We start from the raw sequence: 57,671 nt of genomic DNA on the forward strand, positions 1-57,671 counted from the left end.
AAACCTTCGCCATTCATTAAGCTGACGACATGGATCAAGCCATCGGCACTGCGTCCTGGGGCACCTTCTGGGCGGGGATCTGTGACTGTGAGTTCAAAATAGCCAGCAATACCACTAATGACGATGACGGCGAGGCAGAATAGAGCAAATAAAGTGATGGGGTGGGGGAGTAAATTACCAAGGCGTTCGACGATATTTAAAAATCGCACAAATAAACCGCTCTGTTCCGGCGGTTGTTCGGCAGTTGTTGCACGACTGCCAAAGTCATCTTGTTGCTCAAGACTCATGTACTTTCCTTCATTATGGGCATCTTTGTACCCTAAGTTATTGTTTTGTTATTTTGGGTGGTGCAATGTTTCTATGATGAAGCAAGAGTTTTAACTGAAACTTAAATCGGTAGGCGATGGGACGTGGCGTATAGATAAAAAAAGCCCGCTCTGGAGGGATACGGGCTAAAAAAGTGATGATTGTCCCCTCGCCAACGGAGATGGTCTTGGGAAAATCAAAGCATAAGGCTTTGATCCTGTATCTAGACTGAATAAGTGGCTGACGATGATGATGCCGCTAACTGCAGCAGGCTGTTTACGCGATGTTCGACCGCTTAGAGGGTAAGCTGGTGGATTAATTTTGGGCAAAAAAAATCCCTTACATTGGGGAAAAGTAAGGGACAAAAGCTGTGATTAACCCACAAGGTCAAGTAAGGTCAATGACGACTATATTAGCGCCCAAATACTGTACCTAAGCTGAACCGGTATCAGCTAATTTAATGTCGTTTTTAAATAGCTTTGGACCGAAGGAGGGGGTGTATGCTCGCGGCTAAGATGGGCCATAGGCGTTAACCTCAATATCACTTAATGCCTCTGTTTTGTTTGTAGTGTTTTATCTTTAGTTATTGTTTATTAATCACTTTATTTTTTGCTCTTATCTTTGGGTGTGACTTTTTTGGGTTTTAGGTTAAATTAATGATGTAAGGCAGATAACTGCATGTTTGAATGGTGATAGAGAGCTTATTTCCATATGCTTTATTGTAAATGGTTTAAATAACCATCAGTTTGATATTGCTGGGGCTGTAGATAAATCACTGGAAATATGACGTAAAATCGGTAAAGGTGATGCCGTATGTTATGCAGTACTCGATTGCATGGGGTCAGTATCATGGATGTGGTGCTACTGGTTAATAAGTGCCAATACAACATAATAGGCCATTAAATATGGTAAGGGAGAGGTAATGCAAGGTTTACTGTTAGCTTTAGGGATAGTGGTCATTATTACCTACCTTTGGTATGTCAGCCTGATCAAAAAGCGCAATGCCGCGCGTGAGGCGTTATCGGGGATCGACGTACAGTTGAAGAAGCGTGCTAATTTAGTGCCCAATATCCTCAAGATCGCTAAAAAGTTTATGGAGCATGAGAAGTCACTATTAACCGAGATCACCGAACTGCGAAGCCAAGTCACCGCAGGCTATGACAATAATGATCCCCAAGCGATTAAACAACATCTAGCGCAGGCAGAGCAGCTTAATCAAAAAATGGGTCAGTTAATGGTGAATGTCGAAAACTACCCAGAACTCAAGTCAGACATCACCATGCTGCAAGCCATGCAGACCTACAACGAAGTTGAAGAGCATATCTCAGCGGCGCGCCGCTTCTATAATGCCGCAGTGTCTGAACTTAATACGGCGGTAGAGGTGTTCCCCGGCTCCATTATTGCGTCTATGGCTAATGTTAAGGTGATGCCGTTTTATGAAGCCGATGAAGTATCGAAAGCGCCAGTGGATGCGGCCGATTATCTGTAATTATGTCTCACTCATGGTTTCGCCACTAGGTCACTGCAGTGAACGTGCTTAGCTTTATTTTTGGTGCCCCGATAAAACCGCTGCGCCAGCCACAGCGTTTGGTGGCATCCAAAGAGGAATTAGCCCAGTTTCAGGCGCATTATCAGCAACATATTGAGCCATTAACGCGTAAGTTCGAAAATCATCGCATCGCCAGTCTTAAGGCGTTAAGGCTGCGAATTTACACCAGCATGGCGATAATTGCGGGGTTGGGATTAGTCGCACTGCTGTATGGCGCGCGTCACTATATCCAAGTGCCTTGGTGGTTACTCTTACTGCCGCTTGCTGGCCTACTGTGGTGGTGTTATCGCCCGATAAAGCGTTATAAGCGAGATGTAAAACAGCAAGTTTTTCCTAAAATTTTTAAATATTTTGGCGATGATTTTATTTTCAGCCCCAGCCACAGAATGAGCTTGCCTTTGCTCAAACGCTCTAAATTGCTGCCCGATCATGACAATGCCCTATTTGATGATTATGTGCAGGGAGCACATAAGGGGGTCGATATTGCCATCAATGAGCTTACCCTCACTAAACGGGTTCGGCGTAAAAAGCGCACCGAAACCGCTACCGTATTTCGTGGCGTCATGGTGCTGCTGAGTAGTCATAAGGCGTTTAAGGGCCATACTGTGGTGGTTAAAAATCGCGGTGGCTTGATTAACTTCCTGTCAAATTCTTTTAAAACCCTCACGCGGGTGAAGCTTGAAGATCCGCGTTTTGAACAACAGTTCGATGTATTTTCTACCGACCAAATCGAGGCCCGGTATCTGCTGACGGTCAGCTTTATGGAGCGACTGCAAACCTTGGCCGAGCTGTTTTCAGGTAAGATACAGTGCGCTTTTTATGAAAATAAGCTGCTGATCATGCTAGAAAGTCACGAAAATCGCTTCGAATTAGGCTCGATATTTAATGGGGCGACATTTGAGTATGAATTTAGTCAAATAAACCGTGAGATGAAGCAGCTATTTGCTATGATTGAGGTACTTAAACTCGATCAAGATATTGGATTGTAATGACAGGTACGCCTTTTCGTTTACCGCTGTTTTGCCGTTATGCTGTGCTACTGCTGCTCACCAGCTGTGCGGGGGTATGGGCGCAAGAGTCTGCTGGAAAGCCACATTATAAGGCGACATATTCTAAACAAGGTATTCTCGGTAATCATGATGCGCCAGCCGCTATCGATGCGCCCGTCGACAAAATTAAGGTGTATCAATACACGCAGAATAATGGCGTAGTGGCATTTGCCGACCACGCTCCAGGCAGTAGCGATTTTAGGGTGCTGCTGTATGACTGTTTTGCCTGTCAGAGCGACTCCACGTTAGACTGGCAAAAAATTCCCCTGTTTAGTGCCGATTACGATGAGTTGATTGGGCGTGCCGCCACCGAACATGGGCTTGACCCTGCCCTCATACGCGCGGTTATTCATGCTGAATCAGCCTTTAACGTGTTTGCGTTGTCACGCAGTGGTGCCATGGGATTGATGCAGTTAATGCCTGCCACCGCCAAAGAGATGGGAGTGGATAACCCTTATCGTCCCGAGCAAAATATCGATGGTGGAGCGCGCTATTTAGCCAAGATGCTGGCTCGATTCGAGGGCAATATCGACTTGGCCTGCGCCGCCTATAATGCAGGGCCAACGACGGTAAGCCAATATCAAGGTATTCCGCCATATCCTGAGACGCAAGCTTATGTCAAAAGGGTTAAAATTTTATTCAAGCGTTATCAACAACTCGGGTAACGGCCATGCTAAAACAGTCGATTATTGAATTAGAATTAGCCCTACTCAACCCCGAGGTTCGTCACAGTATCTCGACACTCGATCGGCTGATCCACGACGAATTTATAGAAATTGGCGCCACGGGACTCGGTTTTGGTAAACCAGAGATATTGCGGCGTTTGCCCGAAGAAAATACCCCTAGGTTCACCGTGGTCGATATTCAATACCGTCAATTAAGTGAAAATATTGTGCAGCTGACATACCGCGCCAGCTTTAAGCCAATCAATGCGCTGGATAAGCGCTATTCGCTACGCTCATCTTTGTGGAAATATGGGGGCGACCGCTGGCAGATCATCTATCATCAAGGTACGCCCTGCGAGGCATTTTTTTAAACGCTTTATTCGCCCACTTCCCAGGTGACTTGAGTGCTGCCGCCACCTTGATTAAGCAGTGGGCCCAGATAATCTAATGTGGTTTGCGCAATTTCGTCGAGTTGCCATGGTGGGTTAATGACCCACAATCCAGCTGCGGTCATACCAAACTCATCACTGTCGGCCTTAATCGCTTGCTCGATACGCAGCTGACGACGAATACCGCTTTGCTTTAATAACTCAAACATCGACTCGGTTTGCGCGCGATTCACCACAGGATACCAGATCATATACACCCCGGTGGCAAAGCGCTTATGGGCTTGAATTACCGCTTTGGCCACCTCTTGATAATCGGTTTTCATCTCATAGCTAGGATCGATTAATACCACGGCGCGGCGTTCCAGTGGCGGCACAGCTGCTATCAAGCCTTGTAGGCCATCGCCCTTAATCACCTTGATTTTTTTGTCTGCGCCTAGCTGCTCATCTAGGGTCAGAAAGTCGGCGCTATGCAGTTCATGCAGCACCATACGATCGTTTTCGCGCAGGTTCATATCGACAAAGGAAGGTGAGCCTGGGTATAACTCAAGTTCATCGGCGGCGTTAAAATGCTTAACATCGTTGATGTAATCTTGCAGCGCCGGTGGCAGGTCATCTTTGTCCCACAGTTTAGCCACACCCTCTAAGTACTCACCGGTTTTTTGCGCAAATTCATCCGACAAAGCATAACCACCTGCCCCCGCATGGGTATCGATATACACCATAGGTTTATGTTTCTTATGCATAAGTTTAAGGGTTTGCAGCAACAGGGTGTGCTTAAGTACATCTGCATAGTTTCCAGCGTGATAGCCGTGGCGATAACTTAACATGGGAGATCTTTATTGGTGATGAGTAATGGAAGCACCATTATATACAACTCCTAAGGGGGATCATAATTGCAAGGTATGGCGTTGCATCCAAACGAGGTTATCTCCTGCTAGCGGCAGTTGCCATATCGCCGTGCCGTCGTCTTGATAGATGCGATAAAAGCTTAGGGCTTTATGAGTGAGGTGCTGTTTTCGCAGGGCTAAATAGATGCGTTGCGCCGTGTCTGTCAGTGTATTGGGTGACGATATCTCGGTATTATTAATACTGATGTCATAACGTTCTACGCGGCGTTGCGGCCAAATTTCGGTGCTACGGCTAAAGTGACCGCGGATCTCATAGCGAATGGGGGTGGAATAACAGTCTTCATCGGTTATGCAGGCTGCAAAATAAAAAATACCCTGATCGGCCGAGATCTCGACTAGAGAGATGCGGATATCGCTGCGCACCAAGCGGTTATCTTGTACCGAAAAATAGAGGTCACCATGATACATCTGCTCTTTAAGTTGACCTTGGTGCTGCTGCAGCTCTGGTATCGCCAGCTTGTTATAGGTTTTTTGCTCCATTCTAATTTTGGTGCTCAAAAAATCAGACAGGGCTAAGTGGCCTGCACGCTCGGCATCGCCACGAATATTGATCAACTGTTTTCCAGGGCATTGGCCCGCTTGGTAGTTAGGGCATATTGCGATACTGTCACGGTTGGCACTTAACTGGGCAAAACCTTGAAAGGTGTCAAATGGTGGCGGCGAGCTGGGCTCATCCAGCAGTTGCTGGTGCAAGCGTTGTGCGGCCACCTGCTCATCAATAGCGTTGTCAGCCACTGAGGTTAATAGGGTAAAAAGCCCCTGACTACCACTTAATGAGCTGACTAACCCTTGCTCTTGATAGGCATGTACCTGGGGTTGTTGGCTATAAGACAGATAACCGAGTAGCGCACTACACAGCAATGCTATTGCCAGCAGCACAGGCATCGTGGGCCGGGTAAAAGGCTTAGTGACAGCGGGCTGATGAGGCAACTGCAACAGATAACCATGGCGCGGAACCGTTTTAAGCTCGATAGTCGGCTGATCGGCCAGTTTTTTGCGCAGCATACTAATGCACTGTTGTAATGAAGACGGTGCGACCACGCGATTAGGCCAGCCTATCCGCATAAGGGTATCTTTGGTCACCAGTTCACCTTGCTGACTTAGCAGTTGCTGCAGTATCGCGGTCTCGGCATAGCTAAGATCGATACAGGTGGACGTACGGTGGTTATATAACTGTTGCTGAGCAACGTTAAGGCTCAACTCTGAGGTTAATTGCACGGAAACTCTCTACAAGGGGCTCACGCTGCCAGTATAAGGCGGTGAGGATTAACGCGGAAATGTTTGCTGTTGAAGTATGATCAAGCTCTGTGTTTCATGGGTTAATGCCGCCCAGCGTGTAACGCTGAACGGCATTAATTTCCTTGCAGGGAAAACTGAGCGTTACAAGTTGTGTACCTGTTTTAGATTGTCTATTGAGTGACAAACGGCGCAGGATTCAACTTGAAGTTGGTTAGCACTCACCCCAAAACGGCCACCGTTTTGTTCCATGTGAGCACGTACTGACTTGTTAATCACCATGGTGCCGTCGCTATTTTGCTGTTTAGCATGGCAGGCATAGCAGGTTGCCGACACGGGTGAAGTGTACGCATCGACACTGATATCCGTTGCTGGATGGGCTCTCGAGTCAGGGTTGTAGTCTAAGTCGAGGGCCAGCGGACGACCCACCGCGGTCAAGCGATCAACCCCGAAGGTGTCGCCTTCGTGACAACGATAGCAGTTTGCCTTGTCGGCAGGGTACTCAACGTTACGCACACCATCTGCACGATCTTGTGTCACGCGTTGGTTGGTATGCAGTGAGTGCATCCACACTTTGTGATCTGGATGGCTAACGGTGAGTTGCTCAATATAATCCCAATCGCTTGGTTTAGTGTGCATTTCACGGATCGCTTGTGTCGGTGGCGTGTTTGGATTGTGGCAGGCCAAACAGGGATCGACGATATCTGCGGTAGAGCTGAGGAAGGCAGGCTGACCTTTGATGGCCATTGCACGTGGTTTAAACGGACGTAGGTGTTCGCCTAATTCGTCATGATCGTGACCCGAGAAACAAGTGGTATCGGCGAGCTCTTTGTTGATCTCGGTGACTTGTGCATGACAACCGCGACAGGCCAGCTGTGAGTTATCATTAAACTCATCATAGCCATGGCAGGTGCCGCAGGTCTTGTTTGAAACAATTGCTGGGCGCTTAGCTTCTGGCGCATCGGTTAAACCGTCTTTATTAAAGAACCAACGCTTATTGGCTTCGGCATTTTTGGTATGCCCAGCTTGATCGCAGCTCACTAAGTTTTGTTGCTCGTCAAAGCAGTAAATAAGGCGATTAGAGATAAAGCCTGAATCATTAATTAAGTCACCAGAGAATTGGTCCTGCGTAACAACAGGCCCCATTAAGTAACTATAAACATTACCTTCGCTGCGATATAGCGGCGTACGTTCACGCTCACCTGCAGGGGTATTGCCGCTGCCATCTTGGGTAATGTCTTTCTTGTTACTTTTAACATAAATGGTGTAGCCACGACTGCTGGTAAAGTCGACTGACGCGCCCCAATTAACGTATAGCTGCAGATTCTTAATCCAATCGGCATTAGCAGGGTTGTTGTCGGTAATCGCGATTTCTTGTCCTTGTCTGTCGAGTAAAGCAAAACTAATTTCAGCAAAGTGTTGGCCACCTTGTTGCACCAATTTTGCGTCGCGCAGATCGACATTGACAATATTACGCTGATCTTCAGCTACCGCTTTTTCATGTTTGCCCATGTGTGCTGTGTAGGTGCGCTCAGGAGCGTGGCAGGTTAAGCAGTTGCCGTTATCGGGTTGAGAATCATGATTGTACACCGCATTGCTGGTCATATCATGACAGCTTGAGCAGGTTTCACGAGTCGGAACTTGGTACCAGTTAGTGGCCTGTGGCTGTTGCTCGCTTACGGTTTTGCTGTGACAAGCAGTACAGCTACCGAGTGCTTGTGGTGTCACACCAATGTGAGCGGTATGGGCCAGTACCGGCCACACTTTGCTCGGATCTGACATCTTGTTATTGGTATGGCAACTGGCACAGCTTTCGAGGTTATCACCGCCATGTTTAATCTCTGCAATAGCGTCATGGCAGTTTAAGCAATTTGCCGCATCTATAATGCTACGATTGTCTTCTATGTCGGTACCATTGGTGTTGAAATCGATAATTGTGGTGGTGGCGGGTACAGTCGCGCTGGCAAGAATATTCAGTTGTACTCGCTGGGTGAAGTCGCCATTAAAACTCGCCTCACCTTGAACTAGTGGCGCATGCATAGTGTAGCGGTAACTGCCATCAAGATTATCGATGAGTATACCGTCACATCCTTTAGCTGGAGAGCAGGTTTCGCTGGCCAGCGTTTGCCACTGCGAGCGCTCACCTGCGGCTTGGGGTTGTAATTGGCTAGCGTAGATTTTTAACGCAGCAATTTTTATCACCGGCAGAGCGTATTCATTCTCTGCTGAAAAATCGATGCTCAGTAGGTTGTCAGTCACACTGGTGTTATCGATGCTGATCGACAAGGTGTTAGCTTGGGTGCTGACGCTGTTAGACGGCTTACCGTCTTCGCCCGGCTTGCCATCTTCACCGTCGGAGCAGGCGACGAGGCCCAGAGATAAGCTACTCAACAGTGTTAAGTAGCCCAGCTTTTTAAGTCTTATGGTTTTCATCATATATCATCTCATTTTAGTCTTTTTAGCGTCGTGATTATGGTTCGCGACTGCGGCAAAAGTGTGCCTGAATCTGGATGTCGACAATGTGAACAATCAGCTGTTTATCCGCATATTCAGGCTTTTGAGACGTTTTTTGGTTTTTTTTAGCTTTTTTTAGGCCTAATCAGCACGCTGCCTATTGCGCCGCTTCCATGGATTTATTACCTAGCGGCATCTTTGCTTTTATAACGCGCCGAGCCTCTGGCATAATGAAGTGCTATTTCCTTAACCACAGAGCTATCGTGACGTCAGAATCAAACCAAACCCCTCATATCGGAGTGTTTTTCAATCGCCATTATCCGACCCTAGAAGCCATTTGTGAGCGTTGGGGGCTGGTGTTTGATAAGGACTCATTGTTTGAGTTGGTATTTGAACATGATTGCCTCGTGCTCAATAAGCGTGATGAGCCAAAATTAAAAGGGATAGTAGTGGATTTTGTCTCAGGGGCAGTTGCTCATCGCCGCAAGTTTGGCGGCGGCCGTGGCCAATCCATTGCCAAAGCCGTTGGGCTTAAGCAGGGCGTGACTCCGACAGTGGTCGATGGTACCGCAGGCCTTGGGCGTGATGCCTTTGTGCTGGCAAGCCTTGGTTGCAAGGTGATTATGGTCGAGCGTCATCCTGTGGTGGCCGCGCTACTTGAAGACGGCCTGCGCCGTGCGTATCAAGATGCCGATATTGGCCCATGGATGCAAGCGCGTATGAGTCTATTTCATGGTTCAAGCCTTAATGCGTTAGCCGATGCGGCTAACACATCTGGTACCGAAATTGATGTAGTCTACCTAGACCCCATGTACCCCCACCGCGAAAAGTCTGCCTTAGTGAAAAAAGAGATGCGGGTGTTTCAATCTTTAGTTGGCGCTGACCTCGATGCCGATGGTTTGCTCGCGCCAGCGATGGCCTTAGCCACCAAACGGGTGGTAGTTAAGCGCCCCGATTACGCCGAGGATTTAGGCGGCGTCAAGCCCAGCACTGTTATCGCCACCAAGAAAAATCGTTTCGATGTGTATGTGAAAGCCGCAATGAAAAACCGTTGAGTCTCGAGGCCATAGGGCTTACCAATATTTTTGTCGCTGAAAGCATACATTGACATAACATAACCATAGTCTGACAAATTTAAAGCATAGATTGACATAAAAATAGTTTTTGTAATTTTTTTGCAAAAAAACACTCTATTTCTATCAATAGGTTAAGATAATTTTACAGCCAAGTTTTAAAGTGGTTGTACACTAAATGCACTATACTTCTATTTGATACACTAAAATAATCAAGGAACGATTATAATGTTTAAGACATTTTTATTACTAATTGTAATATCCATACCTTTATCAACTTACGCTGAAGAAGCTTTTTTCTGTAAAGAATGTACCTCACCCGAAAATGCGAAATCTATCGCTAAATTAAAATATGCGCCAAAATTACAATGTAACTCAAGCGACCCCTTCTCGCCACCAACACCTGATGACGCAATTTGTGGTTCAGTAGCCAGGAATATTATTTTAGTTAATCCAGAAACAAAGAATATTTATTCTTATCGCGTTGGCCATAGCAATCAAGCTCCTCGTTATCCAGTTATGGCTTGGGATAGAACATTATCAAATCAAGATATTTCTGGCTACTCAATGGTTGCAGAGTATTTAGCTACTTATGAAAATGGAATTCAGATTGCAACTAGTAATGCCTATATCTCAAAATCAAATACGAGTTATATTGCTTCTCGTTCAGGTACGACTACATGCCCAACAGACACGGCATTGAGCACTTTGGTAAACCCTAATGAGATGTCTAACTTAGAAGATTTAATGACTTTGAGCATTATGTTTGGTATGGAAACCTCACCAGGTTACGGTGTAATGGATAAGTTGGAGTCAAGTTCAATTTCAAATACGGGAGCAGGGATAACAATTAATCGTATTAATTATAATGTTGCTTGGAGTGATACAACTAAGAAACCTATTATTACCTGGCCTTTTGCTAATAGCGAAGAATTGAGTTCAATAAAAGATTATTTACTTTTTAATATTGAAAATTTAGGCAGGGATCATAATAACGTACCTATTTTGAAATTCTCTCTAAGTGATGAGTCGAGAGTAGCTGGTGTAAAACTATCTCATTTACGAGGTAAACATGGGCCTTTAACAATTACGAATCCTTGTGTCCTTGATAGGTTAGAAGAGTTGAATGGCACTGGCCAGTTTAGAAATGCTGGGGGTATTGAAGTCCAGTTTAACGGAAGTACCACTCCGGCTGGCGGGAGTATTGAAACCTGTACTTGGTATTTCTATCAAAGTGGAAGGTTATTATATATATTTAACTCTGCTGGTAGTGGTTGTTCTTGAGTTCTGTAGTTTACGTCGCCTAGTCAACTTTTATCTTTAGGCTTGTTTACTAGGGGCTGTTGATCTTTGTTCGAATTTTGTCCGAAGAAGGTAATCTCGTATAATTTACTTCGCCAAAAACAAACTTAACGAGATTACCATGCCCCGATTAATGCTCACTGATGAGATTTGGTCGAAGCTAAAAACTATTCTGCTTGAAGATAGAGTTTATAACAAGCGTGAGCATAGAAATACGATGGAGGGGATCCTTTATCGACTTGGTGTTGGCTGCCCTTGGCGAGATTTACCTGAATGTTTGGGGTTATGGAACATGATTTACCGTCGCTTTTTACTGTGGTCAAGAAAAGGGATCTTACTCAGACTATTCAAAACATTATCGGCTGATAGCGATACTGAGTGGGAATTTATTGATGGCAGTTATGTTAAAGCACATCAACACAGTGCTGGTGCCTCATCTGAAGAAAATCAAGCTATTGGGCTTAGTCGAGGGGGGAATACAAGTAAAATTCACCTTGCTGTAGATAGTTATGGTTTACCAATAGCGTTTATCGTCACTGGCGGAGAAGTTCATGATAGTAAAGCAGCTAACGCGCTTATTGAGCTCTTGCCACTGTAACCCTCCCTTAAAATCAGGAGTATAGCGACACCTTATGACCCCGAATATGAAGATTACTTAGGTAAACGAAAACGGGCAAAGGAAGGTAGAAATTCTTGGTTCGAACCGGTCTTAGCTGCAATATAGGGTGCTGGGTAACAAAATACGCCTTAGTGGAGGCTTGAGCCGTATGCAGTGAAAGTTGCATGTACGGTTCTTAGGAGGGCGGTACTTGGTAACAAGTGCCGCCTATCCGACAGTAACAAGCTAGCCCCCTAAAATTGTGTGTGATAACCAAGCGATTATGTCGTAATAAAAGTACAAGTCATAATTACAGAGCATTAGAGGTCATCTCGATATGTCAGGTTATGGTTATATTTTATGTCAGGTTATGGTTATATATTTTAGCTAAGTGATTGAAAGCTGGAAGCTGCCTATGTCAGGTTATGCTTCCAGCGACAACTTCATAGAGTTATAATAGATTAGCAGACAAACCCAAAGTATCGATAACATCGTTTTGGGATTGCTTTAATGCCCCTGACTCACACCCTTAGGGGAAACAGCGTCGTTGGTGATTATAAAATTCTACCCTTAGTAGCGATTATTTTTCGGGGGACTACCTCTCTTATATGCATTATATAGAGGAGCGTTAGCCGCTAAGTAATCGATTAAGTTATCAATAATACAATCACTTAGCTAGCAATTTTTGCCTTGAGAAGTATTTGTACTCTATTTCTCAAGATGAGATCTTTATTCTGTATCCTAAAAGTAATAGGCAAAGCTAATGTTGAAGCGTTTATCCCAGTCATCACCGACTTCAGGTAGACCTATATGATCATTGTTGGCCGTTGAAAAGGTCATGTTTTTACCCATGATAAAGTCAATCTGTGTATATGTTGGACCGGCACTGATAGCTGCACCTAATACGTTTTGCATGCTGTTATCGTAGTCGTCATCATTAACGTCTGGTGTCATTAAGCCAAAGTCGTTATAAAATTTGATGTTACCCCAATCGGTTGGGATCGTTTTAGCGATGTTTGCGCTGTAAATTTGGCCTTTAGAGGCAACTTCAAATTGCCAACTCACAACTGAGATACCTATCTTGTTGTCGTTAGTACTATCGGCGGCATCAAACTCATACTGCATAGCTTGTAGTTGTAGGTTCCAGCCATTTAAGGTGCTGTCTATGTGCGCTGCGAACGCATACCTGTCACCATTATTACCCGTTTCTGAGTTAAAGATTTGACCTGCTTCAATTGAGGCACCAAAGGTTGTTGATCCACCTTGGTGCTCCATTATGTAAGTTTGGCGAAAGTTAACTTGGTTGGTTTCTTCATTATGGTATTCAGTACCATTAATGGTGCCGCTGTAGAGATCTGCAGCATAGCGCTTGTTTTCTGTAGGACCGTATTCAGCCCCTTTATAAAACGCTATATCGGTCTGCCAACCGTTATGTTGATATACTGCTTTCGCACCGAGATCGTGGTCATCTTCAAAGCCAAGATAGTAAGGTAAGCCGAACCAATAACTATTTGAAATATATCCGATATTACCGAATGGAACCTTATTTATGCCAAATTGTAACTGCCAATTAGGGCTGAAATCATAATAACCATAACCAAACTTAATGTAGTTAGTGTTGGCGGTAAAGCGGTAGTCTGACTTTAGCCCCCAGTTGCCATGCTTACCATCAAAACGGAGTGACAGCATGTCAAAAGTTAAGTCCCCCGCTTTATCTTTTGAGCTTTCACTGTAGTCTTTATAGGCGTAGTTTATACGCACGCCGCCGTGAATATTAATACCATCTTCTTCCTTTTCTGCAGCGATAGTATTAAAGCTATTGAAAGCAATAGTACTTGCCAAAACTGACAAATAAAGCTTTTTATTTGATTTCATGGTCGTGTTATCCCAATGTGTTTATATTTCTTGAAATTATTATTAGATATTTATCATCTGCTTGTTATAAATTGCAAGTCATGTTGTTCATTTAAAATAATATAAACTCCTTCAGTTTTTTTGTGAAAAGTTAAATGCTTAATATGCAAGGTGTTGTTAAAAATTAATTTAAATAAAGCCAGTTGGCTAATTAGCTGCCAGTGACAAAAAATTTGCTTTTGAAATTAACTGAGCTGGTGGCTTCTAATGTTAGCCCTTTAGTTTCTGGTGCCATAAATACCGAAATAACAAGACCGAATAAAGAGATGGCAGCTCCAATTAATAGCGTTGGTGAAATACCGTAGTTCGTCATAAATATCGGCAGGGCATAAGTTGAGATAATCGTACCAATGCGGCTAAAGGACATAACAGCACCAACGGCTGAGGCGCGTATCTCTGTAGGGAACAGTTCATTTGGATAGAGCCATTGCAAAATACCTGGGCCACCAGAGAAGAATGCATAAGTTGCAAATGCACCAATAATCAACCAGATGCTTGGATCTGGTACCACACCTAGTAGGGCCAGTGAGGCGGTCATTATGCCAAAGCTGCCAATTAATAGTGGTCGTCGGCCAATAGAGTTAAGCCAGTACATTGCAGGAACACAACCAGCCATAAAGAATAAACTGATTACAATATTGCCCAAAGCGGCGTCTTTTCCGTCAGTAAAGCCGAGAAGCTCGATGATTTGTGGGCCAAAAGTGTAGATGGCGAACATCGGGATCACCTGACAAGTCCAGATGCCACCGATAAAGAGGATTCTCTTTAGGTATACAGGTTCGAAAAGCTTGGTGTACTTGGTTTTTTCTGCTGATTCATGGGCTATTTCGACGTTAGGGCCAAAGAACTTCTCCATAGTTTCTTTACACTCTTGAACACGCCCTTTTTTAAGCAGCCAGCGTGGCGACTCTGGTAGGTGGAAACGTCCAAGAAGTATTATTAAACAAGGGATTAAAGCGCTGCCGAACATCCAACGCCAGCCATCTTCAACGTCATATAATAAGTAGCCGACCATATTGGCAGTAGTTGCGCCGACGTACCACATGGCAGCGATAAAGCCCATGGTGTAAGCACGCTTCTTAGTTGGTGAAAACTCTGCCACCATTGAGGTTGCAATAGGATAATCTGCACCGATCACTATACCAATTAAAAAGCGTAAGATTACCAATTCAATAGGGGAGGAGATAAACATGGTTGCAAAAGAGAGCACAGCGATGGCAACAATGTCGATCATAAACATGAGTTTCCGGCCAAATATATCAGCAACATAGCCAAAAAGTGCTGTGCCAATAAAGAGTCCTACTAGGGTTGCTGCACCAACTAAACCAATCCATTGTGCATCAAGTTCTAGAGCTGGAGTCAGCTGTTGAAGTGCTAGGCCGATAATCACCAAAACATAGCCATCTAAGAAAGGGCCTCCACTTCCCCACAACATTATTTTTCTGTGTAATGGAGTAAACTCCATATCGTCGAAGTTTGTTCTTGGTTTCATGCGACTTACCACCAAATATAAAGCTATATGATTATTGTAATTTATTTTTATAAAGTACTTATTCTGTTTAGGTTTTTATAACCTAAATGGAATACTACCCTGTGAAAATATTAAAACGGTGATGTGAGCAATATTTTTATATATTTATTAATAAAGATTATATATTTGTGACGTCGAAGTAATTTAATTTTAATTGGATGCGACAAAGAGTTGAAAAGATTCAACTCTTGCCTTCAATTTGTATTATGTGTTTAATTTTTATCCGTATCGATATTCGATGCCAAATGTTCCGCGAGGGTATTCCCACTTTTCTAAAATGGTTTCTCCGCATAGGAACTTGCATGTTCCACACTCTAAACAACCGGCTGAATCAAATCTTATGCTGCCATCATCTTCCAATTTATAAAGACCAGCAGGGCAAGCGTTGACCAGTTTTCGATATTCATTCATATCGGGGTTATCTTTTAAGATAATATGTGGATGACCTTCATCAACATGGAACTTATTGGTGCCGAGTTTGACATCGACATTAACTACTTCACTCATATTGAGGTCACTCCTTTAATTCCATCTTTAATCAGGTTCATATAGCCGACTTCTTTGCAATGCTTCATCAATGTCTTTCTGATGGGTTGTGATGGCTTGCCGTCAACAGTGAACATATTTTGCATTATGTCTGCCACCATCTTTGGGTACTGATTGAAGATGCGTGGGTTTTCCATAAAGGCTGGAAGATCTTTATATAGCTTGAGATCTTTCATGATAAAGCTGTCTTCTAACAAGCTTTGATAAGTAGACAGACCATCGGCGCTAAAGTCATTGCGTTCGCGAGCGGCTAAAACTGCTTTTGCTGCTGCTTCCCCAGATGCTACCGCTAAATCCATGCCACGCACGGTATAGCCAATATTAAGACAAAAACCTGCAGCGTCTCCAACGATCAACACGCCGTCATCAACTAAGGTAGGCACCATGTTAATGCCTGCCTCAGGAACAACATGGCCCGAATACTCAATGAGCTTTCCGCCTTCTATTAATGGCTTTATCATTGCGTGATTCTTAAAATCTTCAAGCATTTGTGGTACGGTTTTGTTTGAGCTGCCAATATCGTGCAGGCCGCAAACAATACCGAGCGAAACGGAGTTTTTGTTGGTGTAAATAAAGCCGCCACCCATTAGGCCATTAGCGGGTGAGCCAGCAAATAACCAGGCGCAACCTTCATCATTCTTTAGGTTAAATCGATCTTGGATAACTTCTTGAGGAAGCTCGATAAGTTCTTTGGCGCCAACCGCCATGACATCACCTTTTACGCGTTTAACCATGCCAAGTTGCTCGCCCAGAATGGGGTTAACACCTTCTGCTAAAATAACTGACTTTGCTGTTAGTTCGTCACCATCGGCCTTAACGCCAATAACTTTACCGTTTTGAGTTAAGATCTCATCAACTCGGATCCCAGTAATAAATTGGGCTCCAACCTCTTCGGCTTTCCCCATTAGCCACTGGTCAAAATCGCCCCTTAATAGGGTATAAGATTCTTCAGTTGCTGTTTGTGCTCGACCGTTGTGGTAGTCGAGAGTGACGCCGGTATCATCGGTAAGAAAAGTGACTTTTTCTTTAGTGACTTTTCTTTCTATTGGCGCTTCTTTAGCGAAGCCGGGAATAATTTTTTCTAGACTGTGGGCATATAAACGACCGCCGGTCATATTCTTGCTACCAGCATAGTTACCGCGCTCGATTACGAGAACGTCTGCTCCCTCTTTTGCAAGAACATACGCCGCAACACAACCTGCAAGCCCTGCTCCTACGATAATGGCGTCAAATGATTCTTCTGACATACTCGTCACTCTCTAGGTATATTTGTCTACTCGCCTCTAATCTATTTTGCGATTAGAGGCGATTGAAATAACGATAAAAATTGTGTTTCAGTTAGGCTTTTAAAGCGCTAATTAGTGCAGGCATTACCTTGTTGATATCACCAACAATGCCGTAATCCACATATTGGAAAATAGGTGCATTCTTATCTTTGTTTACGGCAAAAATAGTTTGTGAACCTAAGGCACCCACCATGTGTTGGATTTGGCCTGAAATACCCAGAGCAAAGTAGATCTCAGGTTTTAGCATCACGCCTGATACACCAATGTAGCGTTCGCGCTCCATCCATTTCTCTGTTTCAGCAATAGGACGTGAACAACCTAACTCGGCACCGATCAATGCACTGAGTTCACCTGCCACTTGTAGGTTTTCTTGGCTACCGATCCCGCTACCAACACCAACAACACGTTTGGCTTTGCCTAGATTGACGCTTTCGCCTTGTTTCGCGCGGCGCTCTATACATTTAATTGTTGATGTAGGTTCGACAAATGCCACGTTAACCGCTTCACCTGTGCGAGCTGTATCAGCTGCTTGCACTTCATAAGCACCGCTGCTTAAGGTGGTAATGGCTACTGGGCTATTGATCTTCTCTTCTGCGATGGCTAAACCGCCGTAGGCCATATGCTTAACACGCACACCGTCTTCGATGCTAACTTCAGTCACATCGTTAACAACACCGGCTTGTAACTGAACACCTAACTTACTGGCTAATGCTTTACCGCGTTTTGTTGGGGCAAGTACCACCAAAGTGTTGTCGTTAGCGGCTGAAATAACTTGCGCCATAGTGCGGCTGTAGTCTTCAGTAATTTTTTGGCTGTCTTTGTCGCCTAGGTAGTACACATGGGTTGCACCATATGAATAGGCTGTAGCGATATCGGCTTCGCTGCCGATGACAAATGCCGATACTTTTTCGCCTAACCCTACGCCAGCTGCGATCATTTCAGGTAAACGGGAAGCGATATCGCTAAATACCCAAATATTAGATAGTTTGCTCATCATTTATCCTTAATTAGTTAAGTGCTTTACGTAAGTGTTCTGCGAATTGGGCGATCTGTTGCTCGTCATCACCTTCGATAACAATCTTCTGACGTGCTTTCTGTTCAGGTGCGATAACCGAAACCAGTTCAACTAACGCTGGAAACTCGCTTAACTCAATATCAGAGGCGCTTAGGCTGGTGACAGGTTTTTTCGCAGCCGCAAGAATCGTCTTCATCGAAGGGATTGTTGGCTCGTTAATATCTGCAGAAACAGAGATGACAGCAGGTAGCGTGACTTCCAACACTTCCACTTCATCATCTAACGATCTTTCAACTGTGAGTTTGCCTGGCTCGGCCGAGATGATTTTGCTTACGGCATTGATATTGGCTACACCGAGTAACTCGCCTAACTGTACGCCAACTTGTTGCGCATAAAGGTCGCCAGAGCCATCACCACAAAGAATGAGGTCAAAACCATTTTTTTGTGCTGCAGCCATTAATACGCGAGCGGTTTGATGAGGTAGAAGCTGTTCAAATTTTTCGTCAACGATAACGGTTAAGTCATCGGGTCCACGAGAAAGAATGTCTTTGCGTGCTTTAGGATTTTCTAGTGCCTTGCCACCCACACTCATTGCTGTGATGCTAGCGCCATCGACGAGTCCCTTGATCGCTACACCCGCTTCAACCGCACATAGGTCGAATGGGTTAATTTTTGGGGCCGCCTTGTTGGTATCTAAGCTGCCATCAGCAGTAACTGCGATATCTTGCTCTTCTGGCACTAATTTGTAACACGTAATAATTTTCATTATTTCTCCCGTTAAAATATTAAGTATTGATAAACCTAATATAAAAATGGACTGTAGAATCACCACTTATTATCCGTTTTTATGAAACTTAACTTCTATCTAGTGGCGTCAGTTAGTCAAATGGATTTAAAATTACTGATTTATATAAAACGCTTAGTTGGTTGAAAAAGTTTTTATATATTCTTAAACGTTTTTTGCTGCCTAACGTTGTAAGTTGAATCAATTATAGGACCATAAATCATCAAGCTAATGTTATATGTGTCACACTTATTAATCGATGCTTGGTTAGTCTTTCTAACAGAGATATTAGTTACTCTAATAGGCTTTGTTTATCGATTTTTAAGTTAACTTAATAACCTTATTAGGTTTGCTAATAGTGGGTTTTAGAACGAATAATATGGCTATTAGTTATTCTTAAGAAGTGGCTATTAAGTAATTCTAATACGTTTATTAGAATTATAGTTTTTTAGTTGTGCTACTGTTTTTTATGGTGCGTTTCAGGCTGGTTATAGCTTAATGGGTTGTAGTGTCTTAAATTGATCTCTCTATATAACTACTTGTCTTTAAATCTATTTTGGTTGTTTTTTGCAGTTGTTTAACGCTGGGGTGGCATGTTGGAAGTGACTTTTTATTATTGTTTATTTATCGATTTTTAATTGATTTCTTTAGTGTGTATCGCAACTTTTACCCCCCCATAAGTTTCTATTTTAAATGAACGTGATAACGATCACTGTATACCTAAATATTGGCTGGCATGCTTATTAAGTAAATCGTCTGGCTTGAAGCAACCAATTAATTATCTATAAGCGTATTTTGTTTTGTAAATAATTAACTTTATTTTTTGGTGATTGATTTTGTTTGCTGGTTATATTTATTGAGTAGTGATTTATAACTAAATCCAAATGATTAAATCCGAAAGTACTTAGTTTAAAACTTTAACAATTATCCTCCTAAAACAGAGAGGGAGAAGTATTGATATGAACGATAAAACGATGGATGTAAATGCCACTGTTGGGAAAAATAAGGTTACGATTGACCCGATTATATTTTTCCCTTCATTAATTGCAGTAATCATACTTTCTTATTTTACCGTAAGAGATTTAGATGCTGCTAATATTGCTATTCAAGAAGTATTCCATTATTTAACTCACTCTTGGGGGTGGGCATTTGAGTGGTATATGATTTTTATGGGGGCGGGTTGGGCTTGGTTAACGTGGGGGCCATACTCTAAAAATCGTTTAGGTCAGGAAAAGCCCGAATTTAGTACCGGAAGTTGGATATTTCTAATGTTTGCTTCTTGTACATCAGCAGCGGTGCTGTTCTGGGGTTCATTAGAAGTTTACTACTATGTGACTTATCCGCCTTTCGAGCTTGAATCTTTATCGGTTCCGGCTAAAGAGTTAGGTCTTGCGTATAGTTTATTCCACTGGGGGCCACTTCCTTGGATGGGTTATGGTTTCTTCACTGTTGCATTGGGTTATTTCCTATTTGTTAAGAAGATGGATGTTGTTCGCCCAAGCGGTACCTTAGAACCTGTATTAGGTAAATATCACAAAGGCTTCGTTGGCATCTTTATTGATAACGTTTACGTTGTTGCTTTGATCCTTGCAATGGGTACTAGCTTAGGTTTAGCAACTCCACTGGTTACAGAATGTATTCAATGGTTGTTTGGAATTCCGCGTACCCCAGAAGTTGACACAATTGTTATCTCTTCATGGATCATCTTCAATGCTATCTGCGTGGCTTTTGGTCTAACGAAGGGCATTAAGATTGCCAGTGATTTACGTAGTTACTTAAGCATCATCATGCTGGTGTGGGTGTTCCTTATTGGTGCAACGAGTTTTACGGTGAACTACTTCACTGAATCTGTGGGCGTAATGTTAGATCTACTTCCGCGTATGTTGTTCTACACAGCCTCTGTGAGTGAGGGCAGCTTCCCGCAAGATTGGACCGTATTCTACTGGGCTTGGTGGGTAGTGTATGGTATCCAGATGTGTATCTTCCTCGCTAAAATCTCTCGTGGTCGTACTGTGCGTGAACTTTGTTTGACTATGGTTGCTGGCCTTACTGCATCTACCTGGTTCCTGTGGACCATCCTAGGTAGTAACACCATGAACTTGATGAATGAAAATCTCATTAACATGCCGCAACTTATTGAGCAGTATGGTGCAGCTAGAGCAATCATCGAGACTTGGGCTGCACTTCCATTTAGCACAATCACTATGTGGGGCTTCTTCATTTTATGTTTCCTTGCAACAGTGACTTTAGTTAACGCGTGTTCTTACACCTTAGCTATGTCTACTTGTAAAGGTGCAGACGCCGACAATGAACCACCAATCTGGGTGCGTGTAGGTTGGTCAATTCTAGTCGGTGTGATTGGTATCGTTCTGTTATCACTTGGTGGTTTGAAGCCGCTGCAAACGGCAATTATTGCCGGTGGAGCGCCGCTGATTATCGTCAATATCATGATCATCATCTCTTTCTTAAAAGATGCCCGTAAAAATAATTGGAAACCTGTAGGTGAAGAGATTTAGCCACACTCAGGATTCAACAATTGCAATATAGAGGATTAAACAATGGATTTTAAATTAACTGACGAACAAGAACTTTTTGTAGCCGGTATCCGCGACTTAATGGCTAAAGAGAATTGGGAAAACTATTTCGCTGAGTGTGATGAAAATAGCCAATATCCAGAACGTTTTGTTAAAGAGCTAGCTGAAATGGGCATCGACAGTTTGTTGTTACCTGAAGAACACGGCGGATTCAACGAAGGCATGGTAACACTAGCCGTTATCTGGGAAGAGCTAGGCCGCTTAGGCGCACCAACTTATGTGTTGTATCAACTTCCAGGCATCACAACAATGTTAAGACACGGTAGCCCAGAGCAAATTGATAAGATTATGGCGCTACGTGGCACTGGTAAGCAAATGTGGAACTCTGCTATCACTGAGCCAAGCGCGGGTTCTGATGTGGGTAGCTTGCTAACCACTTATAAACGCCGTGATGGCAAGGTGTATTTGACTGGTAGTAAGTGCTTCATTACCAGTGCTGCGGGTGCACCTTACATCGTGGTTATGGCTAAAGATGCTGACTCTGAAAAACCAATCTTCACTGAGTGGTTCGTCGATATGTCTAAGCCAGGCATCAAGATGAGCAAGTTACCAAAGCTAGGCTTGAAAATGGATAGTTGCTGTGAGCTTCAGTTTGACGAGTTTGAGCTAGAAGAGTCAGACATGTTTGGTATTGAAGGTAACGGTTTCATGCGCGTTAAAGAGGAGTTTGACTCTGAGCGTTTCCTTGTGGCCCTAACTAACTATGGTGCAGCGTATTGCGCATTTGAAGATGCGGCTAAGTACGCTAACCAACGTGTTCAGTTTGGTGAAACGATTGGTCGCTTCCAGTTAATCCAAGACAAGTTCGCACACATGGCTATCAAGCTTAACAGTATGAAGAACATGGTTTATGAGGCGGCTTGGAAGTGTGATAACGGTACGATGACTTCAGGTGACTCTGCAATGTGTAAATTCTACTGCGCGAATGCAGGCTTTGAAGTGATTGACTCTGCAATGCAAGTGCTAGGTGGTTATGCGATTGCTGGTGAGCACCGTATCAGCCGTATGTGGCGCGATATCCGAGTTGACCGCGTCTCTGGTGGTTCTGACGAAATGCAGATTTTGACCTTAGGTCGCGAAGTGTTAAAGCGTTACCGCTAACACACTGCATTGGTAACAGGCTAGGTACTGAGTAAATGGGTACCTAGTTTGGACGATACCTCGATTGTGATTTGAGAGCCTCTTTTTAATGTTAAGCAGATCGACACAGCTTCTTAAATTGCAATTGGTTGCCGTTCACCACTGAGGTGCTGGGTAAATCCCAAGTACGACTATCTTCTCGGCACTGTTGTCGTGATTAATTTTTATTCGAATATTTAGAGAGATGGGTATCATGTCAAATAAATTGTCTACACCTACTTTTGGTCCTCTTTCTGGCTTGAGAGTGGTCTTTTCTGGTATTGAAATTGCGGGTCCATTTGCGGCACAAATGCTTGCGGAGTGGGGCGCTGAGGTGATTTGGATCGAAAACGTAGCTTATGCGGATACTATCCGTGTGCAGCCGAACTACCCAGAGCTATCACGTCGTAACCTTCATGCATTATCACTTAATATTTTTAAAGACGAAGGTCGCGACGCATTCCTTAAGTTAATGGAAACCACTGACATCTTCATTGAAGCGAGTAAAGGGCCTGCATTTGCTCGTCGTGGGATCACTGATGAAGTGTTGTGGGATCATAATAAAAAGTTAGTCATCGCGCACTTATCTGGCTTTGGACAGTACGGTACTGATGAATACACCAACTTGCCGGCTTACAACACCATTGCTCAAGCGTTCAGCGGCTATCTTATTCAGAATGGTGATGTTGACCAGCCAATGCCTGCCTTTCCATACACTGCCGACTATTTCTCAGGTATGACGGCAACAACTTCAGCACTGGCTGCACTTTATCGTGTGCGTGAAACCGGTGTGGGTGAAAGTATCGATGTGGCAATGTACGAAGTGATGTTGCGGATGGGGCAATACTTCATGATGGATCACTTCAATGGCGGTGAAGTTTGCCCACGTATGACTAAGGGTAAAGATCCTTATTACGCAGGTTGCGGTCTATATAAGTGTAACGATGGCTATATTGTTATGGAGCTTGTAGGAGGTATGCAGATTGAAGAGATGTTCAAGGATATGAATATCACTCATCTATATGGCGGAGAAGAGATCCCTGCTGGCACCCAGCTTATTCACCGTATTGAATGTCCATTTGGCTATCAAGTTGAAGATGCATTAGATAAATACTTAGGTGAAAAGAGCATTGAAGAGGTGTTAGCAAGATTTGCAGAGCTGAAAGTGGCTTGTGCAAAAGTGTTAACTATCCCTGAGCTAGATAACAATCCTCAGTATATTGCGCGTGAATCGATTACTGAGTGGAAGAACATTGACGGTAAGACCTACAGAGGTCCGAACGTGATGCCTAAGTTTAAGAATAACCCAGGTCAAATCTGGCGTGGTATGCCAAAGCATGGCATGGATACAGCTGCAATCTTGGAAGATATCGGTTACTCACAAGAGCAAATCCAGAGCCTAAGCGAGAAAGGCTTAGCGAAAGTATCTGAGTGTAAGTGAGGCTAGAAGAATGGATATCGTTGGTAGCAAAACATTAAGATGCATGTGGGATGAGCGTGCTCGTAAGTTTAGTAATAATACAGCGTTGATTTATGAGGATGCTGCCGGCGATGTCCAAGAGTTTACCTATAGTCAACTGAATGACGAAATAAATAGAACCGCTAACTTATTTTTGAGTCTAGGTATTAATAAAGAAGATAAAGTTGCGGTGCAGTTATATAACAGTCCACAGTTTATTTTCTGTTGGTTTGGTTTAGCCAAAATAGGCGCAGTTATTGTGCCTATTAATAATCAATACTTATTTGATGAGAGTCTATTCATTATAAATAAGTGTGATGTTAAAGCCGTCGTTATTGAAGAAGAGTTTCTCGACATTTATAGCAAGATGAAACGGCAAGTAGGTAACTCAATAAATAATATTTTGGTTACAAGAACGACTAATCCAGAGATATCGGAATCGATGAACTTCGATATTCTCGTGAGCCAGCAAGCGGCTGAGTTAGTCAAACTGGTCACCATTAGTAGTGGTGATGTGGCCGAAATATTATTTACCTCAGGTACAACATCGCGGCCAAAAGGGGTGGAGATCACCCATTGTAATTTGCAGTTTGCAGGCTATTACACGGCGTGGCAAACCTGCCTGAGAAGCGATGATACCTACTTAAGCATGATGCCAAGTTTCCACATCGACTTTCAATGTAATGCCGCCATGGCAGCATTTACCGTTGGCGCTAAGTTGGTGATGCTAGAGAAATACAGCGCACGTAAGTTCTGGCAACAGATCTGTGATTACAAAGCGACGATTACTCACAGTATGCCTATGATAGTTCGCACCTTAATGCTGCAGCCTAAAGTGGCTACTGAGCGTGACCATTGTCTACGTGACATGCTGTTTTTTTTGCATATTTCAGATCAAGAGAAGTTGGATTTTGAAACCCGCTTTAATGTGCAATTGTTTAACTCTTATGGCATGACAGAAACCTTAGTGGGCCTGATTGGTGATAGCCCCGCAGAGGAACGTCACTGGCCGTCAATAGGCCGTCCCGGCCTAGGTTATGAAGCCAAAATTGCCGATGAAAATGGTCAAGAACTGGCTGCGAATGTGGTGGGCGATCTTTGGGTGAAAGGTGTACCCGGTCGCACGATCATGAAGGGCTACTATCAAGACCAAAAATCGACTGAAGAAGTATTAAGTGCCGATGGTTGGCTCTATACCGGTGACAAGGCCTATGTCGATGAAAGTGGTTTATTTTACTTTGTTGATAGAAAGACAAACATGATAAAGCGCTCCGGTGAAAATATTTCCAGCTCCGAAATTGAAAAAGTTTTAATGTCCCATCCCTATATTCTCGATGCTGCGGTTATTGGCGTGCCAGATTTAATTCGCGATGAGGCCGTTAAAGCATTTGTCATATTTAATGAGGGTGTGTCTTTAAGTGTCGAGCAAATTTCGCAGTACTGTGTTGAAAATATGGCGAAATTTAAAGTTCCATCTTTTATCGAAATAAAAAAATCTTTTCCAAGAACCTGTACCTGCAAAGTACAAAAAAAACTTCTGATGTGAAGTTAACTTAATTAGCTTTTAAATAAATGAGTCTGAAGTGGCTCTATATTGGAGTATTAGCATGAGTGAATCATTACACGTTACCCGCAATGGCGCTATTTTAGAAATTACTCTTGATAGACCAAAGGCCAATGCGATTGACGCAAAAACAAGTTTTGAAATGGGTGAGGTCTTCTTAGCGTTCCGTGAAGATCCTGAGTTACGTGTGGCGATTATCACGGGGGCCGGTGAGCGCTTCTTCTCTGCAGGCTGGGACTTAAAAGCGGCTGCGGAAGGGGAGGCTCCGGATGCGGATTTCGGTCCTGGCGGATTTGCAGGTTTAACTGAAATTTTTGATCTTGATAAGCCAGTGATTGCAGCTGTAAATGGTTACGCATTTGGTGGTGGATTTGAGCTGGCGTTAGCGGCCGACATGATTATCTGTTCTGAAAATGCCAGCTTTGCGCTGCCAGAAGCCAAACTAGGTATCGTACCTGATAGCGGCGGTATGTTGCGTCTACCTAAATTGTTACCACCTGCAATCGTGAATGAATTGATGATGACAGGCCGTGGCATGGGGGCTGAAGAAGCACTGCGCTGGGGCGTGGTCAACCGTGTGGTTGAAAGTGAGCAATTAATGGAAAGCGCCCGTGAATTGGCGCAACAGATTGCCCAAGGTGCGCCACTAGCGATCGCAGCTATCAAAGAGATCTACCGTGAAACGAGTGAGCTTTCAGTGGAAGAGGGTTATCGCCATATTCGCGCTGGCGGTCTGAAAAACTACCCATCGGTTCTGCATTCTGAAGACGCATTAGAAGGCCCATTAGCCTTCTCTGAAAAACGCGACCCTGTGTGGAAAGGTAGATAGGTTTCAAGGTGTTTACGCTCGATAAAGCCTGATATGTCTATGAGATATCGGGCTTTATTTTAATTGTTTGTCGGCAATGGAAGGATTTACAGATGGCGTTGAAATTAGAGATGCAAGGGTAAACCTATGGCCCATTCGTTAATGAGTATACCGCTAGAGATGTGATGCTGTTTGCTCTGGGCTGTGGCGCGGGAAGCGATGGTAAAATAGATCTCGATTATGTGTATGAAAAGCAAGTAAGAATATTGTTAATCTTTGTTGCAATCGAAATCGTCGATACTCAAATAACGGAAAAGCTACGCCGAGTTCGCCAGTTTTCATTCGTAATAACGATAGAGGCAAAGGCTCTTATTGAGCCAAGGTTTGCTCTTTAGGGCTGGCCTCATACACGAGAGGCAACCAATAAGTGGCTAACTGAATCAACCAATCAAGAGAAACGTCAGGTATGCTTAGTTATGAATTTGAAGGATTAGTTCCCGTTGTTGACCCCAGTGCTTATGTGCATCCAACAGCAGTACTGATTGGTGATGTCATTGTTGAAGCTGGAGTGTATATCGGCCCCAATGCTTCATTGCGTGGCGACTATGGCCGCTTAATCTTGCAGCGTGGCAGTAACCTTCAAGATGGTTGCATCATGCACGGTTACTGCGACATGGATACGGTCGTCGAGCTAGATGGCCATATTGGTCATGGGGCGATTTTGCATGGCTGCGTAATCAAGCGTAACGCCTTAGTGGGAATGAATGCCGTGGTTATGGATGGTGCGGTCATTGGTGAAGATAGCATTGTCGCCGCCATGAGTTTTGTCAAAGCTGGCTTTCAAGGTGGGGCTAAACAGCTGCTAATGGGCCAGCCCGCAAAAGTGGTGCGTGAGGTGACCGAACAGGATCTGCACTGGAAGGGACTCAATACGCTGGAGTATCAAGTCTTAACCCAGCGTTCAGCAAAAACAATGCAGTTGGTCACGCCGCTAACTAGGCCAGAAGCCAATAGGCCAAGACTGAAAGGGGTGACTGAAGTGCAACCCAAGGCACAGCCTGCATAAGTCGATTAATCAATGCCGCCTGAGCGAGTCATAGTGGCTCGAGGTTTAAGGGGAATGCGATCCCGATAACGCTTAAACCAATTAGCGCCTCAGGCGGTACACCTCATGATTGCAATATTAAGCTGTCGTCCCCGCGTTGGGGCGATGATAGAGAAGGAAAGTGGTATGCCGTTAGATCCAAAAGTCGCGCTGTATTTACAACAAGTTCGAGAGTCCGGTGCCAAGGCCTATGAAGATATGACCCCAGCGGAATCGAGACATCTCGATATGAATGAACTGACCAAAGCGCGGGCAGAGCGAGTGCTTGAGAGCGTAGCTGCGATTGAACATAGTTTTATTCCCGGCCCCACAGCAGATCTTCCTGCGCGAATTTATCGCCCAAAAGGGGATGATAACGATGGGCTACAGCCTGCAATCATTTTTATTCATGGTAGTGGTTGGGTCGTATCCAATATCGAAACTAACGATCATTTTAGTCGTGCGCTCGCGAATCGTACAGGTTCAGTTGTTGTGGCAATTAATTATCAAAAAGCACCAGAGCATAAGTTTCCTATACCGATGGATGACTGCTATGCATCGACATTATGGATCTTTGAGCATGCAAGCTTGCTGGGATTGGATCCAAAGCGTATCGGTATTTTGGGAGACAGTGCCGGTGGAAACCTTGCGGCCGCAGTCACCCTAAGGCTGCGCGATGAAAAAGGGCCGCAATTGGCGTTTCAGGCTTTGGTCTACCCGGCAGTACAGTATGGTTGGCAGACCCCATCGGCCATCGCCCACGCGGAAGGTTACCTATTACAGCAGGCGAGTATGAAATATTACTGGGGGCATTATTTACGCAGTGAAGCCGATGCACAAAACCCCTATTGCTCTCCGTTAAATGCACAGAGTCATAAAGGGTTGCCGCCAACCCTGATCTATACCGCCGAATTCGATCCCTTGTGTGACGATGGGTATTTCTACGCTCGGGAATTACGAGGTAATGGTGTAAAAGTAAAATACCGTTGTTTTGATGGGATGATTCATGGCTTTATTAAAATGCTTGGGGTATTTGATCAAGCAGATGAATTTCTCGATGAACTTAAGGAAGATTTGTTAAGGCTCTCAGTGTGATTGACAGGAAGTCTGGCTCTCAAAATGACAGTTTCGTGAGCTTGTTCGAAGATTTGTTAACTTGTTCTCTTGGGCAAAATAAATCATATTTTATTGTGGTCACAGTTACATTTTTACGCTAAAGCCTTGTGCTAATCTCTGACATCATGCAATTAAACTATGTATTAGAAAATGAATAATAACATCCCATTAAGGGCGTTACAGGTTTTTGAATCATGCGCACGATTAGAAAGTTGCTCACTTGCCGCTAATGAGCTATGCATCACTCAGAGTGCGGTTTCGCAACAGATTAAATTACTTGAAGGTTATTTCCTCGAAAAACTGTTTTATCGTAACGCTGGCAAGATTACGCTTACTGAATCTGGTATTGAACTTAGACAGAGGCTAGCGCCGGTTTTTTATGATTTAAATAGTGTTTGTGCCAGCTTAGTACCAGATATGTCGAACGAGGTTCGGGTTCATTCTTATAACTCTCTATCCGCACGTTGGTTAGTGCCGAAGATGGCAGAGTTCCGCAAACAACATCCTGAATTCAACATCAATGTGGGTATGTTTCAAGATGACGTTGAAATGAGCGATATGCTCGCTGATATTTTTATCATCACGCGCGAATGCCAAGATGGATACACTATTATTCCATTGGTTGACGAAAAGTTGGTGGCCTATTGTAGCCCTGAATATTTAAATCAGCACCAGAATGTCTCTTTAGATACACTCCATGAGCAAACGTTGCTGTATTCAAAGCACAAAGACTATGGTGTCGATTGGGAAGGATGGTTTAGATATAACAAGGTGGGTGTTGGGCCACTACAGAGAAAATGTGTTTTTAACCATAATATGTTAGCGGTACAGGCTGCTATTTTTGGGCAAGGAATCGTGCTCGGTTTAGAACAAACTCTACAAATAGAGGTCGACTCTGGTAATCTGGTTAAATTGGACCTGCCTCATTGTTACACCGGTTGGACCTACTCTATTGCTTACAAATCTTCAAGAAAGAGAGATATCCGCTTAATAAAAATTGTCGATTGGATAATTAGAGAGTGGACAATTAATATGGCACAACATACTACTCGCTAAACATTACTGAAATGATATTCACCAAGTGCTTCGTTCAACATGTTGTGCTTGGCGTTGAGGTAATTTTGCCATGTTGATATAGATTGTTAGTATCATCGATTTTGTGAGCCACAGAAAAGGGAGGGTATAGATTTTTCAGTGCAAATAGGAATTCGATCACCGCAAGATGGGATTCGAACGACAAGGAGCGGTCTGTAAGATTTATTTACTTGATAAAGTTTGCTTTTTAATGGAGGTAAACAATTAAACATCTGGGACTTATAGTGGTTGTTTGAATTTTGCTCAGAATGATGTTAGATACTTCATTGATTTTTTAATGTCTAAGATCGTTAATATTGCCATAGAGCATTACCTTTAATGGATGATTATTGTTGATTTTATCGACGTGTTTATTAGTGTCAAGCTCATTTTACGTGGGTTTGAGGCTACTCATATTCTGTCTTAGATTGACTTTCTCATTTATTTTTCATGCATTTATTTTTCATGTCAATTAAGGAGCTATTTATGATCCAATTAGGACAAGCACTACCTGCAGCCACGTTAGGGCAAATAACTGACGATGGCATAGTTAATCATGATGTGACCGAGTTATTTGCTAACAAAAAAGTGGTGTTATTTGCCGTGCCAGGGGCGTTCACTCCCACCTGTTCGGAGGCGCACTTACCAGGTTATGTGGTATTGGCCGATGAGTTTAAGGCCAAAGGGGTCGATATGATTGCCTGTGTGGCGGTTAATGATGCCTTTGTGATGAAAGCTTGGGGTGAGGCGCAAAATGCCACTGAGTTGATGTTGCTCGCCGATGGAGATGCCAGCTTTACCCAAGCGCTAGGATTAACCATGGATACCGGCGCGTTTGGTGGTATTCGCTCGCAGCGCTACGCCATGGTGATCGACAATGGTGTGGTAACACTGCTAAATATTGAAGCGCCTAAAAGCTTTGAGGTGAGCAAGGCCGAAGTGGTACTAGCGGCGTTGTAAGCCCCATTGGCATGTGAATCAAGGGGCATAGCCCCTTGATATTACCTTTTAAAAATAATGCACGTATTCGACAGCCACGCGATAGAGGGGGTCTTTGAACCCTAACAGATCAAGCTCGTAATCGCGGCTGATATATTAGCTAGTAAAATGTAATAGGTTGTTGGCGTTAGCTAGCGGAGTGACCACCTCTACGGTAAAGCAGTCCATGGTGTAAAATTTGCCTGCGTCATCGTCCAGTTACCATTAAAATGGGTGAGTTTTACGTCCAGTTGCACGCCCGAATGGGCAAAGGTGGCGAAAGGACGTTGGTAGCGGGCACGTACATAGTTTTGCTGTAGTTGATCGGTGTTGTTGTAGCGTAAGTCGTCTCAAATCAATGCAATGCCGCTGCCTCGCGACATAGAGCTAAATTCTAAGTCAGGGTAAGACTCAAGCCCTGCGATAAGAGAGGCAGCCCAAGGTGAGTTCTCGGCTTTAGCTAGGGTGGGAGCGTTGCGGTGAATAAATCCTGTTATCGTGATTAAACCCTATCCTAGCCGCCGATTGGTTGGTGATATTTTAAGCCTAACAGGCATCGCTGAACGGTCACCGAGGATATCGTTATTCTAAGGGGAGCCACACTTGGGCATGTAGGCCACCTTCGTGGCGATTGGTGAGTAGGATCTGCCCTTGATGACGGTCGACAATGCGCTTGATGATAGCCAAGCCTAAGCCCGAGCCGACACTGCCTCTGGCGCTATCTCCTTGGGTAAAAGGTTGAAATAAATTGGGGATATGCTCAAGCGGAATACCCGGTCCGTTATCTTCTACGCAAAAACCAACCCGCTTAGCCTCGGCGCAGGAGCTGATTTTGACCCAGCCATTACCGTAGCGAAAGGCGTTTTCGACTAAGTTGGCAATCACCCGTTTAATGGCCACGGCCTGCATGGGGACATCGGGGCAGGGCTGTAGATCTAGGATTATCTCTCCCTCACGATTTGACTCGGCATTGGCCACATCTTCAAGCAGAGCGTTAATTTGCCCTGGATCTCGGTTGCTTTGCTGATCTTGGCGAATATAGGCGATAAATTGATTGATGATGGCATCCATATCTTCAATGTCGTGCACTATGCCCTCTTTGAGGTATTCATCTTGCTCGGCCATCATCTCGGTGGCGAGACGGATACGGGTGAGTGGCGTGCGCAGATCGTGTGAGATCCCAGCCATTAACAGCGCGCGATCTTGCTCAAGCTGCTGCATGCTGCGCGACATCTGGTTAAAGGCGTTGGTTACCTCGATAATTTCGGTCGAGCCGCTGGGCGGCAAGGGGCCGGGGTAGTCGCCACGCGAAACCGCAATAGCGGCTTTTTGCAGCCGCTTTAACGGCTTGTTTTGCTTGCGGGCAAACCACCAACCGCCGGCGACACTGAGGGCGCCAATCACAATTAAATACAGAGTTAATGGCGATAAGCCAAATTCGTTAAAGCCTGTTAGCGGTACCTTTATCCATACCGACGGGGCTTGCGGTGGACGGATCCACACCTCAAATTCTTGACCTTGGGCGATGCGCACTTCGGCTTTACCGCCTAAATGTTCTGACATCTGCGATGACAACAAACTGTAATAGACGGCGCGGTCGATCCCCGCTTCTCGTGCTTGTTTGGGATTGTATATCTGCATGCCATCATCGCGAACTTTGGCGTTGAGGGCATCGACAATGGTTAAGTGCTCACGCCCCACATCAATACCATCGACAAACAGCAGCTTTACCTGACGGGCGATGAGTTGGTTGATCTGTTGGTAAGTTGGTTGAATAAAATAAACCGCCACCGACAGATAAGACACCAGCTGATTGACCAGCAGCAAGGAGCCAATCAGTAGTACCGTTTGGCTAAATGCGCTGCGGGGCAGCAGCCGTTTTAGCCATATCATTGGATGAGTCGTATCTGTGCTGGTGTGAGCATAGCTTAGCGCCGCGCGGCCCCATCGGGCACAAACACATAGCCAAGCCCCCATACGGTTTGGATATAGCGTGGGTTAGCGGCATCTTTTTCAATCAGGCGGCGCAGGCGTGACACTTGCACATCGATAGAGCGCTCTAACGCCGAGTAATCGCGGCCTCGGGCGAGGTTCATCAGTTTGTCTCGCGACAGGGGTTCTCTGGGGTGACTGACCAAGACTTTAAGCACGGCAAATTCACCACTGGTGAGCGAGATGGCTTCTTCGCCGTGATGCATTTCGCGCGTGGCTAAATTAAGGGTAAATTCACCAAAGTTGATCACTTCCTCTTGTTGCGTCGGCGCGCCGGGAACTTCTGGAGTCTGACGGCGCATCACCGCTTTAATGCGGGCTAAGAGTTCACGCGGATTAAACGGCTTGGGCAGGTAGTCATCGGCGCCCAGTTCTAGGCCGATAATGCGGTCGACTTCGTCGCCTTTGGCGGTCAGCATCACAATGGGGATGGTATTACCTTGCTGACGCAAGCGGCGGCAGATAGATAAACCGTCTTCACCGGGCAGCATTAAATCGAGCACTAAAAGGTGGAAGTTTTCCCGTTCGAGTAATCTGTCCATCTGCTCGGCATTCGCGGCACTTCTAACCTGATAACCTTGCTCCATCAGGTAACGCTCTAGTAAGGCTCTGAGCCTCATATCATCATCGACGACGAGAATTTTAGAGGTTTCTTGTCCCATGCTTGTATCCCTTATTGGCGCAGTATGAGTGACTCATTCAGTTACTCAACTCGCTGATATTAATTATTAATCTTATATGCTTGCTTAATATAGCTGTTTTGCTGTTTAAATGACTAGCGAGATTTTTATTTGCTCACGCTATCTGCTTGAGCCTATTCAGATAGAGTTGCTTATAATTAGCTGATATTTAGATAGATTGTTACTAACTCACCCGTCGCTATGAAATTGTAACCAAATTGAAGGGGCGGCAGCATATCCCGCGTAAGCCCCTTGTGTTCTCTGTCGCTCGCTAGGTATCATCTGGCCATTGACGGTGGTATCCCGACTAAAATTGAGTGATTAAGCTAAATGCAGAATAAATCCAGTAATGATATGAAAGCTATGTTGATCACCCGTGAAGGGTGGCAAGCACTCGATAGAGAGCTTAAATACCTGTGGAAAGAGTATCGCCCAGAGATCACCAAAAAGGTGCAGGAGGCGGCTGCGCAAGGTGATCGTAGTGAGAATGCCGATTACACTTACAACAAAAGACTATTAAGACAGATAGATAGCCGAGTTCGCTACCTAGTAAAGCGGGTGGAAGATCTTAAAATCGTCGACTATTCGCCCCAACAAGAGGGTAAGGTCTTTTTTGGTGCCTGGGTTGAGCTCGAAAACGAGGCTGGAGAGGTGGTGCGCTATCGGATTGTCGGTAAAGATGAGCTCGACACTAAGCTGGGCTATATCACCATCGACTCGCCAATGGCGCGGGCGCTAATTGGTAAGCAGGTCGATGACGAAGTGGTGGTCAGCACGCCACAAGGCGATAAAGTCTGGTATATCAATAAAATCCAATACCAACCATTTGAGGCGCAGTAACCCCTGAGCCACAGCGATAACCCCAAAGTGCAGGTTATCGCCAGTTTTAGCCATTAAGCGCTCACGCTTGTGGTAAAGCCAAAGCCTGTTTTCGCAGGCTTTGGTGGTTTTTGCCGAGCCAACACCGTACAACTTAGTCAACGGCTGTGGTATCTTTGGCGACACGAAATCTACCAATTTAGGCTCGATATATTCTATGCAAAATATTGCACAAACCATCGCTCAAGAGCTCAATGTTCGTGAGCAGCAAGTGACAGCAACAATCACCCTATTGGATGACGGCGCCACGGTTCCTTTTGTGGCGCGCTACCGTAAAGAGGTCACAGGTGGTTTAGATGATACCCAGTTGCGTACCTTATATACGCGTTTAGGCTATTTACGTGACCTAAATGATCGCCGTAAGGTGATTTTGTCGAGCATCGACGCCCAAGGCAAACTGACGCCAGCTTTGCTGGCGGCCATTAATAACGCCGACAGTAAAACTCGCCTAGAAGATCTCTATCTGCCTTATAAGCCTAAGCGTCGTACCAAAGGGCAAATTGCCATCGAAGCGGGTATCGAGCCTTTGGTTGATCAACTATTGCAAGACCGTCAGGCCAATATCGACGCCGTTGCAAGCCAATATATTAATAGTGACGCCGGCTTTAGCGATGCCAAAGCCGTGCTCGATGGCGCGCGCTTTATCTTGATGGAACGCTTTGCCGAAGATGCCGAATTACTGCATAAAGTGCGCCGCCAATTGACCCAGCAGGCACAACTTGAGAGCCGCATGGTCAAGGGTAAGGAGAAAGAGGGCGCCAAGTTTAGAGATTATTTCGAGCACAGTGAAAAGCTGACTCACATCCCCTCGCATCGCGCGTTAGCTATGCTACGTGGGCGTAACGAAGGCCTATTAAGCCTAAGCATGAACGCCGACCCAGACACAGATGGGAAACAAGGCAGTTACTGTGAAGTGATCATTAGCGACCACTTTAACCTTAAACTCGGCGACAGCGACGTTGATCAGTGGCTCAAACAGGTTGTCACTGCGACTTGGCGGATTAAAATTGCCCTGCAGATGGAAACGGAGTTTATTGCTAAGCTGCGTGAGCAGGCCGAAACCGAAGCGATTAATGTGTTTGCCCGTAATTTAGGCGACTTATTGATGGCCGCGCCTGCGGGAGCTAAGTGTACATTAGGGCTAGACCCTGGTCTGCGCACCGGGGTGAAAGTTGCTATCGTCAACAATACCGGCAAGTTGGTCGCTCACTCGACCATCTTCCCACATGCCCCACAAAACCAGTGGGAAAAGTCGATTCGTACCCTGTCTAACCTAGTTAAAATGCACAAGGTAGAGCTGATCGCTATCGGTAACGGTACTGCGTCGCGCGAAACCGACAAACTGGCCGCCGAGCTGATCGCCGCTGTCAAAGCCGATATGCCAACCTTGACCAAAATTATGGTCAGTGAAGCGGGCGCCTCTGTTTATTCGGCTTCTGAATTAGCCGCCGAAGAGTTTCCCGAGCTGGATGTGTCGATCCGTGGTGCGGTGTCTATCGCCCGTCGCCTACAAGATCCTTTGGCTGAGCTGGTTAAAATCGAACCTAAATCGATTGGTGTCGGTCAATATCAGCACGATGTAAGCCAGAGCCAATTGTCACAATCGCTTGAGGCGGTTGTTGAAGACTGTGTTAACGGCGTCGGCGTCGACTTGAATATGGCCTCCATGCCTTTATTGGCGCAGGTGGCAGGGCTTAACAAAACCTTAGCGCGTAACATTGTCGAGTATCGCGATCAGCATGGTCAATTTACTAGCCGTAAGCAGCTGTTAAAAGTGGCTCGCCTAGGGCCTAAAGCCTTCGAGCAGGCCGCCGGATTTTTACGTATTGCCGGTGGCGATAATCCACTCGATGCCAGCGCCGTGCATCCAGAAGCCTATAGCGTTGTCGAGACCATCGCTAAGGCTCAGCAACAGGCGGTTGATGCTTTAGTGGGTAACAGCGAGCTGCTTAAACAGATTGATGCTAGCCGTTTTATTACCCCAGAATTTGGTTTACCGACGTTAAACGATATCTTGAGCGAACTGGAAAAGCCGGGCCGCGACCCCCGTGGTGAGTTTAAAACTGCGGTGTTTAAAGAGGGGGTTGAGCAGGTAAAAGATCTTAAACCAGATATGATCTTAGAAGGCGTGGTGACCAATGTGACTAATTTCGGCGCCTTTGTTGATGTGGGTGTGCATCAAGATGGCCTAGTGCATATTTCATCGTTAACTGACAAGTTTGTCAGCGACCCTCATACAGTGGTGAAGGCTGGTGATGTGGTTAAAGTGAAAGTGATGGAAGTGGATGTGGAGCGTAAACGGATCAGCTTGAGCATGCGACTCGATGAAAAAGCCGCCGACAAAGCGCCGAGCACCCGCCCGAGCAATACCAAAGCTCATAAAGGCAGCCAAGGTAAATCGCCGCAAAAAAGCCAGCATAAATCGTCCCAAGCCCCAGCAAACGCGGCGATGGGCAATGCGTTTGCCGATGCTTTTGCTAAATTGAAAAAGTAATTCTCATTAAACTTTCATCATAAAAACCGAGGCTTAAACGTCTCGGTTTTTTTGTGCCCGTTGATTTGTTAAAACATTGGTGAAACATTTGTCGAACCTATTTGTTACTTTTATGTCAGAGTATTGCCATGTCGGCTTTGGGCCGATGATAAGTGCTCCGTTAGAAGGGCATCAATATTAATGACATTTTGTTTGGGAACGCTATGAGTAACAAAGCGACAACTGCTGGGCCGTTTCGTGCCATTCTCTATTTTGGATTAATTGCCTTAATCATTACCACGTTAAGCCGCATTGGTTTGGGGCTGTGGCAGACCGAACGGGTCGCCGCCGTTGAGGGGTGGTCACACCTACTCATTCAGGGATTGCGAGTCGATATTGCCACCTTGTGTTGGTTGTGGGGCGTGGCGGCCTTAGGCACGGCGCTGTTGAGTGGCGATCATTTTATTGGCCGTTGCTGGAAACCACTGTTACGAGTCTGGTTGACCTTAGGTTTGTGGTTGCTGATTTTTCTTGAGCTTTCTACCCCCTCTTTTCTTGAAGAGTATGGCGTGCGTCCCAACCGTCTCTTTGTTGAATACCTTATCTACCCTAAAGAAGTGTTGTCGATGCTGTGGACGAGCCGCAAAGGCGAAATTTTCTTAGGCCTGTTAGTGAGCAGTGTCAGTTTGTGGGGCGGCTGGCAACTGAGTGGCCGCTTATTGCGTAATGTGCAATATCCGCGTTGGTTTTGGCGTCCGGTACTGGCAGTACTGGTTATTGCAATCACCCTATTAGGGGCACGTTCGACCTTAGGGCACCGTCCACTTAACCCCGCGATGGTGGCTTTTGCCGATGACCCATTAGTTAACTCCTTAGTGGTTAACTCCGCCTATTCGTTGGTATTTGCTATCGATCAAATGTCCAATGAGGCCAAGGCATCAGCAAGTTACGGTAAACTCGACGAGCAAACCATTATCGATACCATTCGCCGTGAGAGTGGCCGTCCCCTCAGCGCTTTTAGCTCTGATACCTTGCCTAGCGTGACGTATAACCAAGCCAGTTATCAAGGTAAGCCTAAAAACCTAGTGATCATCTTGCAAGAAAGCCTAGGGGCTCGCTCTGTGGGCTATTTAGGTGGATTACCCTTAACTCCCCATATTGATGCCTTAGCTCAAGAGGGTTGGGCCTTTGATAGGCTCTATGCCACCGGAACGCGTTCGGTGCGCGGCATTGAGGCTGTGACTACCGGCTTTACGCCAACACCAGCGCGCTCTGTGGTTAAGCTGAGTAAGAGCCAAACCGACTTTTTTACCATCGCCGATCTCCTGAAATATCATGGTTATGAGACACAATTTATTTATGGCGGCGAGAGCCACTTCGATAATATGAAAAGCTTTTTCTTAGGTAATGGTTTTAGCCATATTGTCGAGGAGAAAAACTATACCGATCCTATGTTTGTCGGTTCATGGGGCGTGTCAGATGAAGATTTGATGCATCGGGCTAATCAAGAGTTCGAGCAGTTTCACCAGCAGGGCAAGCCGTTCTTTAGTTTGGTGTTTAGCTCGAGTAATCACGAACCATTTGAGTTTCCCGATGACCGCATCGAACTGTACGAGCAACCTAAGCAGACGCGCAACAATACCGCTAAATATGCCGACTTTGCCATTGGTGAGTTCTTTAAGTTGGCCAAGCAGTCCAGTTACTGGCAAGACACCCTGTTTGTAGTGGTCGCCGATCATGAAAGCCGCGTGGGTGGTGGGGCGTTAGTGCCAATCTCTCATTTTCGTATTCCGGCGGTGATTGTGGGCGAGGGCATTGCGCCTAAGCGTGATAGTCGAGTGGTTAGCCAGATTGATCTGGCACCGACCTTGTTGTCACTTATGGGAGTTTCGGCCAGTTATCCTATGTTGGGCCAAGATCTCACCTTAGCCGGCCCCAATTGGCCGGGACGCGCCTTGATGCAATACGATAAAAATATGGCGTATTTGCGTGGCGATGATGTGGTGATCTTGCAACCCGATCGCGCCCCAAGTGGCTATATTTATGATTTTGAAAATAAAAAGCTTGTCCATAATGAGCAAAGTGATGAGATGAAACAGGCTGCGCTCTCTTGGGCGTTATGGGGCAGTTTGGCTTATCAAAAGCAGTTTTATCAAACTCCGCCCCAAACTCATGAGCCAATTACCCCCACCTCACCTGCATCTGCGGCGGTGCAAGCGCCCTAATAACAGTGCGACTGACTCGAGTAAAATTTGCCCGTGTCGCTAGATGCGGGTTTTTTATGGATGTTATTTAGCTTGAATGAGAGGAGGAACTAGATATAAGTCGACAAGCCGGGTTCACTTTGGGGGAGTGTTTGGGTTTGATAAAAGCTGGCAATGTGAGCCGAGACACTTTGATAAAACGCCGGCGCCTCATTCGTCAGGCGATGAGTGCTTTTTGTTACTGCAGTAGGATGTGAAAGTTGCACATTGCGAATATCGCTGCGCGCCAGTGCCGGTTTAAACAGTAATGGTCGTAACAGCGCCGCGGTATTGGGACGTTGTTGCTGTTGTTGCTGTTGCTGTTTACCTTCATGTTGCTGCTGCCCATCGCCACCTTGCTGCTTGGGCTGCACTTTTTCATTTAGCTTAGATTGAATATGGGTCTGATCGGCAGCACGTTCATTTTGGGGGGTAAACGGGCGCTCTTCATTGCTGCGTGCTAGCTGAGGTGCGGGGACTATGGGGGGACGTTGGTGGTTTTCTACCCGCGCGCTATCGGTGGCAACATTGGTTGTCGCGATAGGTACTTGGGGATAGTTGGTCACCACTAACATTTGATAGACTCCAGCTGTAATGGCTAAATAGTAAACATTTCCCGTCAATAGTTAAAGAGATTGTTACTTTATGTTATCAAGCCAGCTCAGCACGCCGTCAGCAAAGGGCGCTGGATGAGATAAAAACGGTGCATGAGCCGCTTTGGGCAATATCAGATCTTCGATGCGGGGCGACCCCTTGGGCAGTAAGGGGAGCACTCGACGCGATACCAATCCATCTAAGCGCCCCCACACTCGCAGCCATGGCAAATCTAATGTTGCCACAGCTTGGCGTAAGTCGACGCTGCTCAACATCTGTAGCCCCTGTTTGAGGGCAAGCGCATCGGGCAAAGGTTTAGCCATGACTAAGTCGCGAAGTTGCTTGATATCTTGCTTGGCCGTGGCGCTGCCCATGGCTTGGATGGCTAAAAATCGGTCGACTAGCTTAGCTAAGTCTTGCTCGAGCTGACTGGCAAACTGGGCCAGCACCTGTGGAGCAATGCCGGGCCAAGCTTCACTGTCACGCGCCATAAAGCAGGGGGAAGAAGCTATGGTCAATAAGGCGATGACCCGTGCGGGGTAGCGTATGGCGGCTCGTGTGGCAATCAGCCCCCCCAGTGACCAACCTGCCCAGATGGCTTGCGTGGGTACTTGGGCGGCAATGGCATCGACCCAAGAGTCGATGTCGCCCGCTAAAGGGGCGCTGTCGCCAAAGCCTGGCAGGTCGACATAATGCACGCAGTAATTCTGAAAAATGGGGTGTAACGGCTGAAATACCGCGTTGTTAACGCCCCAGCCATGCAGCATGACGATAGGCGTACCTTGACCTATAGTTTGAATATGCAAGGATTGCTGACTCACAATATGCCCTCATTATTACCAAAATTACTTCGCCCACTGCTATTGCGCCGCGTCATCGCCACGTGCCAGCAATTATTGGCGACTAGTTTACCCAATCGCTGTTTGATGTGCCATCAGACAGTGGCAGCCCCTTACCGGGGGATCTGCGCCTGCTGCCTAGAGATAAGCTTGTACCAAACGCCAACGTGCTTAGGTTGTGGCCGAGCGTTATTGCTACAAAGTTGCTATTGCGGTGCATGTCAGCATAGCCAGCCGTTAGTGGTCATAGCACCGGCCAGTTATCATCAGGGGCTCGGGGATCTGGTGGCGGGCATTAAATACCGCGCCGAATTAGCGGCGCTCGATATGTTAGTGCTGTCCTTGGTTGAGCGGATTAAGCAATTACAACGCTTGGGATTAATACGCTTGCCTCAGGCGATGATTGCGGTGCCGCTGCATCCAAACCGTTTACGTCAGCGAGGCTTTAATCAGGCATGGTTAATTGCCGATACCCTTAGCCGCCAACTAGGGATCCCCTTGCTCGATAACGTGTTGGTGCGCCGGGTCGATACTCGTCCGCAAGCAGGTTTAACTGGTAAACAAAGGCGGCGTAATCTTGCCGATGCCTTTGTGTTAACGGAGCCGATTAATTATCAGCGTATCGCCCTGATCGATGATGTGGTTACCACTGGCACTACGGTGCAATCGATAGCCGAGCTGTTTGCCGCTCACTATATTCACCTGCAAGTGTGGTGCCTCGCAAGAGCCGAAGCCCCAGGGTTACTCGAGTGAGTGCATACGTGTTGGCTTACTGTGTAGTGGCAAAGATATCCTATCGCCTCATCTAACGGCGTGACGCGAGATCTCGACCGTTTGATAATGAGATAGTACCTATCAGCGGCATAAAAAAGGGCGCTGCAACAGCAGGCGCCCCTATGTATAGCTAGGTAAGCTTATCGCTTACGCTGTCTTATCTTCGGTGTATTTGTCCATGATTAACGCACAAGCGGCATCGCCAGTAATGTTGAGCGAGGTTCTGATCATGTCGAATACTCTATCTAAGGCAAACAGTAGTGGTAGGCCGTCGATAGGAATGCCTGCGGCCAGTAATACGGCAACCACTAAGAACGAAGGCCCCGGCACACCGGCTTGACCAATCGCCCCCAGCGTCGAGGTGAAGACAATCGCTGCATAGGCGGTCAGCGACAGGTCAATGCCATACATCTGCGCAAAAAACATCGCCACTAGGCCGTAATAGATAGCATTACCACTCATGTTAATCGTGGCGCCTAATGGCAGCACGAAAGAGGCAGTCGCCTTAGAGACCTTAAGCTCTTGCTCACAGGTTTCCATGTTGACCGGCAGCGTTGCCATCGATGACGCGGTCGACAGTGCCATCACCTGAGGTTTTTTCATTGCGCTAATAAATTGTTTGGCACTGACCCGAGAAAACAGCTGCACTAGTAGTGGGAAAAACACAAACCCAAACAGCAAGATAGCCACGACAAATACCGCAAATAACTTAAACACCACTTCTAGGGCATCGAAACCAAAGGTGCCGACCGAATCTGCCATCAGGCCAAATACCCCGATAGGTGCGATGATCATCACGCAGTTAATCATCCACACGAACGCATCGACTATGGTGTTAAGCACGCTCAAAATCGGTTTAGCGCCATCGCCCTTGACCTTCGTCAGTGCAATGCCGAAGAAGATGCTAAAGACCAATATTTGTAAGATGTTGCCGCCAGTGAGCGACTCAAATACATTGGTTGGGATCATGCCTATAAAGGTATCCATCACTCCCGGCAGTGCGCCATGCTCTTCGGTGACGGCCATCAGCTTACCACTGCTATGAGCGGTGAAGTCGACGCCTTGGCCGGGCTTAAACAGGTTTCCCATCACTAAGGCTAAGCTAACCGCTGCACCCGAGGTGAGAATAAAGAAGCCAAATGTGCCGACACCGATTTTACCTGCCGACGGGCTGTCGCCGAGACTGGCGGCGCCAGAAATAATGGAAACTAAGACTAGAGGTATCACTAACATTTTGATGAGGTGAATAAAGATGGTGCCTAACGGCGCAAAAATGCTCGCGTCTTCGCCCATTAAAAAGCCGACGATCGCGCCGATAAACATGGCGATCACGACCTGTACGCCGATATTACGCATGAATTGATTAGTTTTATTTGCCACTGTGGCCTCGTTTTTATCGTTATGTTGGTGAATCGATTGGGTGTAAGTAAAGCCAGCCAAGCTTTACCGCGGGAGCAGAGTCTAGCATTAGAGTCGTCATCGGGCTGTGAAATATTTCTCGGCTTGGTGAGTAAATAGCCAAATTTGACTTCAAATTAGATGTTTATTATTAAAAGTGCAATTTTAACGGGGTTAAATTGATGATTGTTCAAAATGGTGGCTATATTTAGCCCCGCGATTGATAAATCCATGATGTTGCAGGTTATGTGCGCGATATGGTGCCAATGGTATGCGCGGAGCGATATTGCTAAGGGTGAATAAATTACACGACTTACCGCGATAAAAGGTCATAAAAATGGCTCCAAGGGGAGCCATTTTTGAATCAGAGCAATGGGTTTAGGCTTTAGGGCCCGCTTGTTTTATTGCATCCGAGACATGGTATTTTATGAAATTGGCGGCAAACTCTTCGGCTAACTGCTGAGCATAACGGTTATATTCCACCGGATCTGACCAGGTATTAACGGGATTAAGCAGTTGGCTGTCGACCCCTGACACCGCGACGGGCACATCGAGGTTGAGTTTATCGATATGCTGGGTGTCGACCTCTTTTAGTTCACCGCTGACGATGGCGTCAATGATGGCGCGTGTGGTGGGGATGTCGAAACGTTTACCCACGCCGTGTGGGCCGCCAGTCCAACCTGTATTAACAAGGTAAACTTGGCTGCCAAATGATTCGATACGCTTCATCAACAGCTCGGCATACACGCCCGCTGGACGAGGGAAGAACGGCGCCCCAAAACAGGTGGAGAAGGTGGATTGAATCGCCGACGTCGAGCCCATTTCGGTAGAGCCGACTTTAGCGGTATAGCCCGACAAAAAGTGATAAGCGGCTTGCTCTTTGCTCAGCTTAGACACTGGCGGTAATACCCCTGAGACGTCACAGGTGAGAAACACCACGGCATCTGGCTCGGCGCCACAGTTGTCTACTTTGCGCTGGGCAATATGCTCCAATGGATAAGCGGCGCGGCTGTTTTCGGTTAGCTCGGTATTGTTGTAATCGGGTACGCGTTGCTCGTCTAACATGACGTTTTCAAGCACGGTACCAAAACGGATAGCATCCCAAATGACTGGCTCATTTTTCTGACTAAGATCGATACATTTGGCGTAGCAACCGCCTTCGATATTAAAGACCCCGCCAGGTGCCCAGCCGTGTTCGTCATCGCCGATGAGGAAACGCTTAGGATCGGCCGATAAGGTGGTTTTGCCGGTACCTGATAGTCCAAAAAACAGCGTGGTGTCGCCATCGACGCCGACATTGGCCGAGCAGTGCATCGGCAGTACGCCTTTGGCGGGTAAGAGGAAGTTTTGCACCGAGAACATCGATTTTTTCATTTCACCGGCATATTTAAGTCCGGCTAATAGCACTTTGCGATCGGCAAAGTTGATAATAACCGTCGCATCAGAATGGGTGCCATCACGCTCGGGGTCGCATTCGAATCCTGGCGCGTTCATGATCTGCCATACTGGTTTGTTCGCGGCGTTGAACTGCTCTGGGACGATAAACAGGTTACGAGCAAACAGTTGATGCCATGCGGTTTCGGTGGTGACATTGATCGGTTGGTAATGCTCAGGATCGGCGCCCACTTCCAGCTCAGACACAAAGGTCTCTTTATCTGACAAATAGTGGCTGACACGTTCCCAAAGGGCGTTAAAGTCGTCCATCGCGAACGGTTTGTTCACCGAGCCCCAGTCGATCTCATTTTCACTACTGGCTTCTTTAACAATAAAACGGTCGTTAGGTGAGCGTCCTGTGCGTTCGCCCGTTTTCGCCACTAAAGCACCATTGGCCGTGAGTACGCCTTCGCCACGTGCCAGTGCAAACTCAACAAGTTGCGCCGTTGAGGGGTTTTTATGAGTTTGCTTAGATCCATCCGCCATCAGTAAGGTCTCCATCTTTCTTTAGTTGGGTTGAGTGTGCCGATCTGTGCCAGCTTGTTGTTAATTTGTTGCTACTTATGGTTGTAGGCGGTCGATTGTAGCTTATGTGTAAATAAATGTGTGAGTAACATCGCGAAATAGACAAAAAATAGGGCGCCTTGCGGCGCCCTATTAAAAATCGTGTTAGGTAACAGTCAGTTTACTGCTGAATGTCAGAGTGCTGTGCATTGCTAAACAAGGCTTCAATATCGATAGAATCGAAGCTGTAGTTGCTGTTGCAGAACTCGCAGCCCATCTCTATTTTACCTTGTTCTGCCAAGATAGCGTCTAACTCCTCACGAGGAATAGTGCGTAATGCTTGGCCGCTGCGTTCGCGCGAGCAGGTGCAGCGGAAAGTCACATCGATAGGGTCGAACAGGCGCACCTCTTCTTGGTGATACAAGCGATGTAATACCTCGGTGGCTTCGAGTTCAAACAGCTCTTCGGCTTTAACTGTGTTAGTTAGTTGCTCAAGGTGTTCAAAATCTTGATTGTTTTCACTATCACCTGGCAGCACTTGCAGTAAAATGCCCGCGGCTTGTTTACCATCGGCAAATAAGCGGATAGCGGTTGGCAGCTGTTCTGACTGGTCAAAATAAAGCTCTAAACATTCGGCCAGGGTCGGACGTTCTAAGGCCACAACGCCTTGGTAACGCTCGCCATTAGCAGGGGTGAGCGTGATAACCATATGGCCTGTACCCATCAAGGTGGCGAGAGTGGCATCATCGGCTAAGTCACCATCCCAGCGTGCGACGCCGCGTAATTGCTGCAGGTTATTGCCGTTAACAACGGCCAGTGATACCGGGCCATTACCTTGTACTTGCACGCTAATATCACCATCGAGCTTGAGTGTGGCAGTGAGCAGTGATGTCGCCGCCATCAACTCGCCGAGCAGCGTTTGAATCGCTTTCGGGTAGTCGTGAGCAGATAATACCTCTTGGTAACTCTTCTCTAGTTGAACGACTTGACCACGCACATCGGCGTTGTCAAATAGGTAGCGGTTTAATGTATCTTTACTCATTTCAATCTCACAGTTAGCTTGCTTTAAAGCGTATTAGTTGACGGCGTTGCTTTTTATCCGGTTTGGTATCTGGAGCCGGATTATTCAGCACATTTAAGCGCCTCGCTTCGGCGTAAGTCTCGCGTTTGGCGATACTCTCAGGCGTCTCTTCATATAAGGTTTGGGCGATCACCGCCTGTTGGCGTTGTTCGGATACCTTGATAATGACGACTTCTTTTTCGTCATAGCCCTGACGAATTCTGACCATAGCTCCCACTTCGGCCATTTTGCTCGATTTGGTGCGTTGGCCATTATAGTGTACCTTGCCGCCATTGATCATCTCTTTGGCGATGGCTCGAGTCTTGTAAAATCGCGCCGCCCATAACCATTTATCCAGTCGGACTGAAATTTGCGGTTCAGATGCCATGGTTATAGTGTCTCCATCTAGGTAGAACAATAGATTGTGGTGCATAAAGATGGGCGAGTTCACATGCTGGATAATAACTCTCATCCTAAACAGGATGATAAGCTAATATAGCGACCCACTTCACACCCTTTATTGGTGCGTAAAGTTAGCATAATTAGCCTTTATAGGCTAATTTAGCCACTGTTATGGGCTTGTTGCCAAATGCTGTGTAGGTTAGCATGAGTCACGAGCATAAATTATCATAATCAGAACAGAGACCTGCATCGAGGGTCCGTATAATATGGATTTATTAGACAAAGTAATATCTAAGGCGAATGATATCCCCCATAAGCCGCTGAGCACGGCTGTGTTTTGGCTGGGTATGATCATCGCTATCTATCTTTTGGCGCATATCTCATGGAAGTTAGTGCCTGTTTCCCAGTCGCCACTGACATGGCAACCCACGCCGACGAATATTTCTACTTCATCTAGTTTGATTAATGTCTCAAACTTGGAAAAGTTAGCCCTTTTCGGTCAATTGGATGCCAACGCCAATAAGCCCAGTGTGGCACCTGTCGAAGAGAAAATTACCGATGCGCCAAAAACCTCGTTATCTATTCAGCTAACGGGTGTCGTGGCGTCAACCTCTGAACAAAAAGGTTTGGCGGTAATAGAGTCTGCTGGCAGTCAAAATACCTATAGTTTAGGTGACAAGATTAAAGGCACTTCGGCCTCGCTGAAAGAGGTGTATGCCGACCGTATTATTATTTCAAACAGTGGTCGCTACGAAACGCTGATGCTTGATGGGCTCAAATATGATGCGCCAAGTGAGGCCAATCAACAGTTACAGCAAGCGAAACGAGATCGCAATGTGCGTCAGGTGGATCAGCGCGATAACCAAGCGGTAGCGCAAGAGTTACAGGAGTCGCGCGATGAGCTGTTAGCCGATCCGAGTAAATTGACCGATTACTTAGCCATTTCGCCCGTCAATCGCGATGGCGAACTGCAAGGCTATCGTCTTAACCCAGGTAAGGATAGGGCGTTATTTGAACAGGCGGGATTGAAAGCTAACGATTTAGTCAAATCAATGAACGGTTACGATGTGACTGACATGAGCCAGGCACTGGAAGTGATGGCGCAGTTGCCCGAATTGACCGAGATCTCTTTGATGATAGAAAGAGAAGGTCAATTGGTTGAGATCATGTTTAGTTTGCCGCAATAAAAAAGGGTTTAGGGGAAGTCATTAAATGAATAATAAGAATATTCGCCGCAATCTCATCGCGGGTGTTGTCATGGGGGCGTCGTTATTGGCGCCTTCGCTCGCATGGTCTGAGCAATATGCGGCTAATTTCAAGGGCACAGACATTCAAGAGTTTATCAATATTGTTGGTAAAAACTTGAATCGAACCATCATCGTTGACCCAACCGTGCGCGGCAAAATTAACGTTCGCAGTTATGATTTACTCGATGATGAGCAATATTATCAATTCTTTCTTAATGTGTTGCAGGTCTATGGTTATGCTGTCGTCGAGATGGACAATAACATCATCAAAGTCATTAAAGATAAAGATGCCAAGACCTCGGCGATTCGCGTAGCCGACGACGCTAGGCCTGGCCTAGGGGACGAAATGGTCACCCGCATTGTGGCTCTGTATAACACGGAAGCGAAACAACTAGCGCCCCTGCTGCGCCAGCTTAACGATAACGCCGGCGGCGGTAACGTTGTTAACTATGACCCTTCTAACGTATTGATGATCTCTGGCCGCGCCGCCGTGGTCAACAAACTGGTCGAGATAGTGCGCCGCGTCGATAAACAAGGTGATACCGAAGTGCAAGTGGTGGCACTGGAATATGCCTCAGCGGGTGAGATGGTGCGGATTATCGACACCCTTTACCGCTCGACCGCTAACCAGTCACAGCTGCCAGGCCAAGCTCCTAAAGTGGTTGCCGATGAGCGTACCAACGCCGTGCTGGTCAGTGGCGACGAAAAGAGCCGCCTACGAGTAGTGAGTCTCATCAGAAAACTCGATGCCGAGCAAGCCACCACTGGCAATACCAAGGTGCGTTATTTGCGTTATGCCAAGGCGGAAGACTTAGTCGAAGTCTTGACTGGTTTTGCCGAGCAACTTGCCAGCGCACAAGATGGTGGAGCGCAGCCACAAGGTGGGCGTAGCAAGCGTCGCAACGAAATTAATATCATGGCCCATACCGACACTAACGCCTTGGTGATCAGCGCCGAACCCGATCAGATGCGCACCATTGAGAGTGTGATTAATCAGCTGGATATTCGCCGCGCTCAAGTATTGGTGGAAGCTATTATTGTTGAAGTCGCCGAAGGTGACGATGTTGGCTTTGGTATTCAATGGGCAACCGAAGCGGGTGGCGGTACCCAGTTTAATAATTTGGGCCCCACCATAGGGGAAATTGGCGCCGGGATCTGGCAAGCACGAGAGCAAGATGGCACTAAAGTGTGTACCGAAAATGGCACTTGTACAGAGAATCCCGCGACTCAAGGAGACATCACCTTACTCGCCCAAGCACTAGGCAAGGTCAATGGTATGGCATGGGGCGTGGCTATGGGCGACTTTGGCGCGCTGATCCAAGCGGTATCGAGTGATACCAAGTCAAACGTACTGGCGACGCCATCTATTACCACCTTAGATAACCAAGAAGCATCGTTTATCGTCGGTGATGAAGTGCCGATTTTAACGGGCAGCCAAAACTCCAGTAACGGTAACAGTAATCCCTTCCAAACGGTTGAACGTAAAGAAGTGGGGGTCAAGCTTAAAGTGGTGCCACAAATTAACGAAGGCAGCACAGTGAAGCTGACCATCGAGCAGGAAGTGTCGGGCATTAACGGTAAAACCGGTGTCGATGTGACTTTTGCTACGCGCCGTTTAACCACCACTGTGATGGCCGATTCGGGTCAAATTGTCGTGCTAGGTGGCTTGATCAATGAAGAGGTGCAAGAGAGCGTACAGAAGGTGCCTTTCCTAGGGGATATCCCCATCATTGGTCACCTGTTTAAGTCATCATCAAGCGGTAAGAAAAAGAAAAACCTGATGGTATTTATTAAGCCGACCATTATCCGTGACGGCATTACTATGGAAGGCATTTCAGGGCGTAAGTATAACTACTTCCGTGCCTTACAACTTGAGCAGCAACAGCGTGGCGTTAACTTAATGCCCAATAGCGATGTGCCAGTATTGGAAGAGTGGAATCAAGAAGATTACCTGCCACCAGAGGTGAATGACGTCTTGCAACGTTACAAAGACCGCAAAGGGTTAGAGATGCAGATGCGTGAAACCGATCCTGCACTTAAACAGATTTCTGACAATAAACAGCAAGATGCCGCCGATGAGTGATCTGCAAGCCGCTCAACATGATGAGCTAGCCCAAGTATCGAGTGAACTTGGGTTGGTCTCAGAGGCCGAATCCGATGAGGTGTTTCACTCCAACAGCCGCGAGCGTCTGCCATTTGCATTTGCGCATCGTTTTCAACTGCTATTAGCCAAAGGCGATGATGAGCGATTAATCCTGTATCATACCGAGAGCACGCCGCTTGAGGCGATGTTAGAGGTGCGCCGGTATGCGGGACAAGAGCTCGCATTGTCGACATTAGCGCCAAATGTATTTGAAGCTAAGTTAACTCAGGTCTATCAAGCCAACTCATCAGAGGCGCAGCAGCTGATGGAAGATATTGGCAACGAGATGGATCTGTTTACCCTTGCCGAAGAGCTGCCACAAACCGAAGATCTGCTCGAAGGCGATGATGATGCGCCCATTATTAAGTTGATTAATGCCCTGCTATCGGAGGCCATTAAAGAGGAAGCATCCGATATCCATATCGAGACCTACGAGAAGCAACTGGTGGTGCGTTTTCGCGTCGACGGTGTGCTCAAAGAGGTGCTCAAACCCAATCGTAAGCTCTCGTCACTGCTGGTATCACGTATTAAGGTGATGGCACGTTTAGACATTGCCGAGAAGCGAGTGCCGCAAGATGGGCGTATCTCGCTACGTATTGCGGGTCGTGCGGTGGATGTGCGAGTGTCGACCATGCCATCAAGCCATGGTGAGCGTGTGGTGATGCGTCTGCTGGATAAAAACGCTGGCAACCTTGACCTTAAACAGCTCGGCATGACAGATGCTATCCGGCATCAATTCGATGAGCTTATCCGTAAGCCTCACGGCATTATCTTGGTCACGGGCCCGACTGGTTCGGGTAAGAGTACCACTCTGTATGCCGGCTTGACCGAAATTAACTCTATCGACACCAATATCTTAACGGTCGAAGATCCCATCGAATATGAACTCGCGGGCATAGGCCAGACGCAGGTGAATACTAAGGTGGATATGACCTTCGCCCGCGGTCTGCGCGCCATTTTACGTCAAGATCCTGATGTGGTGATGATAGGTGAGATCCGTGATCTTGAAACTGCGCAAATTGCCGTGCAAGCCTCGTTGACTGGTCACATGGTGATTTCCACGCTGCACACGAATACCGCCTCGGGTGCCATCACGCGTTTGCAAGATATGGGCGTTGAGCCTTTCCTCGTCTCCTCGAGTCTGCTTGGGGTGTTAGCCCAGCGATTGATCCGCACCTTATGCCCTAAGTGTAAGATTGAGCACGTGCCCGATCAGCGTGAACGCGAACTGCTGGGGATTAGCACCGACGATCCACGCACTATCTATCGTGCCAAGGGGTGCGCCGCTTGTGGCCATAATGGTTATCGTGGCCGCACGGGGATCCATGAACTCCTGCTGGTGGATGATAAAATTCGTGAGCTTATTCATAGCGGCCGCGGCGAATTGGCGATTGAAAAATATATTCGCCAATCGATACCCAGTATTCGTCACGATGGCATGAGTAAAGTGCTTAGCGGCATCACCACCTTAGAAGAAGTGCTGCGCGTCACTCGCGAGGAGTAAGCCATGCCCGCATATGAGTACAAGGCGTTAAATGCCCAAGGCAAACAGCAAAAAGGGGTGGTGGAAGCCGATACCGCCCGCCATGCCCGAGGTCAGCTTCGCGAATTGCGCTTAATGCCACTGGAGATCACCCCTGTGGTCGACAAGGAAGCCAAGGCCAAACGCCAAGGTTTTAGCTTTAAGCGCGGTATTTCGGTGGCAGAGTTAGCCCTGATCACTCGCCAAATCGCGACTTTAGTTGCCGCCGGTTTACCTGTGGAAGAGGCGTTGAAGGCCGTTGGTCAGCAGTGTGAAAAGGATCGCCTCGCCAGTATGGTGATGGCAGTGCGCTCACGGGTAGTTGAAGGCTACAGTCTGGCTGACTCTATGGCCGAATTTCCGCATATTTTTGATGATCTTTATCGCGCCATGGTGGCATCGGGTGAAAAGTCAGGTCACCTCGAAGTGGTGCTGAACCGCTTGGCCGATTACACCGAGCGCCGTCAACAGCTGAAAAGCAAAATGACCCAAGCGATGATCTATCCTGTTGTGCTGACCGTGGTGGCCATTAGCGTCATTGCGATCTTGCTTGCTGCTGTCGTGCCTCAGGTGGTGGGGCAGTTTGAGCACATGGGGCAAGAGCTACCATGGACTACGCAATTTTTGATCGCCGCATCTGACTTTATCCGTGATTACGGTCTGTTAGTAGTTGGGGTCGTAGTGATGTTAGCCTTTGGTGCCAAGCAACTGTTGAAAAGTGCAGCCAATCGCATGGCCTTCGATAGTGCCCTGCTGAAAATGCCGGTGATCGGTCGTGTTAGCAAGGGGCTCAATACGGCGCGATTTGCGCGTACCTTAAGTATTTTAACGGCCAGCTCAGTACCACTGCTCGATGCGATGCGCATCGCCAGTGAGGTGTTGATAAACGTCAGAGTGAGAGCCGCAGTGGAACAAGCCACTGCACGAGTGCGCGAGGGTACCAGTCTTGGGGCTGCGCTGGCTAACACTAAACTTTTTCCGCCTATGATGCTCTATATGATCACCTCTGGCGAAAAAAGTGGCCAGCTCGAACAGATGCTCGAGCGCGCTGCCGATAACCAAGACCGTGAATTCGAGTCGAACGTTAATATTGCCTTGGGGGTATTTGAACCCTTATTGGTGGTCAGCATGGCAGCCGTGGTGCTGTTTATCGTACTGGCGATTTTGCAGCCGATATTAGAACTTAACAACATGATTAGTGGTTGATGCCCCAAGCATCTCCCTAGCGCGGCAGCCTAACCTTTTACTGTTAGGCATTTTTTATAGAGGATCTATTAATGCAAGTAAGAAACAAGCACAAAGGCTTTACCCTACTAGAAGTGATGGTGGTTATCGTAATTTTGGGGATCCTTGCCTCTATGGTGGTACCTAACTTGATGGGTAATAAAGATAAGGCCGATCTGCAAAAAGCGGTTTCGGATATTGTGGCGCTGGAAAATGCACTGGATATGTACCGTTTGGACAACAGCATCTACCCCACAACAGAACAGGGGTTAGAAGCCTTAATCCAAAAGCCAACCATTTCGCCAGAGCCACGCAATTACCGTGAAGGGGGTTATGTTAAGCGTTTGCCACAAGATCCATGGCGCAATGAATACCTGTTATTGAGCCCAGGTGAACAAGGCAAAATCGATATCTTCAGTGCCGGCCCAGATGGACAGCCAGGGACCGAAGATGATGTCGGTAGCTGGAATCTACAAGATTTTCAATAAGCCGAGCGAAGAGTGATGAGCCTCTTGCGCCAACGCGGGTTTACCCTGATGGAAGTGTTGCTGGTGGTGTTACTGATGGGGCTCGCGGCCTCCGCAGTGACCTTAACCATGGGCGGCACCGATCAGCAGCAGGCGCTCGATCGAGTGGCGCGGCAATTTATGGCGTCAACCGAGTTAGTGCTCGATGAAACTGTACTCAGTGGTCATTTTATCGGTATCGTTATCGAAAAAGACCGTTATGAGTTTGTGGTTTATGACGAGGGTAAGTGGCATCCGCTACAGCAAGACCGCTTGCTGGCGGCGCGCGAGATGCAACAGGGTGTGCAGCTTGACCTAATACTCGATGGTTTACCCCTGTCTCAAGAAGATGAAGAGCAAGACTCATGGTTCGACGAGCCGCTTATTGAGCCTTCCGCCGAGGATAAAAAAAAGCATCCAGAGCCGCAGGTGATGCTGTTCCCCAGTGGTGAAATGAGCGCCTTCGAGTTGGCTTTTATCAGTAAAGATGCCATGGGAAATGAGCTAGAAACGGTGGTTGTGGGCGATGCGTTAGGGCGATTAAGGTTGGGGAGAGACAATGATCTCGATAATTGATTGCCCCACTTTGCGCTCAATACTCCTATCTTGTCATTTAGCGGGCACTGCTGGGTATAAGCATGAGAATTAATCAGCAAGGGATGACATTGCTAGAGGTGATTGTTGCCTTAGCGGTGTTTGCCATCGCTGCGGTGTCGATCACTAAGAGCCTAAGCGAACAGATCGCCAACATGCCCATTTTAGAAGAGCGCACTTTGGCGCAGTGGGTCGCAAGCAACCAGATGGTCGATGTCAGACTAGTGACAGGTGCCACCGATTTAGGCAAAAAAGAGGGTCGAGTGGAGCTGGCCGACAAGACCTGGTATTGGCGCAAAGAGGTGGTTAAAACCACCGATGATAACTTTCGACTGATCCGCATCAGTGTCAGTGACGATGAGCGCTACACTCGCACCATAGCCCAGGTGAGCAGTTATGTACTTAAAGCATCATAAATTTAATCAGGGTTTTACCCTGTTAGAGATGCTGGTGGCCATAGGAATTTTTGCCATGTTGGGCTTGGCGGCTAACTCTGTGCTTAATACCGTGATGAAAAATGATATTGCCACCAAGGAGTTTGCCACTAAATTGAAATCCTTACAGCAAGGATTTGGCGCTCTCGAGCGTGATTTTGGCCAGATAGTGGCGCGCACCCCAAGGTTGCTCGAAGGCGGGCGGGGTAGCACTGTGATACAAACAGGCAGCGACTTATTTGACTCAGAGTCAGAAGCGATAGTGTTTTATCGCATTGGTTGGCTCAACCCCGATGGCCTGTTACCCAGAGGTAGCCTGCAGTCGGTGGCCTATGTGGTGCAAGATAATAAATTAGAGCGCTGGTATTTCCCCTATCCAGAGCCTGAATTTGGCGCAGAGCCCATTAAAACCTTAGTGATGGACAAGGTGTTATCGGTGGAGTACTCCTTCTTTGTTGAAAACAGTTGGCAGCGAAAAATTGATGCCACCACCCTGCCCAAGGCTATCGCCATGGAAGTTGAAGTGGAAGGGCTGGGTAAAATACAGCGTAAGTTTTTACTGCCGCTAGGCGCACAGCCCAGCAGCAGTAGCAATGATGCTGACGATAACGACAGTAATAAGGGTTATGATAACGGCGCCAACGATAACGACAATAATGCCGATGAAAATGACAATAATAACGCTCCGGACCGAGGGCTGTAAGGGTGAATAAACTGGCGCAAAAGCAGCGCGGAGTTGCCCTGATCGTGGTGTTGTTGATTGTGGCGATGATCGCCATTATCGCCACCAATATTAATGGCCGTAGCCAGATAATGGTGCGGCGTACCATTAATTTAGCCCAATATGATCAGGCTTATTGGTACGCACTTTCGGCCGAAGAGTTAGCCAAAAAGGTGCTACAACAAGATTTAGATGATGCCGACGAAGGCAAGATCCACAGGCAGCAGTATTGGGCGCAAGCCGACGTGGTATTGCCAGTGGAGCAAGGAGAGATCGCCGGGCGCATTAGCGATATGCAGGCCTGCTTTAACGTGAATGCGTTATCGATGCAGACTAAAGAAGTTGAGAATGGTCAGCCCAAATTGCCATTGCCCGCCCAGCAGTTTAAAGGGTTATTAGTGGCCTTAGGCATGGATGATTTTGCCGCCGAGCGTTTGGCGCATACGGTGAAAGATTATATTGATGAGGATAGTGTCGCCAGCCCATTTGGCGCCGAAGATGCCGATTATGAAGCGCGCACCGTGCCTTACCGCGCTGCGAATACCTTAATGAGTCATCGCAGCGAGCTGCGCGCAGTCATCGGGGTGAGCCAAGAGGTGTACCTTAAGCTAGCACCCTATGTGTGTGCTATCCCGGGTTACGATCGACAGGTATTGAATGTTAATACCATTGAGCTGGAGCATGCAGCGTTATTAGCGGGCATGTTCGACAATAAAATTAGCGTTGGTGAAGCCGAAAGTATTATTAATCAGCGCCCAAGTGATGGCTATGACAGTATCGAAGACTTTTGGGCGAACGGTTCAATCGCCAGTTTGCGTGGTGAAGAGAACTTAGCGTCCAGTTTTAGCCTAAAGAGCCAATATTTTTTGCTGCAAGCTGGCGCCAAAGTCGACAGTGCGACTTTTCGTATGGAAAGCGTGTTGCAAGTGGCCGGAAATAATCAGTTAGCTGTGTTGACGCGCCAATATGGTGGTCAACGATAATGGCCTTGCTGGGGCGTTAACCCTCGACGGCCAACTAGCCTAATACCCATAATGAATGCGATTGAGATAATACAAGTTTATTTTGCGCAACTTAATGAGACTTGTGGAGAAAGACATTGAGTGAACGATTATTTATCCGCTTAGGAAGAAGCCAAGATCAGCGCTGTACTTGGCTGGTGTGGTCCGAGCAAGAGCAAGAGATCATCGCCTCGGGTGACCTGCCCGACGCCCATGCCTTGTCGACCCTAACTGAACGAGCGGGTAACCGTCCGGTCGATATCTTAGTGCCCGCTTCGGCGATCACGCTCACCTCGGTGCGCTTACCAGAGAAAGGCCAGCGTCAGGCGATTAAAGCCTTGCCGTTTATGCTAGAAGAAAACTTGGCCGAAAATGTCGATAAACTGCATTTTGTCACCGGCCCGCGTGATGGCGAGTCCCTCAGTGTTGCGGTTGTTGCCCATGAGCAGATGCAAAATTGGTTATCTTGGTTAAGCGAGGCGGGTATTAAAGCGCGCCAAATTGTGCCCGATTGTTTAGCCTTACCACTGCAAGAGTGTCAGTGGGCGGCCATGCAATTTGGTTCCGATTATCTGCTGCGTACCGGCGCTGGCCATGGTGCCTGTCTTGATGCCACTTGGTTTAACGCCACGCTGCCTCAATTTGTCGCCAAAGCTGCTGGCGAAACCACGGCGAGCAGCCCACTTACGGTGGCTGGCTATAGTGAGCTGAGTATCAATGGCGCCCAGGTACAGCCCCAACCGCTGGATCTGCCGATGTTAGTGCTGGCCAAAGGTATTTTACATGCGCCGCTCAATTTACTTTCAGGCATTTACACCCCTAAACGCGAGTACGGCAAACACCTGTTGCTGTGGCGTAATAGTGCCATAGTGATCGCTGTCGCCTTAGTGTTGGCCTTAGTTAACAAAGGGCTCTCTATTCATCAGATGAACGTCGAGCGTGAGCAGTTACAAGCGCAAAGTAGCGCGATATTCAACCAAGTGGTCGGCAGCTCGCGGGTGGTTAATATTCGCTCACAGATGGACAGTAAATTACGTAGTCTGCAAGGTTCGGGAGATGGTACCGCCTTCTTTACTATGCTCGATGGTCTATCGGCTGCATTTGCAAAAGTGCCGCAATTAAAGCCCACTAGCTTGCGTTTCGACAGTGGTCGCAATGAGTTACGCATGCAAATATCCGCCAAGAGTTATGCGCAAATTGAAGAATTTAAAAGCCTCATCGCCAAGCAATTTAAGGTCGACTCTGGTGCGATGAACAGCGGTGAAGATGAAGTCACCAGCACGTTAACCTTAAGGAGTAAGTAAGATGGAGAACCTTAAAACGTGGTGGAACGGGTTAATTTTACGTGAGCAGCAGTTGGTTGCCACCTGTGGTGTGGTCTTGATACTAGGCGTGCTTTATTGGGGAGTTTGGACGCCAATAAGTGAGGCTGAGCAGGATGCCGAGCGGGCATTACAAGCTCAGCAAGCCACGTTAACTTACGTAAAACAGACTGCCAATAAGATAGTGGCACTACAGAGTGCTGGCGGTAAAAAAGCTTATTCGGGCAGTTTAAGTGCCACAGTGACTCAGACCGCCAAACGTTACGGCTTAGAAATCACTCGGATGCAACCACAAGGGCAAAAAATTCAGGTGTGGATGGACGAAGTGCCATTTAACAGCTTGCTAAGTTATTTGAGCGATCTGGTACAACAGCAAGGTTTATCACTGGACAGCATCGATTTGGCACAAGCGGATACGCCAGGTCTGGTTAAAGTGCGCCGCATCCAATTCTCTCAGTAAACAAGGTTTTAAGGTGTTGTAGTGAGTGTAGTGAAAAAGATAATTATAGGTGTGGTCTTATATTGTGGCTTTATGCTGGCCCTGTTTCCGGCCAGTGTGGCCTTGCAGCTGGCGCCGCTGCCCCAAGGGATCAGTGTCAGCGGGGTGTCGGGCACCATTTGGTCGGGCAAGGCCAGTTTAGTGGCGTTGCAACAGCGCCAACTTGAGTCGGTGCAATGGCAATTAAGCCCGTGGGGACTGTTGTCCGGCAAGGCCAATATCGATTTTGCCATTGGCAGCCGAGCAACGGCGGTTAACGGTAAAGGCCAAGTGTCTTTGTCTATGTCTGGGATCAATGCCCAAGGGCTGCGTTTTGAAGCGCCAAGCGCTTTTCTTATCGGCAAGACGCGTCTACCGTTTAGAGCCGAAGTGGATGGTCACTTTAGTTTAATCGTGCAGCAGCTGGAGCAAGGCTTACCTTGGTGTGAGCAGCTTAACGGCAAGTTGTTTGTGCAGCAGTTGCAGGTGAATAACCAGTTTGGCAAATATCCGCTAGGCAATATTGAGCTGGGCCTAAGCTGTGTCGATGGCAATATTCAATTAGCCACCGATGAGACCATGAATGCGCTTGGGCTTACAGGTAATGCGTTACTTAAAGACAATAAGTTGATTGCACTTAGCGCCAAGATAAAAGAGACGCCTGCACAACCTGAAGATCTCAAGCAGGCGCTAAGTTTCTTAGGTAAACGTGACAGCCAAGGGTATTATCCGATTAGCTTCCAGGGGCGCATCCCAGGGATCTAGCGCTAATGGGTCAATAAAAAAGCACCTTTTAGGTGCTTTTT

49 protein-coding genes and 1 pseudogene (1 of these 50 running past the window's edge) are annotated in these 57,671 nt (G+C 46.7%); 32 read left to right on the forward strand and 18 right to left on the reverse strand.

What is annotated here, in order from left to right; all coding sequences use genetic code 11:
- Nucleotides 1–287 carry the start of an AbgT family transporter gene (locus AC5YB1_RS02470; protein WP_494520578.1) on the reverse strand. Its footprint begins 1,330 nt before the window's first position, so only the first 287 of its 1,617 coding nucleotides appear in the window; the start codon lies at nucleotides 285–287; its stop codon lies off the left edge, out of view.
- A gap of 941 nt (nucleotides 288–1,228) precedes the next feature.
- Between AC5YB1_RS02470 and AC5YB1_RS02475 the strand changes: the two genes are divergently transcribed.
- From AC5YB1_RS02475 to AC5YB1_RS02490, 4 genes are read left to right on the forward strand one after another with little or no spacing between them, the layout of a single operon-like run.
- Complete coding sequence (locus tag AC5YB1_RS02475) at nucleotides 1,229–1,795, forward strand: LemA family protein (protein WP_494520579.1); 567 nt, start codon at nucleotides 1,229–1,231, stop codon at nucleotides 1,793–1,795.
- A gap of 38 nt (nucleotides 1,796–1,833) precedes the next feature.
- Nucleotides 1,834–2,844 (forward strand): DUF3137 domain-containing protein, encoded by a 1,011-nt coding sequence (locus AC5YB1_RS02480; protein WP_494520580.1) that lies wholly within the window; start codon nucleotides 1,834–1,836, stop codon nucleotides 2,842–2,844.
- A complete protein-coding gene (locus tag AC5YB1_RS02485; protein WP_494520581.1) occupies nucleotides 2,844–3,569 on the forward strand; it encodes a lytic transglycosylase domain-containing protein in 726 nt (241 codons plus the stop codon). Before AC5YB1_RS02480 ends, AC5YB1_RS02485 begins: the two co-directional genes overlap by 1 nt.
- Before the next feature lie 5 nt (nucleotides 3,570–3,574).
- Nucleotides 3,575–3,940: a nuclear transport factor 2 family protein gene (locus AC5YB1_RS02490; protein WP_494520582.1), complete on the forward strand. Its 366-nt coding sequence runs from the start codon at nucleotides 3,575–3,577 to the stop codon at nucleotides 3,938–3,940.
- Between the two features lie 5 nt (nucleotides 3,941–3,945).
- Here the strand turns inward: AC5YB1_RS02490 and AC5YB1_RS02495 are convergent, their stop codons facing one another.
- The 3 genes from AC5YB1_RS02495 to AC5YB1_RS02505 all read right to left on the reverse strand — a co-directional run bounded on the left by AC5YB1_RS02495 (nucleotide 3,946) and on the right by AC5YB1_RS02505 (nucleotide 8,538).
- Entirely contained in the window at nucleotides 3,946–4,785 is an 840-nt protein-coding gene (locus AC5YB1_RS02495) for a 23S rRNA (adenine(2030)-N(6))-methyltransferase RlmJ (RefSeq protein ID WP_494520583.1), read from the reverse strand.
- 60 nt (nucleotides 4,786–4,845) lie between these two features.
- Nucleotides 4,846–6,084, reverse strand: a complete 1,239-nt coding sequence (locus AC5YB1_RS02500) for a winged helix-turn-helix domain-containing protein (RefSeq protein WP_494520584.1) — start codon at nucleotides 6,082–6,084, stop codon at nucleotides 4,846–4,848.
- Between the two features lie 162 nt (nucleotides 6,085–6,246).
- Nucleotides 6,247–8,538, reverse strand: coding sequence for a multiheme c-type cytochrome (locus AC5YB1_RS02505; RefSeq protein WP_494520585.1), 2,292 nt, complete (start codon nucleotides 8,536–8,538; stop codon nucleotides 6,247–6,249).
- A gap of 311 nt (nucleotides 8,539–8,849) precedes the next feature.
- On the opposite strand from AC5YB1_RS02505, the gene AC5YB1_RS02510 reads away from it, so the two are divergent.
- The 3 genes and pseudogenes from AC5YB1_RS02510 to AC5YB1_RS02520 form a co-directional block, all read left to right on the forward strand.
- Nucleotides 8,850–9,611, forward strand: coding sequence for a class I SAM-dependent methyltransferase (locus AC5YB1_RS02510; protein ID WP_494521565.1), 762 nt, complete (start codon nucleotides 8,850–8,852; stop codon nucleotides 9,609–9,611).
- 246 nt (nucleotides 9,612–9,857) lie between these two features.
- Nucleotides 9,858–10,913, forward strand: coding sequence for a hypothetical protein (locus tag AC5YB1_RS02515; protein ID WP_494520586.1), 1,056 nt, complete (start codon nucleotides 9,858–9,860; stop codon nucleotides 10,911–10,913).
- A 139-nt stretch (nucleotides 10,914–11,052) separates the two neighbouring features.
- Nucleotides 11,053–11,523: pseudogene (locus AC5YB1_RS02520) on the forward strand (IS5 family transposase); the annotation flags it as partial.
- Between the two features lie 747 nt (nucleotides 11,524–12,270).
- Here AC5YB1_RS02520 and AC5YB1_RS02525 read toward each other — a convergent pair.
- The 6 genes from AC5YB1_RS02525 to AC5YB1_RS02550 form a co-directional block, all read right to left on the reverse strand.
- Complete coding sequence (locus AC5YB1_RS02525) at nucleotides 12,271–13,404, reverse strand: hypothetical protein (RefSeq protein WP_494520587.1); 1,134 nt, start codon at nucleotides 13,402–13,404, stop codon at nucleotides 12,271–12,273.
- Between the two features lie 190 nt (nucleotides 13,405–13,594).
- Entirely contained in the window at nucleotides 13,595–14,935 is a 1,341-nt protein-coding gene (locus AC5YB1_RS02530; RefSeq protein ID WP_494520588.1) for an MFS transporter, read from the reverse strand.
- Between the two features lie 258 nt (nucleotides 14,936–15,193).
- Nucleotides 15,194–15,481 (reverse strand): ferredoxin family protein, encoded by a 288-nt coding sequence (locus AC5YB1_RS02535; protein ID WP_494520589.1) that lies wholly within the window; start codon nucleotides 15,479–15,481, stop codon nucleotides 15,194–15,196.
- Nucleotides 15,478–16,767, reverse strand: a complete 1,290-nt coding sequence (locus AC5YB1_RS02540; RefSeq protein WP_494520590.1) for an FAD-dependent oxidoreductase — start codon at nucleotides 16,765–16,767, stop codon at nucleotides 15,478–15,480. The genes AC5YB1_RS02535 and AC5YB1_RS02540 overlap by 4 nt, the downstream gene beginning before the upstream one ends.
- Before the next feature lie 91 nt (nucleotides 16,768–16,858).
- Nucleotides 16,859–17,800, reverse strand: coding sequence for an FAD-binding protein (locus AC5YB1_RS02545; RefSeq protein ID WP_494520591.1), 942 nt, complete (start codon nucleotides 17,798–17,800; stop codon nucleotides 16,859–16,861).
- Nucleotides 17,801–17,813: 13 nt separating this feature from the next.
- A complete protein-coding gene (locus AC5YB1_RS02550; RefSeq protein ID WP_220771120.1) occupies nucleotides 17,814–18,587 on the reverse strand; it encodes an electron transfer flavoprotein FixA in 774 nt (257 codons plus the stop codon).
- A gap of 977 nt (nucleotides 18,588–19,564) precedes the next feature.
- Here AC5YB1_RS02550 and caiT point away from each other — a divergent pair.
- The 9 genes from caiT to AC5YB1_RS02595 all read left to right on the forward strand — a co-directional run bounded on the left by caiT (nucleotide 19,565) and on the right by AC5YB1_RS02595 (nucleotide 30,383).
- Nucleotides 19,565–21,121 carry an L-carnitine/gamma-butyrobetaine antiporter gene (gene caiT / locus AC5YB1_RS02555; protein ID WP_494520592.1) on the forward strand — a complete coding sequence of 519 codons (1,557 nt, stop codon included), beginning with the start codon at nucleotides 19,565–19,567 and terminating at the stop codon, nucleotides 21,119–21,121.
- Between the two features lie 42 nt (nucleotides 21,122–21,163).
- A complete protein-coding gene (caiA, locus tag AC5YB1_RS02560; protein ID WP_494520593.1) occupies nucleotides 21,164–22,300 on the forward strand; it encodes a crotonobetainyl-CoA dehydrogenase in 1,137 nt (378 codons plus the stop codon).
- Nucleotides 22,301–22,532: 232 nt separating this feature from the next.
- Nucleotides 22,533–23,759 (forward strand): L-carnitine CoA-transferase, encoded by a 1,227-nt coding sequence (gene caiB / locus AC5YB1_RS02565; protein WP_494520594.1) that lies wholly within the window; start codon nucleotides 22,533–22,535, stop codon nucleotides 23,757–23,759.
- 10 nt (nucleotides 23,760–23,769) lie between these two features.
- Nucleotides 23,770–25,323 (forward strand): crotonobetaine/carnitine-CoA ligase, encoded by a 1,554-nt coding sequence (caiC, locus tag AC5YB1_RS02570; protein ID WP_494520595.1) that lies wholly within the window; start codon nucleotides 23,770–23,772, stop codon nucleotides 25,321–25,323.
- Nucleotides 25,324–25,384: 61 nt separating this feature from the next.
- The gene (gene caiD / locus AC5YB1_RS02575) at nucleotides 25,385–26,170 is read left to right on the forward strand and encodes a crotonobetainyl-CoA hydratase (protein ID WP_494520596.1); all 786 of its coding nucleotides are present in this window, start codon (nucleotides 25,385–25,387) and stop codon (nucleotides 26,168–26,170) included.
- A 445-nt stretch (nucleotides 26,171–26,615) separates the two neighbouring features.
- Entirely contained in the window at nucleotides 26,616–27,215 is a 600-nt protein-coding gene (gene caiE / locus AC5YB1_RS02580) for a carnitine operon protein CaiE (RefSeq protein WP_494520597.1), read from the forward strand.
- Nucleotides 27,216–27,320: 105 nt separating this feature from the next.
- Nucleotides 27,321–28,328 (forward strand): LipP1 family hormone-sensitive lipase, encoded by a 1,008-nt coding sequence (gene lipP1 / locus AC5YB1_RS02585; protein WP_494520598.1) that lies wholly within the window; start codon nucleotides 27,321–27,323, stop codon nucleotides 28,326–28,328.
- A gap of 171 nt (nucleotides 28,329–28,499) precedes the next feature.
- Complete coding sequence (locus AC5YB1_RS02590; protein ID WP_494520599.1) at nucleotides 28,500–29,405, forward strand: LysR substrate-binding domain-containing protein; 906 nt, start codon at nucleotides 28,500–28,502, stop codon at nucleotides 29,403–29,405.
- 504 nt (nucleotides 29,406–29,909) lie between these two features.
- The gene (locus tag AC5YB1_RS02595; protein ID WP_494520600.1) at nucleotides 29,910–30,383 is read left to right on the forward strand and encodes a peroxiredoxin; all 474 of its coding nucleotides are present in this window, start codon (nucleotides 29,910–29,912) and stop codon (nucleotides 30,381–30,383) included.
- A 600-nt stretch (nucleotides 30,384–30,983) separates the two neighbouring features.
- Here AC5YB1_RS02595 and envZ read toward each other — a convergent pair.
- Nucleotides 30,984–32,294, reverse strand: a complete 1,311-nt coding sequence (gene envZ, locus AC5YB1_RS02600; RefSeq protein WP_494520601.1) for a two-component system sensor histidine kinase EnvZ — start codon at nucleotides 32,292–32,294, stop codon at nucleotides 30,984–30,986.
- A 35-nt stretch (nucleotides 32,295–32,329) separates the two neighbouring features.
- Nucleotides 32,330–33,055 (reverse strand): osmolarity response regulator transcription factor OmpR, encoded by a 726-nt coding sequence (ompR, locus tag AC5YB1_RS02605; RefSeq protein ID WP_494520602.1) that lies wholly within the window; start codon nucleotides 33,053–33,055, stop codon nucleotides 32,330–32,332.
- A gap of 372 nt (nucleotides 33,056–33,427) precedes the next feature.
- Between ompR and greB the strand changes: the two genes are divergently transcribed.
- The 3 genes from greB to AC5YB1_RS02620 all read left to right on the forward strand — a co-directional run bounded on the left by greB (nucleotide 33,428) and on the right by AC5YB1_RS02620 (nucleotide 38,650).
- Nucleotides 33,428–33,913: a transcription elongation factor GreB gene (gene greB / locus AC5YB1_RS02610; protein ID WP_110458468.1), complete on the forward strand. Its 486-nt coding sequence runs from the start codon at nucleotides 33,428–33,430 to the stop codon at nucleotides 33,911–33,913.
- Nucleotides 33,914–34,109: 196 nt separating this feature from the next.
- A complete protein-coding gene (locus AC5YB1_RS02615; RefSeq protein ID WP_494520603.1) occupies nucleotides 34,110–36,446 on the forward strand; it encodes a Tex family protein in 2,337 nt (778 codons plus the stop codon).
- A gap of 203 nt (nucleotides 36,447–36,649) precedes the next feature.
- The gene (locus tag AC5YB1_RS02620; protein ID WP_494520604.1) at nucleotides 36,650–38,650 is read left to right on the forward strand and encodes an LTA synthase family protein; all 2,001 of its coding nucleotides are present in this window, start codon (nucleotides 36,650–36,652) and stop codon (nucleotides 38,648–38,650) included.
- Nucleotides 38,651–38,739: 89 nt separating this feature from the next.
- On the opposite strand, the gene AC5YB1_RS02625 is transcribed toward AC5YB1_RS02620, so the two are convergent.
- Nucleotides 38,740–39,243: a hypothetical protein gene (locus tag AC5YB1_RS02625; RefSeq protein WP_494520605.1), complete on the reverse strand. Its 504-nt coding sequence runs from the start codon at nucleotides 39,241–39,243 to the stop codon at nucleotides 38,740–38,742.
- Nucleotides 39,244–39,306: 63 nt separating this feature from the next.
- Nucleotides 39,307–40,083 (reverse strand): pimeloyl-ACP methyl ester esterase BioH, encoded by a 777-nt coding sequence (gene bioH / locus AC5YB1_RS02630; RefSeq protein WP_494520606.1) that lies wholly within the window; start codon nucleotides 40,081–40,083, stop codon nucleotides 39,307–39,309.
- A gap of 3 nt (nucleotides 40,084–40,086) precedes the next feature.
- On the opposite strand from bioH, the gene AC5YB1_RS02635 reads away from it, so the two are divergent.
- Nucleotides 40,087–40,854 (forward strand): ComF family protein, encoded by a 768-nt coding sequence (locus tag AC5YB1_RS02635; protein ID WP_494520607.1) that lies wholly within the window; start codon nucleotides 40,087–40,089, stop codon nucleotides 40,852–40,854.
- Between the two features lie 168 nt (nucleotides 40,855–41,022).
- Here the strand turns inward: AC5YB1_RS02635 and AC5YB1_RS02640 are convergent, their stop codons facing one another.
- The 4 genes from AC5YB1_RS02640 to hslR all read right to left on the reverse strand — a co-directional run bounded on the left by AC5YB1_RS02640 (nucleotide 41,023) and on the right by hslR (nucleotide 45,659).
- Nucleotides 41,023–42,231: a dicarboxylate/amino acid:cation symporter gene (locus tag AC5YB1_RS02640; RefSeq protein WP_494521566.1), complete on the reverse strand. Its 1,209-nt coding sequence runs from the start codon at nucleotides 42,229–42,231 to the stop codon at nucleotides 41,023–41,025.
- Between the two features lie 420 nt (nucleotides 42,232–42,651).
- On the reverse strand, nucleotides 42,652–44,193 hold the full coding sequence (locus tag AC5YB1_RS02645) for a phosphoenolpyruvate carboxykinase (RefSeq protein ID WP_494520608.1): 1,542 nt from the start codon (nucleotides 44,191–44,193) through the stop codon (nucleotides 42,652–42,654).
- A gap of 199 nt (nucleotides 44,194–44,392) precedes the next feature.
- Nucleotides 44,393–45,253 (reverse strand): Hsp33 family molecular chaperone HslO, encoded by an 861-nt coding sequence (gene hslO / locus AC5YB1_RS02650; RefSeq protein ID WP_494520609.1) that lies wholly within the window; start codon nucleotides 45,251–45,253, stop codon nucleotides 44,393–44,395.
- Between the two features lie 13 nt (nucleotides 45,254–45,266).
- Nucleotides 45,267–45,659: a ribosome-associated heat shock protein Hsp15 gene (hslR, locus tag AC5YB1_RS02655; RefSeq protein ID WP_494520610.1), complete on the reverse strand. Its 393-nt coding sequence runs from the start codon at nucleotides 45,657–45,659 to the stop codon at nucleotides 45,267–45,269.
- A 280-nt stretch (nucleotides 45,660–45,939) separates the two neighbouring features.
- On the opposite strand from hslR, the gene gspC reads away from it, so the two are divergent.
- From gspC to AC5YB1_RS02715, 12 genes are all read left to right on the forward strand, one after another.
- Complete coding sequence (gene gspC / locus AC5YB1_RS02660; protein ID WP_494520611.1) at nucleotides 45,940–46,860, forward strand: type II secretion system protein GspC; 921 nt, start codon at nucleotides 45,940–45,942, stop codon at nucleotides 46,858–46,860.
- Between the two features lie 25 nt (nucleotides 46,861–46,885).
- Nucleotides 46,886–49,003: a type II secretion system secretin GspD gene (gene gspD / locus AC5YB1_RS02665; protein ID WP_494520612.1), complete on the forward strand. Its 2,118-nt coding sequence runs from the start codon at nucleotides 46,886–46,888 to the stop codon at nucleotides 49,001–49,003.
- On the forward strand, nucleotides 48,996–50,567 hold the full coding sequence (gene gspE / locus AC5YB1_RS02670) for a type II secretion system ATPase GspE (protein WP_494520613.1): 1,572 nt from the start codon (nucleotides 48,996–48,998) through the stop codon (nucleotides 50,565–50,567). The genes gspD and gspE overlap by 8 nt, the downstream gene beginning before the upstream one ends.
- A 3-nt stretch (nucleotides 50,568–50,570) precedes the next feature.
- Nucleotides 50,571–51,791 carry a type II secretion system inner membrane protein GspF gene (gene gspF / locus AC5YB1_RS02675; protein WP_494520614.1) on the forward strand — a complete coding sequence of 407 codons (1,221 nt, stop codon included), beginning with the start codon at nucleotides 50,571–50,573 and terminating at the stop codon, nucleotides 51,789–51,791.
- Between the two features lie 71 nt (nucleotides 51,792–51,862).
- A complete protein-coding gene (gspG, locus tag AC5YB1_RS02680; RefSeq protein WP_110458313.1) occupies nucleotides 51,863–52,297 on the forward strand; it encodes a type II secretion system major pseudopilin GspG in 435 nt (144 codons plus the stop codon).
- 15 nt (nucleotides 52,298–52,312) lie between these two features.
- Nucleotides 52,313–52,891, forward strand: coding sequence for a type II secretion system minor pseudopilin GspH (gene gspH / locus AC5YB1_RS02685; RefSeq protein WP_494520615.1), 579 nt, complete (start codon nucleotides 52,313–52,315; stop codon nucleotides 52,889–52,891).
- Between the two features lie 62 nt (nucleotides 52,892–52,953).
- Nucleotides 52,954–53,325, forward strand: coding sequence for a type II secretion system minor pseudopilin GspI (gene gspI, locus AC5YB1_RS02690; RefSeq protein WP_494520616.1), 372 nt, complete (start codon nucleotides 52,954–52,956; stop codon nucleotides 53,323–53,325).
- The gene (gspJ, locus tag AC5YB1_RS02695) at nucleotides 53,306–54,046 is read left to right on the forward strand and encodes a type II secretion system minor pseudopilin GspJ (protein ID WP_494520617.1); all 741 of its coding nucleotides are present in this window, start codon (nucleotides 53,306–53,308) and stop codon (nucleotides 54,044–54,046) included. Before gspI ends, gspJ begins: the two co-directional genes overlap by 20 nt.
- Nucleotides 54,047–54,048: 2 nt before the next feature.
- Complete coding sequence (gene gspK / locus AC5YB1_RS02700; RefSeq protein ID WP_475515576.1) at nucleotides 54,049–55,047, forward strand: type II secretion system minor pseudopilin GspK; 999 nt, start codon at nucleotides 54,049–54,051, stop codon at nucleotides 55,045–55,047.
- Nucleotides 55,048–55,163: 116 nt separating this feature from the next.
- Nucleotides 55,164–56,369: a type II secretion system protein GspL gene (gspL, locus tag AC5YB1_RS02705; RefSeq protein WP_475515577.1), complete on the forward strand. Its 1,206-nt coding sequence runs from the start codon at nucleotides 55,164–55,166 to the stop codon at nucleotides 56,367–56,369.
- Between the two features lies 1 nt (nucleotide 56,370).
- Nucleotides 56,371–56,847: a type II secretion system protein M gene (locus AC5YB1_RS02710; RefSeq protein ID WP_475515578.1), complete on the forward strand. Its 477-nt coding sequence runs from the start codon at nucleotides 56,371–56,373 to the stop codon at nucleotides 56,845–56,847.
- Nucleotides 56,848–56,868: 21 nt separating this feature from the next.
- Nucleotides 56,869–57,630, forward strand: a complete 762-nt coding sequence (locus tag AC5YB1_RS02715; protein ID WP_494520618.1) for a type II secretion system protein N — start codon at nucleotides 56,869–56,871, stop codon at nucleotides 57,628–57,630.
- Nucleotides 57,631–57,671 lie beyond the last annotated feature (41 nt).

This window comes from Shewanella sp. 433, assembly GCF_059338565.1.

What these genes read in the sequence shown, in the direction of transcription:
- AC5YB1_RS02475 (WP_494520579.1), top strand. Translation starts at nt 1,229, where the DNA reads ATGCAAGGTTTACTGTTAGCTTTAGGGATAGTGGTCATTATTACCTAC.
- AC5YB1_RS02485 (WP_494520581.1), top strand. Translation starts at nt 2,844, where the DNA reads ATGACAGGTACGCCTTTTCGTTTACCGCTGTTTTGCCGTTATGCTGTG.
- AC5YB1_RS02490 (WP_494520582.1), top strand. Translation starts at nt 3,575, where the DNA reads ATGCTAAAACAGTCGATTATTGAATTAGAATTAGCCCTACTCAACCCC.
- AC5YB1_RS02495 (WP_494520583.1), bottom strand. Translation starts at nt 4,785, where the DNA reads ATGTTAAGTTATCGCCACGGCTATCACGCTGGAAACTATGCAGATGTA.
- AC5YB1_RS02505 (WP_494520585.1), bottom strand. Translation starts at nt 8,538, where the DNA reads ATGATGAAAACCATAAGACTTAAAAAGCTGGGCTACTTAACACTGTTG.
- AC5YB1_RS02515 (WP_494520586.1), top strand. Translation starts at nt 9,858, where the DNA reads ATGTTTAAGACATTTTTATTACTAATTGTAATATCCATACCTTTATCA.
- AC5YB1_RS02525 (WP_494520587.1), bottom strand. Translation starts at nt 13,404, where the DNA reads ATGAAATCAAATAAAAAGCTTTATTTGTCAGTTTTGGCAAGTACTATT.
- AC5YB1_RS02530 (WP_494520588.1), bottom strand. Translation starts at nt 14,935, where the DNA reads ATGAAACCAAGAACAAACTTCGACGATATGGAGTTTACTCCATTACAC.
- AC5YB1_RS02535 (WP_494520589.1), bottom strand. Translation starts at nt 15,481, where the DNA reads ATGAGTGAAGTAGTTAATGTCGATGTCAAACTCGGCACCAATAAGTTC.
- AC5YB1_RS02540 (WP_494520590.1), bottom strand. Translation starts at nt 16,767, where the DNA reads ATGTCAGAAGAATCATTTGACGCCATTATCGTAGGAGCAGGGCTTGCA.
- AC5YB1_RS02545 (WP_494520591.1), bottom strand. Translation starts at nt 17,800, where the DNA reads ATGAGCAAACTATCTAATATTTGGGTATTTAGCGATATCGCTTCCCGT.
- AC5YB1_RS02550 (WP_220771120.1), bottom strand. Translation starts at nt 18,587, where the DNA reads ATGAAAATTATTACGTGTTACAAATTAGTGCCAGAAGAGCAAGATATC.
- caiT (WP_494520592.1), top strand. Translation starts at nt 19,565, where the DNA reads ATGAACGATAAAACGATGGATGTAAATGCCACTGTTGGGAAAAATAAG.
- caiA (WP_494520593.1), top strand. Translation starts at nt 21,164, where the DNA reads ATGGATTTTAAATTAACTGACGAACAAGAACTTTTTGTAGCCGGTATC.
- caiB (WP_494520594.1), top strand. Translation starts at nt 22,533, where the DNA reads ATGTCAAATAAATTGTCTACACCTACTTTTGGTCCTCTTTCTGGCTTG.
- caiC (WP_494520595.1), top strand. Translation starts at nt 23,770, where the DNA reads ATGGATATCGTTGGTAGCAAAACATTAAGATGCATGTGGGATGAGCGT.
- caiD (WP_494520596.1), top strand. Translation starts at nt 25,385, where the DNA reads ATGAGTGAATCATTACACGTTACCCGCAATGGCGCTATTTTAGAAATT.
- caiE (WP_494520597.1), top strand. Translation starts at nt 26,616, where the DNA reads ATGCTTAGTTATGAATTTGAAGGATTAGTTCCCGTTGTTGACCCCAGT.
- lipP1 (WP_494520598.1), top strand. Translation starts at nt 27,321, where the DNA reads ATGATTGCAATATTAAGCTGTCGTCCCCGCGTTGGGGCGATGATAGAG.
- AC5YB1_RS02590 (WP_494520599.1), top strand. Translation starts at nt 28,500, where the DNA reads ATGAATAATAACATCCCATTAAGGGCGTTACAGGTTTTTGAATCATGC.
- AC5YB1_RS02595 (WP_494520600.1), top strand. Translation starts at nt 29,910, where the DNA reads ATGATCCAATTAGGACAAGCACTACCTGCAGCCACGTTAGGGCAAATA.
- envZ (WP_494520601.1), bottom strand. Translation starts at nt 32,294, where the DNA reads ATGATATGGCTAAAACGGCTGCTGCCCCGCAGCGCATTTAGCCAAACG.
- ompR (WP_494520602.1), bottom strand. Translation starts at nt 33,055, where the DNA reads ATGGGACAAGAAACCTCTAAAATTCTCGTCGTCGATGATGATATGAGG.
- greB (WP_110458468.1), top strand. Translation starts at nt 33,428, where the DNA reads ATGAAAGCTATGTTGATCACCCGTGAAGGGTGGCAAGCACTCGATAGA.
- AC5YB1_RS02615 (WP_494520603.1), top strand. Translation starts at nt 34,110, where the DNA reads ATGCAAAATATTGCACAAACCATCGCTCAAGAGCTCAATGTTCGTGAG.
- AC5YB1_RS02620 (WP_494520604.1), top strand. Translation starts at nt 36,650, where the DNA reads ATGAGTAACAAAGCGACAACTGCTGGGCCGTTTCGTGCCATTCTCTAT.
- AC5YB1_RS02625 (WP_494520605.1), bottom strand. Translation starts at nt 39,243, where the DNA reads ATGTTAGTGGTGACCAACTATCCCCAAGTACCTATCGCGACAACCAAT.
- AC5YB1_RS02635 (WP_494520607.1), top strand. Translation starts at nt 40,087, where the DNA reads ATGCCCTCATTATTACCAAAATTACTTCGCCCACTGCTATTGCGCCGC.
- AC5YB1_RS02640 (WP_494521566.1), bottom strand. Translation starts at nt 42,231, where the DNA reads ATGCGTAATATCGGCGTACAGGTCGTGATCGCCATGTTTATCGGCGCG.
- AC5YB1_RS02645 (WP_494520608.1), bottom strand. Translation starts at nt 44,193, where the DNA reads ATGGCGGATGGATCTAAGCAAACTCATAAAAACCCCTCAACGGCGCAA.
- hslO (WP_494520609.1), bottom strand. Translation starts at nt 45,253, where the DNA reads ATGAGTAAAGATACATTAAACCGCTACCTATTTGACAACGCCGATGTG.
- hslR (WP_494520610.1), bottom strand. Translation starts at nt 45,659, where the DNA reads ATGGCATCTGAACCGCAAATTTCAGTCCGACTGGATAAATGGTTATGG.
- gspC (WP_494520611.1), top strand. Translation starts at nt 45,940, where the DNA reads ATGGATTTATTAGACAAAGTAATATCTAAGGCGAATGATATCCCCCAT.
- gspD (WP_494520612.1), top strand. Translation starts at nt 46,886, where the DNA reads ATGAATAATAAGAATATTCGCCGCAATCTCATCGCGGGTGTTGTCATG.
- gspE (WP_494520613.1), top strand. Translation starts at nt 48,996, where the DNA reads ATGAGTGATCTGCAAGCCGCTCAACATGATGAGCTAGCCCAAGTATCG.
- gspF (WP_494520614.1), top strand. Translation starts at nt 50,571, where the DNA reads ATGCCCGCATATGAGTACAAGGCGTTAAATGCCCAAGGCAAACAGCAA.
- gspG (WP_110458313.1), top strand. Translation starts at nt 51,863, where the DNA reads ATGCAAGTAAGAAACAAGCACAAAGGCTTTACCCTACTAGAAGTGATG.
- gspH (WP_494520615.1), top strand. Translation starts at nt 52,313, where the DNA reads ATGAGCCTCTTGCGCCAACGCGGGTTTACCCTGATGGAAGTGTTGCTG.
- gspI (WP_494520616.1), top strand. Translation starts at nt 52,954, where the DNA reads ATGAGAATTAATCAGCAAGGGATGACATTGCTAGAGGTGATTGTTGCC.
- gspJ (WP_494520617.1), top strand. Translation starts at nt 53,306, where the DNA reads ATGTACTTAAAGCATCATAAATTTAATCAGGGTTTTACCCTGTTAGAG.
- AC5YB1_RS02710 (WP_475515578.1), top strand. Translation starts at nt 56,371, where the DNA reads ATGGAGAACCTTAAAACGTGGTGGAACGGGTTAATTTTACGTGAGCAG.